This window comes from Mordavella massiliensis, assembly GCF_016902415.1.
GTDB classification, from domain to species: domain Bacteria; phylum Bacillota; class Clostridia; order Lachnospirales; family Lachnospiraceae; genus Merdimonas; species Merdimonas faecigallinarum.
Genome location: NZ_JACJLV010000011.1, coordinates 1 through 57671, shown reverse-complemented (window position 1 = coordinate 57671; position 57671 = coordinate 1). Strand labels below are relative to the sequence as shown.

Below are 57671 nucleotides of genomic sequence, written 5' to 3'. Positions count from 1 at the left end.
TGACGAAGAACGCGAGTGGCTGAAAGAATACACACGCGCCATCTAATCAAACGAATCAAACGGGGACGGGGGATTTTCAGAAATCCCCCGTCCCCGTTTGCTATGGCAGGAAGTTATCCACAACTTTTTCCACAGCGTCTGTGTATTTCATCTTTTCTACCGCCTCTGTTGTTAATATCCTGCGGCTTCCGATTTCTTTCCCTTCCAGATAATAGACTGCTTTCCCGGCCTCCTGCCCCTGTTTTACCGGGGCCTTCAATGCTTTTTTCATCTGAACCTTTCGCTCTATCTTCGACAGATCCGATCCTTCCATATCTACATAAGTAAATAGTTCTTCCTGTGCAGTTGCCGCTTTTTCTTTCACTCCATTTTTAACCGGGATCTCTGCGGTTTTTTCGTTTTTTTCTTCTTTATAAACGCTGCATTTCCCAAACCCGTAGTTTAAAAGCGCGATCGCGTCCTTTGTCCGGTCTCTGCTGGTTTCCGCCGCCATGATTACAGCGATCAGTTCCATCCCGTTTTTTTCTGCCGTTGCAGAAATGCAGAATCCCGCCTGGCTGGTGGATCCTGTTTTCAGTCCTGTTGTGTATTCATAGTGACGGACCAGTTTGTTGGTGTTTGTCAGACCGAATTCTGAACTGCCTTTTTTCGTGGTATGGGTGATATTTTCCATCCAGATCATTGCATAATCCCGGATCTGTGGATATAGACGGATCAGTTCCCGGGACATCAGGCTGATGTCTCTGGCAGTTGTCAGGTGTCCGTCTGCGTCCAGTCCATTACAATTTACAAAATGTGTATGATCCATTCCCAGTTCTTTTGCCCGCTCATTCATTTGATTTACAAACTCTTCTTCGCTTCCCGCGATGTGCTCTGCCATGGCCACGCAGGCGTCATTGGCGCTGGCCACTGCGATACATTTGATTAGCGTATCCACTGTCTGTGTTTCTCCCGGTTCCAGAAATACCTGTGAACCGCCCATGGACGCCGCATATTCGGATGTGGTCACCGTATCTTCCAGGCTGATCTGTCCGGTTTTCAAAGCGTCAAAAATCAGAAGCAATGTCATGATCTTTGTTACGCTGGCCGGCGGGCGTTCCTCGTCCGGATTCTTTTCATAAACCACCTGACCGGTAGACGCTTCCATTAAAATTGCCGAAGGCGCGCTGATTTCCAGACCGCTTTCTCCCCTTACGTCTTCTTCGTTTTCCCCCGCATTTTCTCCCCTTACGTCTTCTTCGCTTTCCCCTGCATTCCCGGTATTCTCCTGCTCCTCTGCCACTTCTGCGGCAAAAATCTCCGGCGCAGACTGCACCAGAAACAACAGACACAAACATACGGCCACTATTTTTTTCACGATCCGGTTTTCCTCACGATTCTCCGACTATTACTACCATTTTAGTGGTCTTCCTTTCAAAATATACCTCGCACATAAAATGTATTTCATTTTTATCTTTTTCTCTTGACACCTCACTACTATGTGGTACAATATAGTCAAGAACTATTAGGTATCACATAGTAGTAAAGAAGGTGAGCGCAGCATATGTATGATAAATCTCAATTAATGCGAGGCACGCTGGAAGGCTGCATCTTAAAATTTCTTTCAGAAGAAACCACTTATGGCTACGAACTGGTGGAACGGCTGGAACAGAACGGCTTTCAGGACATCAAAGAAGGAACGATCTATCCTCTCCTGGTACGCCTGGAAAAAAAGGGGATCATCCGTTCCGAATTTCGACCTTCCCCGCTTGGGCCAAGCCGGAAATACTATTCTCTTACCCCGGACGGCTTTGAATACCTGCAAGAGTTTACCGAAAACTGGAAACAGATAGAAGCTTCGGTCAACCAAATATTTCGATTGGAGGAATGATCTATGAACGCACAGACTCAAATTCACAACACAAATCCAAACCTCACCCCGGAAAATCAGGCACAGACCTGCCAGGCTGACTATCTGGAAGCCAGTAATTTTCAGGATGAGCAGTCTCTGACCAAAGAAAACAGAAAACAGCTTCACAAAATGATGAAATATGTACGCACCTTCCCATTACAGGATCTTGAAATAGAAACCATCAGGCGGGATCTTCTTGGTATGGCGCTGGAGGCGCAAACGCGCGGGTCCTCTCTTCAATCCTCCCTTGGAAAAAAGCCCCGGGATTTCTGCGATGACATTATTTTTTCCATCGGCGGGATCAAAAGCCCCGGCGGGCGGAAACTTCTGCGCATCGCCGGCTGCTATTACCAGATTGTCGGTGCAATGGGTCTGATCAGTTCGCTTCTTGTCCTGACCTTATCCCTCATAGATGGGGCCGTTCATCTGTTCTCCACCGGAACAGCCGGAATTTTAACCTCTGAATTCATCGCCTCCATCATTAACACCTTTATTGCAGTCCTTTATCTCATGGCCGGCACCCGGGCATACAAATATGCGAATAACGTAACAAAATCCTATCTGGCCATGCGCTGGGGCATCGGAATGCTGGTATTAGACATTCTGTTCTACATTAAGCGGCTCATTGAAAACTTGACAACAGCCTCGGGCGAAACATTTCTCCTGCATCTGACACTCTTCGCTTCCGGAGTAGCTCTTCTGTTTCTCATATTCCCCGTTCTCTATATTATCGGGGCGCACAGAAACCGGCCGCATTCTGCAGAATATGACATGTAATTCAATCGGGTACACCCTGATTTTCAATTAGGTACAGGGCAAAACGCAATTTGGGACGTAGACCTTTGCAAAAGGTCTACGTCCCAAATTGTTACCTTGTTATTTCCCTGCCATCTGTTTTTCCTGTTCCTCGATCATCTTTTTCACCATATACCCGCCTACAGATCCGTTCTGTCTGGAGGTCAGGTCTCCGTTGTAGCCCTCACTGAGCGGCACACCCAGCTCGTTTGCAACCTCATACTTAAATTTGTCTAATGCGCCTTTTGCCTCAGGCACTGCTGTTCTGTTAGATGAACGATTTGTCATGATTATACTCCTCCTTTTTACAGCTTTGTAACTTCACTTTCGTTTTGTTACAACCATAGTATATGGAGGTTTTAAATTATTACACTGGCAGTTGATTCATATTCTGGAATTTTTTGCAGCCATTCGCTGTTTTCCTGGATCAGAAGATCTGCGGCTTCGTTCGCTTTCTGAAGGATTTTGGCATCCTGGTACACATCGCCCAGGCGGAAATCCATTAGTCCGCTCTGGCGGATGCCGAACAGATCGCCCGGTCCGCGAAGTCTTAAGTCTTCGCTGGCGATCTTGAATCCGTCATTGGATTTATTTAAAATGTCCAGCCGCTCTTTGGTTTCTTTTGCTTTTAATCCGGTCATGAAAATGCAGTAGGACTGGTGTTTTCCGCGGCCCACCCGTCCACGGAGCTGATGAAGCTGGGCCAGTCCAAAGCGTTCTGCGTTTTCGATCATCATAACCGTGGCATTGGCCACGTCAATGCCTACCTCGATTACAGTGGTGGACACCAGGATCTGGATCTCGTTTCTTGCGAACTGCTCCATGATCTCATCTTTCTCGGCCTGCTTCATTTTTCCGTGCAGACAGCCCACAACAATGCCGCTGCCCATCTCTTCCTGAAGCATGGCCGAATAGTCCAGTACATTTTCTACTTCCAGATGTTCGCTTTCCTCGACCATGGGACAGATAATGTAGCACTGCCGCCCCTCGCTGATCTGCTTTTTCATAAAATGGTATGCCGTAGCCCGGTAGCCGGTGTCTACCACACAGTTTTTGATGGGCAGCCGGTTGGCCGGCAGTTCATCGATCACGGAAATATCCAGATCGCCATATAATATGATCGCCAGTGTCCGGGGGATGGGTGTTGCGCTCATGACCAGTACATGCGGAACGCCTCCCTTTTTCGCAAATGCTTCTCTTTGCCGGACCCCGAATCTGTGCTGCTCATCTGTCACCACCAGCGCCAGCTGATCGTAATTTACGGCTCCCTGGATCAGGGCGTGGGTTCCCACGATAATCTTTGCATACCCGCATTCGATCCGGTCATAGGCGCGCCGTTTTTCTTTCGCTGTCATCGATCCGGTCAGAAGTTCCGCCTTCACAGGAATCTGATGCTCTGCAAGCAGCTTTGTGATATTGGCGAAATGTTGTCTTGCCAGCACCTCCGTGGGCGCCATGATGGCCCCCTGCATGCCTTCAAGCGCCACAGACAACAGGGCAAGAACCGCCACGATCGTCTTTCCGGATCCCACGTCTCCCTGGACCAGCCGGGACATCACGGTATCGGAAGCCATATCCGCGGAAATCTCCTGCCACACTTTCTTCTGCGCGCCGGTCAGTTCAAAGGGAAGCCTGCGGATCAGTTCCTCCACCTGCGGATTCTCCGGGATCACATACTCGTTGACCGCTCTTTCATTTTTATCCCGAAGCTTTCTGAGCGCCAGGATAAATTCCAGAAATTCCTCGAACACCAGCCGTTCTCTTGCCTGGTAGAACACCTGCTTATCTTCCGGAAAATGAATCCCCCGCAGGGCAAAATTATACTCCGCCAGCCCGTATTTCAAACGGATCTCTTCCGGCAGCGTCTCCTTTGACAGCCGCAGTTCCCCGAGAGCCTGCTGCACCGCCTTCCCCACCGTATGATTAGAAAGTCCGGCAGTCAGCGCATACACCGGCTGCAGACTGTCCTTTTTTTCTTCGTACTTTTCACTGGGATAAAAGATCTCCGGATGCTCCATGGTCAGCACCTGTCTGCGGCTCACCACACGTCCCCGGAGGGTCACCTGTCCGCCGCCGGCAAACGTATTCCGCAAAAACGGCATCCGAAACCAGATCACCTTCAAAGTTCCGGTCAGGTCCTTTACCGTCATGGAAGTAACCTGCAGTTTCCGGCTTCCAGACACCTGCACTCTTCCGTAGATCACGCCCGTCACTGTCTGCACCTTTCCCTCTTCCAGACTGCCAATGGGCACCGGATCTTCATATACGTCATATCCTCTGGGATAATACCGGATCAGATCCCCGACTGTCGTAATCCCAAGCTTACCAAACAGCCGGCTGGTCTTTTCTCCGATCCCCTTTAATTCACTGATACTGGACTTTTCAATCATTGTTCCTTCCTTTACCTAAAAAAGGGACGGATGTCTTCTCCGTCCCCTGTTTTTCTGCAATAAACAGACTTTATTCTACCGCCAGCACATAATAATAAATCGGCTGTCCTCCAAAGTGAGCGTCCACATCCACATCCGGATACAGTTCTTCCACCTCAGCGGTAAACTTCTGCGCATCCTCTTCAGATACTTCCTCGCCGTAATACAGGCTGATCAGCTCGGAATCCTCATCCACCAGAAGAGCCAGCATCTCCTTTGCCGTCTCCTCTACTTCTGTTCCGACAGCAAGGATGCCCTTGTCGCCGATTCCCATGATATCTCCCTCGTGGATCTCCTTGTCATCCACATGGGTATCACGGACTGCATAGGTCACCTGTCCGGTCTTCACATTCTGGATGGCCTCCAGCATGGCTTCCTCATTGGCTGCCGCATCTGCGTCCGGCATGAAATTGATGATCGCGGTGATTCCCTGCGGAACTGTCTTCGTAGGGATCACAATGATCTCTTTTTCCTTCACCAGCGCCTTCGCCTGGTTCGCCGCCAGCACGATATTTTTATTATTTGGCAGAATGAAAATGGTGTCTGCATTTACCTGGTCAATGGCGTTCAACATGTCCTCTGTGCTGGGGTTCATGGTCTGTCCGCCCTCAATGATGTAATCGGCTCCCAACTCGTTAAAGATCTCGTTTAATCCCTGCCCGATGGAGACTGTGATAAATCCCATGGCTTTGCGGGGCTCGGACGCCTTTTTCTCCTGCTCTTTCTTCGCGTCGTCCGCAGCCTGCTGTGCCGCTACTTTTTCCGCGTCACGGATCAGTTTTTCCTGATGTTCTTCCCGCATATTATCGATCTTCATCCGGGAAAGCTGTCCAAAGGTCAGCGCTTTCTGGATCGCAAGACCCGGGTCATTGGTGTGTACATGCACCTTTACCACATCATCATCCGCCACGCAGACAATGGAATCTCCGATAGAAGAAAGGTATTCCTTAAATGCATGCTCATCCTCATCGGTAAATTCTTTTTCCGTCAGGATGATAAATTCCGTACAGTATCCGAACTTGATATCTGCGGTATCCTGCATATTGATTTTAGTCACTGCGCTGCCTGTAGCAGGAGCAATGGCCTGCAGGTCGATTTCTTTTCCCTGGAAAGCGGCATACGCGCCTTTGATCACTTCGATCAGACCCTGTCCGCCGGAATCTACCACTCCCGCTTCCTTTAATACCGGAAGCATCTCAGGAGTCTTCTCCAGAACTTCCTCTGCATAAGCAAGGACAGCCGGGATAAATACCTCCAGATCGTCCGTTTCCTCTGCCATCTGGGCAGCCTTCTCCGCGATCCCGCTTGCAACGGTAAGGATCGTTCCTTCCTTCGGCTTCATAACTGCCTTGTAGGCTGTATCTCTCGCGCGCTGGCAGGCTGCTGCCAGAAGAGCGGTGTCAATCTCCTGCTCCTCGCGGATCGCCTTTGTAAATCCTCTCAGAAGCTGGGATAAGATCACGCCTGAGTTACCTCTTGCGCCGCGCAGAGAACCGGAAGAGATCGCTTTTGCCAGATCCTTCATATTCCGGTCCGGAAGTCCCATTACTTCCTTTGCGGCCGACATGATCGTAAGCGACATATTCGTTCCTGTGTCTCCGTCCGGAACAGGAAATACATTCAGTTCATTGATCGTTTCTTTATTTGCTTCGATATTCTGAGCGCCTGCCAGAAACATTCTGGCAAGCATATCTGCATTTATAGTTTTCGTAGCCACTTCTTATGTTCCTCCTTAACTAATCGATGACTCTGACGCCCTCAATGTAGATATTGATCTTATCCACCGGCATTCCGGAAAATTCCTCTACACGGTATTTGACATTGCTGATCAGATTATCGGTCACTGCCGAGATGCTCACGCCATAGGCAACGATTATATGGAAGTCGATGGTGATGTGGTTCTCATCTGATATCGACACATGGATCCCTTTGGTCAGGCTCTCCTTACGAAGCAGATGAACCAGCCCGTCCTTCATATTTACCGCGGCCATTCCCACGATCCCAAAGCATTCTACCGCAACTGTTCCGGCATATTTTGCGATCACTTCCTGGTCAATTGTTATAATACCCAAATCCGTACTCATGCATCCTTTCATATTTCAAACCTCCGTCTTTTGTGCCTGAAAACACAAACCATAATTAAAGTTATTATACACTTATTCCCTCTGTTTTACAATATGGATTGCACCAAAAAAATCCAGGCTCATACAGAACCTGGACTTTTATTCCGTCAACTTAAGCACGCTCTACTTTTCCGGATCTCAGGCAAGAAGTACAAACATACATCTTCTTTGTACCACCGTTCTCCGTCTTTACACGAACTGATTTTACGTTTGATTTCCACATCTTTGGTGTTTTTCTATTAGAGTGGCTGACATTGTTTCCAAAGTGAGCACCCTTTTCACAAATAGCACATTTTGCCATGACTGCACCTCCTAACACTCGGTATTCATCTGTTCTCCAGACTCACAACAATAGTATTCTAACAGATATATCCTGCAAAAGCAAGTACTATTTTTCTGAAATCTCCGAAAATATTCCGGTCAGCAGAAAAACAGATTGTACCCTGCAAGGATACAGAGCAAGACACATAACACTTCCACAAATGTATTTGGCAAAAACAGCGCGAGAATGATCCCCACTGCTACCCAGAACAGGGCAAATCCGACAACCCGCTTCAAGTTCATGCCTCCGCCTTTTTTTCTATTATATGTCTGCGTCGTCCAGGATATCCATCACATCTTCTTCCGTCATCTTGCTGTCTTTTCCGGATGAAAATTTGTCGATCACATCCGGCACCATATCCAGGATCTTGGTGATCGTGTCCTGATTCTTAATATTAACCAGCTTTGTATGTCCGCCCTGGATCACAAGCACCGCGCAGGGCGTCATCTTTCCGCCGATTCCTCCGGCCCCCCGCTCCTTCTTCTCTGCGTTAAACGCGCCGGCTCCCACGGCAAATGACACATCCACCAGCGGAAGAATGATCGTCTCTCCGATATGGATCGCATCTCCGACTACTGTTTTGGAAGAAACCACGCCGTCGATCCCCTGAAACAGAGCATCCACTGTCCCTTTAAAATTATTGTCTGCCATTTTCCAATCCTCCTCTATCACTCAAAACTCCGGATATGATGATAAGTCGTACGCACATCCTTACACCATACAAGTTTCCAGATCAACAAAACTACATACAGCGCCCGGACCGTTCCCTTCACATAGAGATCTCCCTGAAGGATCCGTTTCTCGAAGTCCGGGTATACGGACACCGCTTCCCCGAGCCATGGATACGCAACTCCCAGAGCCGCCAGAACCTGTCCGGTATGGTAAGGATCTTCAAACCCGTAATGGACCGTACCCTTCAGTTTCTTTGGCCGGATCCGTCTCATCAGACGGGAAAACTCTGTTTTTGTCTTTTGAAATGCTCTGCGGTGTACCTCGTCTGTCAGAAATTCCTTCACTTTCTCTTTCTTTTCTGACAACGTCTTTATTTTACCACATAAACGCTGAAATGTATATTTGATCTTTTGGAAAAATGCGCGCAGCCTGCCCGCTATTTTTTCAAATAAGAACGGAGTCTCTTCATCCGCCGGCGGTATTTGGGATTCTTCTTCATTTTTTTCAGGCTCCTGCAAAAGCCTTTCCACATTTTCTTCAGTCTTCGTATCTGTTTTTTCTTCTTTCTCCAGTCGATCCTCTGTACCCGCTTCATCCGCGCTCACCTCTTCCTTTTCTTTATATTCCGCCTGCTCTTCTACTGCAGGTTCCTGCCTTACTTCTGTCTTCTCTTCTACTGCAGATTCCTGTTTTATTTCTGTCTTCTCTTCTACTGCAGGCTCCTTCCTTATCTCTGTCTTTTCGTCTGCCACAGGCTCCTGCACGTCCTCACTGTCCGTCCCCATCTTCTTCCAGGCAATTCTAAGTCTCCAGAAAAATGCTTCGTCCTTATATTCCGCCGAGAAAGCGATGAGATGAAAGAACCAGTGAACCTTTATCTTTGCACAGATCCCCTTCCAGGTACCGTCTGCCGCGGCCTCTCCCTGGTACCGGACCGGAACCAGTAAGATAATAAGGATCAGCAATACCAGTATCCCCAGTATCACTGCAATTATGATTCCGATTATTTTTAACACCAACAACAAAATATGCAGCATCTTAGTCTTCCTGTTCTTTTCTTAATATGTAGGAACGGATATCTGCTCCCTTTGTCTCATTATACACTTCCTTTGTCATTTCTTCCACTAATTCCAGCGCTTCTTCGTAACCTTTTGCGATCCCTGCGACAAAATACTCTTTTTTCGGGAAAGAGGGCTGCAAAAACAGAGCGGAATTGAGGATCTCCAGCTGGTTTTCCCCCTGTTCCGGAACCGTAATGAGATAGACCTCTATCTGTACTTTGTTGTTTTCCAGCTTCCGGATAACCTTCTCTTTCTTTTTCTTCAGGCCTTCCGAAAGATAAAGATGTTTATAATACCGCATATCCGGCTCCTTTTCCGGCCGTCTGAAACCATCCGGCCTTCTAATAATAGTAGGTGTCAAATACCTGCTTTGCCACGTCTACCGCCCGCGCCGATCCGTCAGAGCTTTCAATGATCACACTGATCACCAGTTCCGGATTGTCCACATTACTCATTCCCACAAACCAGGAGTGGTCTTTCTCCTTGTCGGAGCTGTACTCCGCAGTGCCGGTCTTGCCGGCGGCCGTATAGGCCTGACCGCTCAATGCGGTCGCTGTTCCATACTGCACCACGCTGGTCATATAATCCTTCAGGGCCGCCGCCTCTGCTGATGACAGCAGGGTCCGGTATTCTTCCGGCATATTTTTATCGATCTCCGTACCGGTATAATTCGTAACCGAATCCACCAGATACGGCTTCATCAGCACGCCGCCGTTGGCAATGGCGCTGGTGATGAGCGCCATGTGGTAGGGGCTGACCTGGGTCTTGCCCTGTCCCATCGCTGTCATCATACGGTCTGCCGCTGTTCCGGACCCATCCAGTGTGAAACTGCTCTTACTGTAGGGCAGGACGGAAGGCAGTTTTTTATTAAATAAGAGATCTTCCGCCGTATCCCGGAAACCGCCCACATCCAGCGACAATCCGATATTACAAAACGATGTGTTGCAGGAATAAGCCAGGCTGTCCCGGAAATCCACGGTCCCGTGTACATGGCCGTTATAACAGCGGATCACCGTATCCTCCTGCTGGATCGATCCCGTACAGGTATAACTGTAACTGTCGTACGAGGCATTTTCACGCATATACTCCAGGGCTGTCACCAGTTTAAAAGTGGAGCCCGGCGCATACAACCCCTGCGTCGCACGGTTTAAAAGCGCGCTGTCCGGATCGGAATTCAGCGTCTCCCAGTTGGCTGCAACGCCATTGGGATCATAATCCGGCTTGGACACCATGGCCAGGATCTTGCCGGTAGACGGTTCCATCACAACCACCGCTCCCTTATAACCGCCAAGGGCCGCAGACGCCGCCTGCTGAAGATCCGCATCCAGGGTCGTCACCACCGTATCCCCGATATTTTTCTCGTCCTGAAATTCATTCCGGATCTTTTCCAGGAAAAAGGCGTTGGAAGTCAGCAGTTCAAAATTCATCTCTGATTCCAGTCCGGACTTTCCCTGGGAACTGTATCCGACCACATGGGCAAAGTCGCTGCCGTAAGGATATTGCCGTACTTCCGTGCCGTCCGGCTGAACTTCCGAATGGGCCAGCACCTTCCCGTTCCGGTCTGTGATGTCTCCCCGCACAACCCGGTCCGCATAAGAATCCTGCCTTGCATTGTACGGACTCCTTATGACGTCACGGCTCTCCTTTACCTGGAAATACACGATATATCCCATCATCACCAGAAACAGCGCGACAAAGAAATAAGTGACTCTAGCGAACTCTTTGTTCCTTGCCCGTTTTTCTTTTAACTTCTTTTTGTCTCTTCTGGCCGCTTCCTTGCGCTCTTTCCGGGACATCTGCTGCCTTTCTTCTTTTCTTTGGAGCTTCCTGTCCGCTTCGAGCTGCTCGTAGCTTTTCCTTTTTCTTTCTTTCAATAGTCTCTTCCTCGTCCTCTCTTAAAATATAAAGTCCCTGAATGATCGCAAACATGATCAGCGTACTGACAAGAGAGCTTCCGCCGTAGCTCACCAGCGGAAGGGTCACTCCCGTAGACGGAATAAACTTCGTCACGCCGCCGATCGTAAGAAATACCTGGAAGATATAACAGGTTCCAAGCCCCAGCGCCACCATCTTATAAAACATGCTGTGAAGCTGCATGGCAATATTTAAAAACATGATATAACAGCTGACGCATACCAGAATGATGCACAGCGCGAAAATAATCCCCATCTCTTCCGCGATCGCAGAAAAGATAAAATCCTCTGCCGCCACGGGGATCGTTTCCGGTTCTCCCTGGAATAGTCCCAGCCCGAACCAGCCGCCGGTCCCGATGGCAAAGAGGGACTGGGCCACCTGGTAGCCTCCGTTGTCGTAAGCGGCAAACGGATCCTTCCACACGATCACACGGGTCCTGACGTGGCTAAAGAGATAATACGCAGCTACAGACGCCGCGCTTCCTGCGCCCAGGCCCGCCACCACATACAGAGGCTGTCTGGTCGCCACATACAGCATGGCCAGGTAAACAATGAAAATGATCAGCGCTGCGCCCAGGTCTTTGGATACCACCAGGATCAGTACATGGAACGCCGCGACCGCTGTTGTAATCACGATATTGCGGAACTCCAGGGACCGTTTGAAGCTGGACGCCACAAAAAACACGAAAATGATCTTCACAAGCTCCGAGGGCTGGATATTGATCCCGCCGATGGAGAATCCCAGCATGGCGCCATAGGACACCCGCCCGATCACCACTACGATAGCCAGCGAAAAAAGTCCGGCTGCCGCATAAAAAGTTCTCCACTCGGATAACAGCTTAAATTTCCGGATAATCACCGGCACCACCAGGCTGATAGCGATCGCGCCTGCGGCGATCACGTACTGCTTCACCGCCTTCTCATAATCCAGCCGGGTCAGCATGATCATGCCGGCGCACAACAGCATGCACATATTGTTGACCACCAGTCTGGACACTCTGGGATAAATGTTCGTATACAGAAGGATAGTAGCCCCAAACAGTACCACCTGCATCAGATAAAATGCCAGCATCCGGATATCCTCTGTCTTAAGATACATGACCATAAACGCCACCAGATGAATGGCAAACATCAGCACATTCTGCTTCCTGAGCAGCCGCTTCTTCCGGTCGGGATCAGAAAATCCGAAGATGCTGAAACACAGATACGTATATACTGTCATCAGTATGATCATCAGATATTTTGATACTTCAACGATAATATTGACCAATCTTTCACCTACTTTACGCCCCGCTTAAAATGTCCTCTGGTAAACTCCGTCTCCGGGGTCTTCACAGGTTTCCCTTCCAGAAAGGCTCTCCGGTATTGTCCGGTGATCTCTCTTACTTCTTCCGCACTTTCTGTGCAAAAATCAAGCCGCACCTCTCCGGGGTTAAGACTCCGGATCTTGTCCGCCTGATCCGCAAGAAATAACGGGGCAGAATTATATATGATATTATAACAATATTCACAACAGTTCCTGACTGCAAACTTTTTCCTGTACCGGTCAGAAAGATACAGGTATCCGCTTTTTTTCTCACATCCGCCTGTGGTCTTGCGGATACAGTTTGCCGTCACCATCACCGGCTGGAAACCGTAGACGATCATCGTCTCTCCCCGGATCCCAAGCTGTGCCAGCTCCCGTTCATGAAGCTCCACAGAGGCGGTAACAGATGCAAGCCCCTGTCTGTGCAGGAACTTTCGGCTTTCCCGGTTGCATACATAGAGATTATAATCCCCCCGGACAGGTTTTGTATAGCCTTTTTTCCGAAGCCACATAAGGCTTTCCAGGTTCCGGATCAGCACACCGTCAAAGGCTTCCAGGCTTTCTCCATATTCCTCTTCAAAAACCTTTTCCACGTCTTCCCGGAAAATATAAGGCATCGCAAGGTAATACTCCCGTTCCCCGCTGGTCTTTTCCATCACACTTCGCACAACGGGACGGTTTCCGATCCGGCTGTCCACATAGATCCTTCCGACCCCTTCCATAGCGGCCGCCTCGGTAAACTGCCCTGCGCTCTGCACGCTGACAGAAAGAACCGTCTCCGGGGTTCCAGGATCTTTTTCTTCCTTTGCACTGCAGGATGTAAGAAGAACGTCTTCTTCTGCCGGGATCACTTCTCCGGCCTCCGGGTCTCTCCGGTATGTTTGCAGGATCCTGTCCTCTAGATCCTGAAGCCCTTCTCTTCGAAGTTCATTGACTGCCTGCATTGGCAGGAAGAAATCCCCGTCCATCTGAATCTCAAGATGCTCAAACACAAACGGCGTCTGGCCGGTCTTTCGCAGCTGCTTTTCCACCCTGTCAGCTGTAAGCGGCTGTTTTTTTGCTTGTTCCGGCACAGGACCTTCACACTCGGCACGCACATCTTTGCATTCCAGTATCAGTTTAACACGTTTCCCTGGAGAAATTATGAATTTCCCATTAATTTTTTCTTGTATTTTCCATTCCGGAAGCCCGCCTTCTTCCTCTTCCCGGACTGCCGGTCTTTTTAAGGAGATCATGTCTTTTCCGTTATGCCGGAGATAATATCCCTGTGTATATCCCCTCCTCTGATATGCCCGGAACAGGTGGTTTCTGTCCTCTTCCGACACCGGATCCTCTTTTCCCTGCAAGCAGAGGCTTGCATACTTCCGGTAGATCTCCGTTACCCGGTATACATAATCTGGCTGCTTCATCCGGCCTTCGATCTTAAAAGAATCGATGCCTGCCTTCAGAAGTTCCGGCAGAAGATCTATGGTACAAAGATCCTTCAGACTTAACAGATCCCCGCTCCTTCCCCCTTCCACGCTGTAGGGCAGGCGGCAGGGCTGGGCGCATTGCCCCCGGTTGCCGCTTCGTCCGCCGATCATACTGCTCAAAAGGCACTGTCCGGAATAACAGTAACAGAGCGCCCCGTGGACAAAGCACTCCACCTCCATCCCGGTCTCCTCTTTGATATGCCGGATCTCTTCCAGAGACAGTTCCCTTGCCGGAACCACCCGCACATACCCGTGTTCCTTTAAAAATGCGGCGCCCGCCGCGCCCGTCACAGTCATCTGCGTACTGGCGTGAAGCTCCAGATCCGGGAAACAGTTCCGGATCTGCTCCCCAGCCCCAAAGTCCTGTACGATCACACCGTCCAGACCCTGCCGGTAATAAGGCAGGAGAAAGCCTGCAAGGTCACCGATCTCCTGCTCCTTTAAAAGCGTATTGACCGTCAGATAGAGTTTGCGCCCGTGCAGATGCACATAGTCCAGCGCCTCCAGCAATTCTGCTTCTTTAAAATTATCTGCGTAGGCCCGGGCCCCAAACCGGCTCCCGCCCACATACACTGCATCCGCCCCGGCACAGACCGCGGCCTTCAGACACTCAAAAGATCCGGCCGGTGCCAGGATCTCCACATCGCGTTTTCTCATATCCTACTCCCGTATTTTCGCCATGATTGAAAAAGGCTGTCCACAGACAGCCTATTTTTTACGATTATTCTTAATCTCGGTCTCAAGCTGAACGATCTTCATCTGAAGATCTTTATTCTCTTCTTTCAGCTTGTCCATTGCCTTTTCTGCATTTTCCAGTTTGATCTGGACGGAGATCAGTTCATGTTTCAGATCATACATCTCCTTATCCTTTGTCTCAATGTCGCTCTCCAGAGTGCCTCCCTGCTTCTTGGCCTTAAAGTAATCGTCTGCAATATTCAGGGCCAGCAGGATACTTCTGGTCTCTGCGCTCTGCTTGCGGTAACCCTCGCTGCTTGAGCACTCTTCGATTTTATGATTGAGGTAAGTAGACACCTTCTGCAGATACTCTTCGCTCTCAAATCCGCTGAGTGTAAACACCTTTCCTCCGATCAGTACTTCCGTATAGTTTTTTGATGATGCCATGAATAGCCTCCTCGAACTTTCGTAATCTTGATACCTATTATAAACTAAACCTTCGTAAAAACCAACTATTTTTCATCTTTTTCGCGGGAAATTCCCAGATGCCGGTATGCATGGTCTGTCACAACCCTTCCCCTTGGCGTTCTCTGGATAAAACCGTTCTTCAGAAGGTAAGGCTCCAGAACGTCTTCTATGGTGCCTGCATCCTCGCCAAGCGCAGCCGAAAGAGTGTCAAGTCCCACCGGTCCGCCGCCAAATTTCTCGATCATGGCAAGGAGAAGATCCCGGTCTGTCTGATCCAGCCCCTCTTTATCCACGTCCAGAAGATCCAGCGCATAATCCGCCACCTCTTTGGTAATGTGGCCGTCAAACCGGACCTGCGCAAAATCCCGCACCCTCTTTAACAGACGGTTGGCCAGTCTCGGTGTTCCCCTGGACCGTCTGGCCAGGCTCTCGGCTCCCCGGTCGTCAATCCCTACTTCCAGCACCTTCGCCGATCTCAGGATAATGGTCTTTAATTCCTCCACCGTATAGTATTCCATCCGGTTGACCACACCAAAACGGTCCCTAAGAGGCGCTGTCAGCATGCCCGCCCGGGTGGTGGCTCCCACCAGCGTAAACTTTGGCAGGTCCAGCCGGATCGACCGGGCGCTGGCTCCTTTGCCGATCATAATGTCGATGGCATAGTCTTCCATGGCCGGATACAAGACCTCCTCCACCTGCCGGTTCAGCCGGTGGATCTCATCCACAAAGAGGACGTCGCCCTCCTGCAGATTATTCAGGATCGCCGCCATCTCCCCCGGCTTTTCAATCGCCGGCCCGGAGGTGATCTTCATATTCACCTGCATCTCATTGGCAATGATCCCGGCAAGCGTGGTCTTTCCAAGCCCCGGAGGCCCGTAAAACAACACGTGGTCCAGCACCTCATTTCTTGCCTTTGCGGCTTCAATGTAGATCTTCAGCGTCTCTTTGGTCTTTTCCTGCCCCACGTAATCCTGCAGAAGCTGGGGCCGGAGATGATTTTCTATCTTACTGTCTTCTTCCAGATTTTCTGTTGTAATGATTCGTCTGCCCATACCTGCTCCTTATGCTAAAATACCATGTATTTCAAAGCCTGCTTCAACAGGTCTTCTGCGTCCATCCCGTCGGTCCACTCTACCTGGCGCACCGCCTTTAACGCCTCGGTGCTGCCATAGCCCAACGCCACCAACGCCTGGACTGCGTCCGTCTGCGCGTCTCCCATATGTCCCGGAGCCGCTGCCGGACCGGAATCCTCCATGACTGCATGCTCCAGAGCATCTTCCAGATGCAGTTTATCCTTTAATTCCAGGATCAGCTTCTCTGCCGTCTTCTTCCCGATCCCCGGCGCTGCAGAGATCGCTTTTACATCCCCTGCCATCACCGCAAACCGCAGATCATCCGGCGTCAGGGCAGAAAGAATGCCAAGCCCTCCTTTAGGCCCGATGCCGCTGACTCCGATCAGCAGACGGAACACCTGCAGGGCGTCCCGTGTCAGAAAGCCATATAGCTGCATCGCGTCCTCTTTCACATTCAGATACGTGTGGATCTTTACCTCGCTTCCGACGCCCGGAAGACGGCCCATATCCTGCCCGGACATATAGATCCCGTAACCGACGCCTCCCACATCCACGATCACTTTATCCTCTTCAAAAGCCGCAAGGGTACCCCTGATATATGAAATCATAGCTCCTCCTACATCTGTATATTTACCAGTCTTTTTATCATCTCATTGGAAACAAGCCCGATCAGAAATCCTGTGACCAGTCCGGCGATCAGAAGCACCGGAAGATAATACATGACACTGTAAGTCTCGACCACCAGCATTGCCACCACAAGCTGCCCGACATTATGAAACACGCCGCCGGCAACGCTGATCCCCATCACGCTGAACCCGCCCCGCTTCTTTAAACATGCCATGACAGTCAGGCTGAGAAGGCCTCCGGCCAGACTATAGATGATACTGAAATAATTTCCAAATAAAAAGCCAGACAGCACGACCCTGGTCACCGACAACAGATAGGTTTCTCTCAGATCCATCTTATAGAGAGCCACTACGATGATCAGGTTCGCAAGTCCCAGCTTTACCCCCGGGATCCCCATCTGAAAGGGAATCAGGGATTCCACATAGCTGAATATCAGCGCAAGCGCCGTAAACACGCCAAAATAAGCAACTCTGCTCTTCAACCTTCTTCTTCCTCCTAGTTGGTCACAGCGTCCAGTTCACTGCTCTCGCTGCTCTCCACTTCTACGATCACCTTATTGGGAAGACAGATGATGCTTTCCCCCTGCCGGGAAACCGCCCTCTGATTCACGCAGAGCTGATCCGGGCAGTCTGCCTCTGTCATATCCGCCCTTCCATTTTTGATCTGCAGGATGTTCGTTCCCCCGTTGATCTCAATCTCCTGATCTTCTGCAAGACTGTAAGTTCCTTTTAACTCTCCGTTCACTTTTACCGTCACTTTCCCCGCTCCGTCCGTGCCGATGACCAGATGGGCAAGCAGCGCCAGAAAGGCGATACAGACGATCACCACGATCAGTCGTTTATCTTTTTTTTCTAAGTTTATCTTCATGCGCATGTACCTCATTTTTTCTCTAGCCACTATTTTAACACAACAAATCTTTGCCTTCAACTATATGTCATGCTATAATAGCAATGATAAAAATAAAAATGAGGTGTATTATGGGATACAAGAAGATAACAGCACTGCTCGCCGCCTCTGCGCTCCTGCTGTCCGGCTGTTCCGGCCTGTCCGCCAAACGGGATCAGGTCTATACGGATACTTTGTTTGATACGGTAGTGAATATCCGGATCTATGACGCAGCAGATGAATCCGTCCTGAAAGGGTGCGAAGAGCTCTGTAAAAAATATGACGCCATGTTTTCCAGAACCAATGAAAACAGCGAGATCTCTATGATCAACAATGCGGGAGGCGCGGCCGTAGAGGTTTCCAAGGAGACCATCAAGCTGATCCAGAAAGGCATCTATTACAGCGAGATGTCAGACGGCGCCTTTGATATTACCATCGGTTCTGTATCCGCGCTCTGGGATTTTAAGTCCGATGCGCCGGCCGTTCCTGACGCTGCCGCCATCGCAGATGCGGTAAGCCATGTCAACTATGAAAATATCCTGATCCGGGACAATACTGTCCGGCTCCTGGATCCGCAGGCCAAACTGGACGTGGGCGCCATCGCCAAAGGCTACATTGCCGACCGGGTCAGAGATTATCTGGAAGAGGAAGGCATTGACCACGCCATGATCGATCTTGGAGGAAATATCGTAGCCATGGGCTCCAAGCCGGATGGCACCGATTACAACATCGGGATCCAGAAACCCTTTGACGAAAGCGGAACGCCTATTACTTCCGTAAAGCTTTCCAATAAGTCGATCGTAACCTCCGGCATCTACCAGCGGTATTTTGAACAGGATGGAAAGATCTACCATCACATTCTGGATCCTGCAACCGGATCCCCCTGTGAGAACAGTCTCTACAGTGTGTCCATTATTACCGATTCTTCGCTGACCGCAGACGCATTAAGCACCACCTGCTTCCTGCTCGGCTATGAAAAAGGCATGAACCTGGTGAACCAGCTGGACAATGTAGACGCCGTATTTATCACAAATGATAATGAGATCCACTACTCAAAAAATTTTCAACACAAACAATAATTATCTGTTATAATAAAAAAGAAGAGACATTCCGGATCATGGTAAAAATAAAAGGCACTTTCATTACCCTCACCCATGATACAGGATGTCTCTTTTTGGGTTCTTATTTTTGTTTCTAATAGGTTGTTCCTACGGAAAATACTGCGGCCCCGAAAATCGCCATAAAAGCGATGGAGATCGCAAGGATCACTACATAGATGATCAGATAAGCCCGGCAGTAGTTTCTGCGGTTCACATTTCCCGTTTTTCCAAAAGCCCAGATCAGATAAAGGATCAGGCCCACACAGGGGATCATCATAACCAGGATCGTCAGGATCCACTCTCCCATACTCAGCGGCTTCTGATCCATTCCCGGATCATATCCGGGCTGATAGTTCTGCTGATACTGCTGATAGGGCTGCTGATACTGATAGTTCTGCTGATACTGCTGATTTGCCGGATCCGGACCAGCGTCATAGTAATAATTTCCCTGATACTGGTTCTGCTCTGCCCCGGCATTGGGATCTGTATACTGCCGGTTCTCTGCATTCTCTGTATGCTCCGCATTTTCCGGGCTGTACTTGTTATCAAGATTCTCATTCATAAACGGGAACCCCCTCTCCATTCTCTTTCCGATATTTACATAATGATCTTCTTCGGACACTTTTCAGCGCAGGCGCCGCATCCGGTACATTTCTCAGGATCGATGTGAGCAATATTATCTACCACTTTAACTGCGTCAAACTGGCAGACCTTCTCGCACATCTTACATCCGATACATCCCACGGAGCAGACGCTCATTACGTCTTTGCCCTTATCTTTGGAACTGCACTGTACCAGATGTTTCTGCTCATAAGGTACCAGTTCGATCAGATGTCTCGGGCAGACGTCAATACATTTGCCGCAGGCCTTGCAGGCGTCCTTATCTACAACTGCCACGCCGTCCACTACGTGGATCGCGTCAAACTGACAGGCCTGTACACAGGAGCCCTCGCCAAGACAGCCGTACTTGCAGCCTTTGGGTCCGTTTGTCTGCATCATATTGATCATGATACAGTCATGAAGTCCTTCATACTCATAGGTCTGTTTTGCCACCTCGCAGGTTCCGGCACATTTGACAAATGCCACTTCCTTTACCTGCTCTCCGGCGTCAACGCCCATGATCTCTCCAACCTTTGCCGCTACCGGCGCTCCGCCTACCGGGCAGGCGTTCACCGGCGCTTCTCCGGCCGCGATGGCAGCCGCCAGACCGGAACATCCCGGATAGCCGCAGCCGCCGCAGTTATTTCCCGGCAGCACGCCCAGGATCTGTTCTTCTCTTTCATCAATTTCTACCGCAAACTTCTTGTCTGCCAGTCCGAGGAAAATACCGATGAATAATCCGGTACCGCCTACAATGACTGCAGCCAGAATAATACCTGTTATACTCATACTTCTCTTCCTCCTATATCAGTCCGGAGAATCCAAAGAACGCGATCGCCATCAGCGTAGATGTTACCAGCACGATCGGTATTCCCTTAAAGGATTCCGGAATGTCATTGTATTCCATTTTTTCACGGATGCCTGCCAGCAGCACGATAGCGATCAGATAGCCGACGCCTGTGGCAAATCCGTTTACCACGCTCTCCAGGATGTTGTATTCATCCTGCACGTTGTTCAGCGCCACGCCAAGCACCGCACAGTTGGTGGTGATCAGCGGCAGATAAACGCCCAGCGCATTGTAAAGAGACGGAACAAATTTTTTCAGGAACATTTCTACGATCTGTACCAGGGCCGCAATGACCAGGATAAATACGATCGTATTCAGATAATCAAATCCCAGAGGCTGTAAAATAAACTGATACAACAGTCCGGCCACCAGGGATGCCAGCGTGATAACAAAGATAACCGCTCCGCCCATTCCAACGGCGGTCTCTGTCTTTTTGGATACGCCAAGGAAGGAACAGATTCCGAGGAACTGGCTGAGCACGACATTACTTACAAGTGCAGAACCGACTGCAATTAAAATCAAATCTCCCATTTTTCCTCCTCCTATTCTTTCCCATTACCGGACGTAGATGCACATCCGCCGCAGGCCGCGCAGTCGCCGCCGCATCCGGACTGGATCTTGGAAGCATCCTTGCCCTTCTTTTCCAGATTGATCTTTACCTTGTTCTGGATCGCAGCCAGCACAGCCAGTACCAGGAATGCACCGGGCGCCAGGATAAAGATGGTCACCGGAACGTATCCGCCTTTTCCTGCAGCTTCATCTGCAAGCGGCAGAAGCTGATAGCCGAACGCCTGGCCTGCACCGATGATCTCGCGGACCAGACCGATGGCGATCAGAGCCACGGTAAATCCAAGTCCCATGCCAAGGCCGTCAAAGATGGACGGAAGCACCGGATTCTTGGAAGCATAGCTCTCTGCACGTCCAAGAATGATACAGTTTACAACGATCAGCGGGATATATAATCCCAGTGAATCATAAAGAGCCGGTGTAAAACCTTCCATCAGGAAGTCCACGATCGTTACGAAAGAAGCAACGACCACGATAAAGGCCGGCATCCGGACAGAATCCGGAATGATCTTACGCAGCATGGAGATCAGCATATTGGACATAACCAGAACCGCTGTTGTAGAAAGTCCCATGCCGACACCGTTCACTGCTGAGGTTGTGACCGCAAGCGTGGGACACATACCTAACAGGAGAACGAAGATCGGGTTCTCATCTATCAAACCATTTTTTAATCTTTCAAAACATGAATTCATCGAAGCACCTCCTAAAACGCATTCTGGAAATAACCAAGCGCCGCATTTACCGCGCCGGTCACTGCCCTGGTTGTGATGGTGGCTCCGCTTAACGCGTCAATCGGCTCGCCCTGGCCGCCGTCTTTTGATACATAGAACTGCTCTGCCTGTACGCCTACATACTGCTCATAGAAGGAGGGCTCCGTCGCCTTCATGCCAAGGCCGGCAGTTTCGCTGATGGACAGGAAGGATACGCCGCTGACGGTTCCGTCTGCCGTGATCCCCACAGTCACCTGGATATCTCCGCCGTAGCCTTCGCCGTCTGTAGCAGTGATCACATATCCGGTGTCTCCGCCGTCCACAGTGCAGACTTCATCGATCGTTGCGGAGATTCCCAGATCCTTTATCACGGAAGCCGCAATATCCTGGTCCACATCTATCTGCTCAAACGCATCTTCGGAAGCATCCGGGAATACTGCCTGCCATGCCTCTCTTTTCGCATTTTCCTCAGACTGGGCGATGGGATCTTTGGTGACCTCATAAGCCAATCCCAGTAAGAGACCGGAAACCAGCGTGATCACCGTAAGTATGATAGTATTTTTGATGATCTTATTCATTATTTTTCTCCTCCTTTACCAAATGGTTTTGGAAGAGTAACCTTCTCGATCAGCGGAACCAGAAGGTTACTGATGATGATCGCGTAGGAAACGCCTTCTGCGGATCCGCCGAAGATACGGAACAGTCCGGTCAGAACGCCAAGTATGATACCATATACGATCTGCCCTCTCGGCGTGATCGGGGAGGTAACATAATCTGTTGCCATAAACCACGCGCCCAGCATCAGACCGCCGCCGCACAGGTGAGCGGTGATGTACTGGGGATCGAAAAATCCGATCTCCGGATGTGCCACATGGCCGAAGATCCCGACAAAGATCACGAAGGTTACAATGTAGGTGCCGGGGATCCGAAGGTCGATCACTCCCATCAGGATCAGGAAGATCGCTCCGATGATGATGGCGATCACGGAGGTCTCACCGATGGTTCCGGGGATCGTACCGATCATCATATCCAGCGTATTGATCTGGTCCATGGCTCCTTCCTTCACATAGGCAAGGGGAGTCGGACCTGTCACTCCGTCATAGACGAAGCTGGTCATCGGACCGGTAAAAGATAAAAGCAGGAAGCATCTTGCTCCAAGAGCCGGGTTCATAAAGTTCTGTCCCAGTCCTCCGAAAAGCTGCTTTACGATCAGGATACCGAACACACTTCCCAGAGCGCCCATCCACCAGGGAGCTGAAGGCGGCATGTTCAGTCCCAGCAGAAGACCTGTTACAACAGCACTGAAATCTCCTACTGTTACTTTTTTATGCATCAGTTTTTCATAGATGTACTCAGTCAGGACCGCGGCGGCTACTGTGCTGATCAGCATAATAAGCGCTGACAGTCCGAAGTTCCATACCCCAAAAACGGCTGACGGCAACAGTGCGATGGTTACCATGAGCATAATATTGCCTGAGGTTATTTTGGAACGGATATGTGGTGAAGACGATACTTTTAATTTGATCTCACTCACGTTTGGTTCACCTCTTCCTCTTCATTCTTTTTCTTATTTTTTCTTGCGGTTTGCAAGTGCAATCTTTCTCATAGAACCGATCGCCTGCTTCAGCTGGCGCTTCGCCGGGCAGACATAACTGCAGGAGCCGCACTCCATACATTCAAGCCCTTCGTGCGCCACGAACTTCTCTTCATCATGATGCTCTGCGTAATCTGCCAGTCTGGACGGGATCAGCCGGCTCGGACAGGCTTCTACGCAGCGTCCGCAGTTGATACATGCCGTCGGTTCAAACTTTGCCACCTCATCCTTTGTAAATCCAAGGATGGAAGAAGACGTTTTTGTCACCGGCACATCCAGTGATACCATGGCAAATCCCATCATCGGTCCGCCGGAGATCAGCTTTTCCGGTTCCGTCTTGAAACCGCCTGCCGCCTCTACCAGTTCCGCATGACTGATGCCAAAAGGCACCTTGAAGTTGCCCGGTTCATTGACCGCGTCGCCGCTTACCGTCACGATACGCTCCATGGAAGGCTTTCCTTCCGCTACCGCCTGGTAGATGCTGACCATCGTAGCCACGTTGTCTACCACACATCCTGCGTCTGCCGGAAGCATGGCGGAATTGATCGCCCGTCCGGTAGTGGCGTAAATGAGCTGACGCTCACCGCCCTGAGGATACTTGGTCTTTAAGGCCAGGACTTCCATTCTCGGCTCGTCCTTGGTCAGTTCTTTCAGCTTTGCGATACAATCCGGCTTATTGTCCTCCACGCCGAAGATTCCCTTCGCGTTATCAAAAAGCTTCAGGACGATCTTCATACCGCCCACCAGCTTCTCCGGCATCTCCAGCATGGTGCGGTAGTCTGCCGTGATATAAGGCTCACATTCTGCACAGTTTGCGATCACATAGTCGATCTTGTCCGGCTCCTTTGGAGAGAGCTTGACTCTGGTCGGGAATCCGGCGCCGCCCATGCCGACGATACCGGCATTTCCAATGGTCTCCAGAATCTCTTCTTTTGTCATCTCCTCCAGAGGCTTTACCTCCGGATATTCTACTTCTTCATATTCTCCATCGTTCTCCACGATGATACTGTTGACTGTTCCGCCCGTAGGGTTCAGGTGCGGGGCAATGGATTTCACTGTCCCGGAAACAGACGCATAAACAGGAGCAGACACAAAACCGCCTGCTTCTGCGATCATCTGCCCTTTCAAAACATGATCTCCCTTTTCCACAACCGGCTTTGCGGGCGCGCCGATGTGCTGGGATACCGGGTAGACAAGATCCCCCTTCGGCTTCAGCTCAACGATCTCTTTATGCTTCGCCAGCTCTTTGCCGTCGTCAGGATGAATTCCACCTTTAAATGTTAACAATGCCATCCCTTTAATCCTTCCTTCCTTTTTACTCTATTTTCTATCATACAAGAAAATCCACAGATTTTCCAGTAATTCGTGGTTTTTCTTTGTATATTTCCACAAACATCTTGTCTGTTTTTTAACACACAAAAAAGATAGAGGCACTGATGCCTCTATCTATTCTCTCTATTGCACTTATAGAAATTGTAAATATGTTTTGTTACAAAATCAGACTGATTATTCTTCTTCCTCTGCTTCATGCTGCTCTGCTGCTTCTTCCGTATTTTTCTCAAGTGCTTTCATGCTCAAGCTGATCTTTTTCTCATCCACATTCAGATCTACGATCTTAGCGGTGATCTCCTGTCCCACGCTCAGTACGTCAGACGGCTTGTCTACATGAGCCTTGGAGATCTGGGATACATGGAGAAGTGCGTCCACGCCGGGCGCCAGCTCTACAAAAGCGCCAAAATCTGTCATTCTTGCCACTTTGCCTTCGATCACTGTTCCGGGCGCATACTTCTCTTCTGCATTTGCCCACGGATTGGTCTCCGGGAACTTCAGGCTTAATGCGATCTTGGTATCGTGGATATCCTTGATCAGGACTTCCAGCTGCTCGCCAACCTTGAATACCTTCTTCGGATTTTCGATCCGTCCCCAGGACATCTCGGAAATGTGAAGCAGGCCGTCTACTCCGCCAAGGTCGATGAACGCGCCGAAATCTGTTACGTTCTTAACGGTTCCTTCGATCCTGTCGCCAACCTGCAGTTTTGCGAACAGTTCTCTCTGCTTCTCTGCTCTTTCTGCAACCAGAAGCTGTCTTCTGTCGCCGATCACGCGGTTTCTTCTTGGGTTGAACTCGCTGATCACAAACTCGATCTCCTGATCTTGGTATTTGCTAAGATCTTTCTCATAAGTATCAGATACCAGACTTGCAGGAATAAAGACTCTGGCCTCGTCTACGACTACGCTTAAACCGCCGCCCAGGATCTGGGTAACCGGAGCTTTCAGCACTTCATGATTCTCATAAGCCTCTTTGAGTCTCTCGTTGCCTTTCTCAGCCAGCAGACGCTTGTAGGTCAGAAGCACCTGGCCTTCTCCGTCATTCACCTTCAGCACCTTTGCTGTTAAAGTATCTCCTACAGACACCATCGTGGTCAGATCTGCATTCGAATCATTGGTATACTCACTTCTTGTGATGATACCGTCTGCCTTGTATCCTATATTTAAAATGATCTCATCCGGCTTCACGTCGATGACGGTACCGTCTACGACCTCGCCGTTTCTGATAGTCTTAAAAGACTCCTCTAACATCTGTTCAAAAGTTAAATCTGACATTGCTTTGAACCTCCTCAATTATTTTCTTGGGCGTGGATGCCCCTGCTGTAATACCTACTGTTTCCACGGACCTTAATTGATTCATATCCAAATCGTCAAGTGTCTGTATATAAGTACGTATTCTCACAGGCCTTACTGCCTTCCTTTTCTCGCATTACAGATTTTGTTTAAAACAACTATATCATACCCCTTTTTGTAGATTATTTCAACAAAATCTTTGTTTTTTTTCAATTCGGGGTTTTTCTCTTCTCTCTGCACAGGGATGCGATCACTGCCACCACTTCTTCGATCGAGAGATCTGAACTGTCGATCAGAACCGCATCTGCCGCCTGTTTTAAAGGAGCGGTCTTACGGGTGGAATCCCGCTCGTCCCTCTCTCTTATGTCGGCTGCGATCTCTTCCAGATCACATGCGACGCCTTTTTCCTTTAATTCCAGATATCTCCGCCTGGCCCGGGTTTCCACGCTGGCTGTAAGGAATATTTTCAAGTCTGCCTGCGGAAGCACACAGGTGCCGATATCCCTGCCGTCCATGATCACATCCTGGGCCGCCGCAAGTTCTCTTTGCAGTTCCAGGAGCTTTTCCCGGACCACCGGTACTGCCGCGCACACAGAAGCCATATTGCCAACGGCCTCTTCCCGGAGTCTTCCGGTAATATTTTCTCCGTTCACATAAACCTGCTGCACCTTGTTCTCATAGCGGATATCCATCTTTATCTTTTCACAGGCATTTTCCAGTTCTCCTTCGTTCTCCGGGGAAACCCCGTGATCCAGAAAATAGACGGCAAGCCCCCGGTACATGGCTCCGGTATCCACATAGATAAACTGCTCCTTTTCTGCCACCAGCTTTGCTATTGTACTTTTTCCGGCTCCTGCCGGCCCGTCGATCGCTACATTAAATCCCATGTTCTGTCCTCTTTTCCTCTTCTATATGTAATGTCTGCGGCTGTTCTATACCGGGATCCCCCGTCCGGCCGCACAGCCGGTGGACCAGGCGATCTGCAGGTTAAACCCGCCCGTTACCGCATCCAGGTCCAGCACTTCTCCCGCAAAATACAGACCTTTCACCAGCTTTGATTCCATGGTGCCCGGATCCACTTCTTTTACACTGACCCCGCCTTTGGTGATGATCGCTTCCCGGTAATCCCGAAGGCCGGTCAGCGTCAGGGGAAGATGACGGATCAGGCGGACAAAGGCCTGCCGTTCTTCCCTGGTCACCTCATTGACCTTTTTCTCCGGATCGATCCCACTTAAAAAAACCATGACCGGGATCAGCTTCGCAGGAAATAATTTTCCCAGAGCATTTTTAAACTGCCGGTTCTTATTTTCTTCAAAATCCCGCAGGATCCGGTGATCCAGCTGCTCATCCGTAAGCGCCGGTTTCAGATCGATTTCCAGAGTCAGTTCCTTTTTCTTAAGCCGCTTTCCCACAAAACTGCTGGCTGTCAGCATTAATGGCCCGCTGACCCCGTAATGGGTAAATAACATTTCCCCGAACTCTTCATACAGAACTTTTTTCCCGTCCAGGATCCTGGCCCGGACATTCCGAAGAGACAGCCCCTGCAGCTCTGCCGCCCAGGGTTCTTTGCATTCCATGGGCACCAGCGCCGGCAGGCACTCTGTCACCTGATGGCCCAGTTCTTTTGCAAACCGCAGCCCGTCTCCCGTAGATCCTGTAGACGGATAGGAAAGTCCGCCTGTGGCGACGATCCCGGCGTCTCCTTCCACAAAAGAACCGTTTTCCAGTTCATATCCTAAAAACACCTGCTCCTCTGAAATGCGGACCTTTTTTACCGGGCAGTTTGTCCGGATCTTCACACCATTTTTCTCCAGTTCTCTTTCCAGTGCCCGGATCACATCCGAAGAATGATCAGAAGCCGGGAATACGCGCTCGCCCCGTTCGATCTTTGTCCGGACCCCCGCATGTTCGAAAAAGTCGATCACATCCTGATTGGTGCAGCCGTAAAAGCTGCTGTATAAAAATTTGGAATTGGTCACTACCGCGTCGAAAAGCCCCTCCATATCGCAGGCGTTGGTCAGGTTGCACCGGCCTTTTCCGGTTATAAAAAGCTTCCTTCCCAGCCGGTCGTTTTTTTCAAACAGCTCCACTTTATGTCCCAGCGCTGCGGCCGTGACTGCCGCATACATTCCGGCGGCCCCGCCGCCTGCGATCAAGACTTTACTCATGGTCCTCCTCTTCCTTCACGCCATTCATTTCCACACTGTCTCCTACCAGGTTCATCTCGTCTTTGCTGTACACCTGATACTCGTCCCAGATCTTCTCCAGCGTCTCCAGTCTGGTGATGACTTCATCCTGCTTTTTCATGCACAGGGCTACCACCAGGGCGTTGACCACACTTAACGGCGCCACCAGGGAGTCCACAATGGACGCCATATCGCTTCTTGCGATCAGGTTGCAGGAAGAATACAGATTCATCGGCGAATGAATGCTGTCTGTCAGCGTAATCACCTTGGCCTTGCGGCTGCTGGCAAACTCCAGGGCCTTCAGGGTCCGCATGGAATATCTCGGAAAACTGATCCCGATGATCACGTCATCCTCGCCGATACGGATCAGCTGTTCAAAGATCTCACTGGAACTGTTGGTGCTGACCGCAGTCACATCATCACAGATCAGATTCAGGTAAAAACTCAGAAAATGCGCCAGCGGCGCACAGCTTCGGATTCCGATCACATAAATCTTCCTTGCCTTAAGAAGCGTCTCTACCGCCAGTTCAAACGCATCGTGGTCGATCGCCGACATGGTCAGTTTGATCTTTTCAATATCAGACTGAAGGACCGTCTCCAGGATCTCCCCCTGGCTGATCCGCCCGTAGGTAACCTCCATCCGCTGGATGGAATTCAGCTTTGTCCGCACCATCTCGCCAAGCGCCTTTTGAAAATCCGGGTATCCATGATAGCCAAGAGCCGTTGCAAAGCGGACCACCGTGGACTCGCTGACGCCCACTTCTTCCCCCATCCTGGCCGCCGTCAGAAACGCCGCCTTATCATATTCCTCCCGGATAAAGTCAGCCAGCTTCTTCTGGCCCTTGCTGAACCCAAGATACCTCTCGTCAATTTTTTGAAGTAACTCGTTTTTGCTTCCCATGACACAAACCTATCCTTTTCTCCTCTAAAATCCTCTCCATTATAAATCCTGGCGGCCGAATATTCAAGCAGCAAATGGGGACGGGGGATTTCCAGAAATCCCCCGTCCCCAGCAATAAAATCGTTTCTTACACCGGATAGTTTCCGTTTTCTGTATCGGCGATGGTTTCGTCGACTTTTGTCTGCTGTGCCTGCCGATACTTGAAGTAGTCTGTGGCCACCTGCGGGAACAGTGCGTAGGACAATACGTCTTCGTCCTGCTGTGCGTACTGTTCGCATTCTTTTCGAAGGGTGTCCATCTCATCCGGGATCAGGTCTGCAGGCCTGCAGGTGATGACCTCAGCATCGTCTCCCAGCACTTTTTTCTTCACTTCTTCGTTAAACGGTTTTACGGTTTCTCCGTATTTTCCGCTTAAGATGTCTTTGGTCTCCTTGGTCGCCACCTTGTAGCGCTCGCCCATCAGCACGTTCATCACGGCCTGTGTTCCCACGATCTGGGAGGACGGTGTGACAAGCGGCGGCTCGCCCAGGTCTTTGCGGACTCTTGGAACTTCCTCCAGCACTTCGTAGTACCGGTCTTCTGCGTTCTGCTCCTTTAACTGGGAGGTCAGGTTGGACAGCATGCCGCCCGGCACCTGATACAACAGTGTTTTGATGTTTACGCCCAGGTTCTTGGGATTCAGAAGGCCGGTCTCAAGCGCTTCATCCCGGATCGGCCGGAAATAATCCGCGATCTCGGACAGCAGCTTCTGATCCAGGCCAGTGTCATAAGGCGTTCCCTTAAAGGTCTCCACCATAACCTCGGTAGCCGGCTGAGAGGTTCCCAGCGCAAAGGGAGACATGGCGGTGTCGATCACATCCACCCCTGCTTCAACGGCTTTTAAATACGTCATGGAAGCCACGCCGGAGGTGTAGTGGGTATGAAGCTGGATCGGAAGATCTACCGCTTCTTTCAGTGCGCCTACCAGTTCTGTGGCCGTGTAGGGAAGGAGAAGGCCTGCCATATCTTTGATACAGATAGAAGAAGCTCCCATCTCCTCGATCTTCTTTGCCTTATCCACCCAGTAGTCCAGGGTATAAGCATCGCCCAGTGTATAGGAAAGCGCCACCTGGGCCTCTGCCTTTTCCTGATTGGCCGCCTTGACCGCCGTCTTCAGATTTCTAAGATCATTGAGGCAGTCAAAGATACGGATGATATCAATTCCGTTTGCCACGGATTTTTTTACGAAATATTCTACCACGTCGTCTGCATAGGGACGGTATCCCAGAATATTCTGGCCGCGGAACAGCATCTGCAGCTTTGTATTCTTAAAACCATCCCGGAACTTGCGCAGACGGTCCCAGGGATCTTCCTTCAGGAAACGCAAGGAAGCGTCAAAAGTCGCACCGCCCCAGCATTCTACGGAGTGATAACCTACCTGATCCATTTTCTCCACGATGGGAAGCATCTGCTCCGTCGTCATACGGGTGGCGATCAGAGACTGATGCGCGTCCCGAAGGACGGTCTCTGTAATTTTAATTGGTTTCTTTTCTATCTCTGCCATTGTCTATTCCTCCATCTTTATTCTTACATCACTCCGAAAATAGCCATAAAGGTTCCGGCCGCAACTGCCGTACCGATTACTCCCGCAACATTGGGGCCCATGGCATGCATCAGAAGGAAGTTGGTAGGATCCGCTTCCGCCCCTACCTTCTGTGACACTCTGGCTGCCATAGGAACGGCGGATACACCCGCAGATCCGATCAGCGGATTCACCTTTCCATGGGTCAGAACACACATCACCTTGCCGAGCAGCACGCCTGCCGCCGTACCGAACATAAAGGCGATGAGACCCAGAAATACGATCTTAAGCGTATCCCAGTTCAGGAAGGCCTCCGCGCTGGTCGTGGCCCCCACCGAAGTTCCAAGCAGGATGACTACGATATACATCAGCGCATTGGAAGCCGTCTCTGTCAGCTGCCTTACCACGCCGGACTCCCGGAACAGGTTGCCCAGCATCAGCATACCCACCAGAGGCGCGGTCGTAGGAAGGATCACGCAGACAACGATGGTAACGATGATGGGGAAGAGGATCCGCTCCAGCTTTGATACCGGCCGCAGCTGCTCCATCTTGATCTTCCGCTCTTTTTCCGTAGTCAGAAGCTTCATGATCGGCGGCTGGATAATGGGCACCAGTGACATATAGGAATATGCCGCCACAGCGATCGGTCCCATGATGGCTGTCTGGGACAGTTTTCCCGCAAGGAAGATGGACGTCGGTCCGTCGGCTCCTCCGATGATGGAGATCGCCGCAGCCGCCTTGTCGGAAAATCCCATGGCCATAGCGCCAAGATAGGCGACAAAGATACCAAACTGTGCAGCCGCGCCCAGAAGGAAACTCTTGGGGTTTGCGATCAGTGGTCCAAAGTCTGTCATCGCTCCCACGCCCAGGAAGATCAGGGACGGGAAAATGGACCACTCATCCAGTACATAAAAATAATACAACAGCCCGCCCGTGCCGTTCGCGGCATCTTCCGGGCGCAGCATAATATCCGGATAAATGTTTACCAGCAGCATTCCGAATGCGATGGGAACCAGAAGGAGCGGTTCAAATCCATGCCGGATCGCCAGAAACAGGAAAAAACACGCAACACCGATCATGATCAGATTGCCCCAGGTGAGACTGAAAAACGCAGTCTGATGCACGAGGTTTGCCAATGTCGTTGTAATATATTCCATTTTTTAACCTCCAGTCGTACTCGGTTCGGATCTTCCAAACCTAATTTAAGGTAGCAAGCACTGCGCCGGCCTCGATCGCGTCTCCGACTGCCACATTGATGCTTGCAACGGTTCCGTCTTCCGGTGCAACGACTGGGATCTCCATCTTCATCGCTTCAATGATCACGACTGCGTCGCCTCTCTTTACGCTGGTGCCAACGCCCGCCTCGATCTTAAATACCTTTCCGGCTGCTCCTGCTTTCACCTCGATGGCTCCCGCCGCACTTGCCGGAGCCGCCTTGGGCGCCGGCGCTGCCTTCGGAGCCGCCTTAGGTGCCGCAGCTTTTACCGGCGCTGCCGGAGCCGCTCCCTTTTCCTCAACTGTCACATCGTATACATTTCCATTCACTGTAATCGTATAATTTTTCATGGTTTCTATCCTCCTGTTTCCTATGCTTTCCATTTATTTGACGGTCTGCGCCTGATACTGCGCACCACAAATCCATCGGTTCCCGCGCCTTCCGCCGCGGCGATCGCAGCCGCGATCACGGCCACCAGTTCTTCATCCGCCAGAAGATCTTCTGTTCCGGCGCTCTCTGACGCGGCCGGCTCCACAGCTTCTATGGCGGAAGCATCCCCGGCTTCCTCTTTTTTCGGCTTCTTTGTAAAGAAATTACCAAGAGCCGGTATATATTTCATAAGAGAAATGATGATGGAGATAAAGATCAGCACCACAAATACCGTTCCCATTCCAAGGATGGTATTAAGTCCCGCTTTCTCCAGGATCTCTCCCATACTGTACTGCGCAGATACATTCAGCGAATCCAGACGGGAATCCGCGTCATATACCACTTCGATCTCTGCATCCCGTTCCGCGAATTCGCCCATGGCCGTTACATGGATCTCGTCTCCTTCTGTCGTAATGGCAAAATCTCCGTGACCCATGTATTCGCCGCACTCGTCAATGGCAGCCGGCCATGCGTCCAGAGCCCCGATAAATCCTTCCGGCGTAAACGGAAGCCCCGACTGCATCAGCTGGTACTCCAGCGCGTAATCCGATAAAGACTTCCACTGCTCTGTCACCGTCTCATCCGCCCCGGCACAGTACTGGATCAGTACCTCCGTAGACTCTTCCAGCATGTCTTTGTCATACTCCATGGTATCAGCAGACGTGCAGGCCGTGACCAGAAATGCAGTCATTACCGTACATAGCAAAACACTCAATCTCTTTTTCACTTGCCTCACCTCTCTAAACTGTTCCATGCATTTTTGCCGGACGTTCTTCCCGCTTGGTAAACAGCATCTCAAACGCTCCGATCACATATTTTCTGGTGTCTGCCGGCTCGATGATGGTATCCACATAGCCTCTGGACGCGGCAGATACCGGACTGTTCTGCAGTCTGTCGTATTCGGAAGCCTTTTCCCTTATCACTGCCATATCCTCGCCTGCATACATGATCTTTGCAGCCAGGGTGGCGTCCATCATACCGATCTGGGATCCCTTCCATGCATAAACCATATCCGCTCCCACAGACTTGCTGTTCATCGCCACATAGGCGGAACCAAACGCTTTCCGGGTGATCACATTTACTTTGGGCACCGTGGCGTTTGCAAATGCATAGGTCAGCTTTGCGGCTGCCTTTGCCAGATGCTTCTCGTCATAATCACTGGCCGCAAAGCCTTCCACATTCGTAATCGTCAGCACCGGAATATGAAATGCATCACAGAAAGTCACAAACTCCGCCGCCTTCTGCGCGCCGTCTGCTGACAAAGATCCGTCAAACGCTTCCACAACCTCTGCATTCTCGTCATAGACCTTGCTGCGGTTTGCCACTGCTCCCACGGTCATACCGTTCAGCTTGATAAACCCGGTCACCATATCCCTTGCAAACTGTCTCTTTGTCTCAAAAAAGACGCCGTCGTCAGAAATCTGGGAAAGCACGATCGCAGCGTCTTCCGCCGCATTCTCGATCCCGCCGCACACACGGTTCAGATCATCGCTACAGTCTTCGTAGGAAACATCTTCCTCATTATTGCAGGGAAGCATCAGGATCAGCTCCCGGATCTGGGATAAGATCTCTTCCTCTGTGCCTGTCCCGTCCACCAGTCCGGTATGCTCGCTCTGGAATGCCGCGGAAGAAGTATCACATCTTGAAATCTCATTTCCCGGAAGCGCATTGGGGGAATTCACAAACAGTTTTCCCTTTTCTTCCATAAAGGTAAAATCTGTCAGGCCCGGCACCACGGAAAGTCCGCCGCCGCAGGATCCAAAGATCGCCGTGATCTGCGGGATCACACCGGAAGCCAGCGCCTGCTTCTGGTAAAGCATGCCAAACGCCTCCAGAGCATCTGAAGCCTCCTGAAGCCTTAAGCCCGCACAGTCGATCAGCCCGACAACAGGCGCTCCCATCTTCATGGCCATATCATAGATCCTGGCAATCTTCTTTGCATGCATCTCTCCCACCGCTCCGTTTAAAACAGAAGCGTCCTGGCTGTAAACATAAACCAGATTGCCGTCGATCACACCGTAACCGGTGATCACGCCGTCTGCCGGAGTCTCTTTGTCCGGCATGTTAAAATCAGTTGCCCTGGCTGTCACCGCGCCGCCGATCTCAACAAAGCTTCCCGCATCCAGAAGACCTCTGACCCGTCTGAATGCAGCCTTTTCCGTTGACATGTTGCCCATATGTCTTTCCCTCCATTATATAAATATTTTAAATCTGATCACTACTTTTCCGTTAATCCAGAAAATGCAACCAAAATTTCTGCCAATTTATATTATATAGGTATCTTTTCCAATCCGCAAGAAAAACAGAACGGATTCTAAAAAAAATATTAACAAAATCTTAAATTCGCATTGTACTTTAGTCTAAATTGTGCTATAGTTCTCATGTTGAATTTGATACGCAGGGGGAAAACTTTATTTGCGTTCAGATTCTCGTTTTCATTTTTCACTATATTAATTGGAGGGATAAAAAATGGAAAACGTAAAACACAAAAGACCATTTGGCTTTTACGTTTGTGCGCTTGGATTCACATTTGAGCGTCTTGCGTTCTACACAGTGAAATATCTGTTGGCCATCTGGATCGCAACCGAAGCAGCTTCCGGCGGTCTTGGACTTTCCGATACCCAGGGTGCTGCAATGAGCGCTTCTTTCGTAGCGTGGACGTACATCACACCGATCTTTGGCGGTTACATTGCCGACCACTGGATCAGCCCGAGAATCTGTGTTCCTGTCGGAATGATTCTCATGGGACTTGGATACCTGTGTACATGGAAGGCTGATTCTCTTGCTCTTGTATGGGCAATGATCATCCTGGTATCTGTAGGTACTGGTTTATTCAAGGGTAACCTTTCCGGTATCAACGGACTTCTGTTCCATGACGCTGAGGAACTGAACTCTGCATTCAGTATTCAGTACTCCTTCGTAAACATCGGTTCCTTCTGTGGTACTACTTTCATCGCTATGCTGGCTACCACAGGCCTGTTCGGAATCAAGACCAGCTTCAACACTGTATTCTTGATCTGTGCAATCTTCCTGTTCATCGATGCCATCTGGTTCATCGCTAACGGAAGAGCTCTTGGCGATGCCGGTAAGAAACCGTTCAAGGCTGACCAGCGTGATTTCGAAACAGCTGGTACTGCTGCAAAAGAGAAGGGCGAAAGCGCTCCTCTTACCTCCGGTGACTGGAAACGAATCATTGCTATCATTCTTGTAACTCTGTTCTCCGCACTGTTCTGGATGCTGTGGTACATGGCTTACATGCCGGCATACTACCGCTTCGGATGGGGCGATGGTGCAGACTACATGAACCTTGCAAACTGGCAGATCGGATCCTTCACGATCCCGACTTCCTGGTTCGACTCCGTAAACGCACTGGTATGTATCATTCTTGGTCCTACACTGGCTGTTCTTTGGGACAAGCTGGCTAAGAGACCGCAGGGCGACCTGAGCATGTTCAAGAAGACAGCTCTTGGTATCATCCTGGTAGGTATCTCCTACATCGTAATGGTTGTTGCTGATATGATCGCATCAGCCAACGGACAGTGCTCCGTATTCTGGCTTGCACTTGTATGTCTGTTGATGTCCGTAGGTGAGATGGTATTCTCCCCGCTTGGAAACTCTTTCGTATCCAAGCTGGCTCCGGCTAAGGTTCTTGGTCTTCTGCTTGGCTTCTGGCCAATCGCGGTATTTATCGCACAGCAGATTTATCCGGCTCTGTACGACTGGTTAAAGACCATCAGCTTCACTGTTGGTTACGGCGGACTTGCTGCTATCATGATCGTCCTGGGTATCATCCTGTGGGCATGCAGCGGCAAATTGGATGAAATGGAAAAAGCAGAATAATTTTATTCATAGCTTACGAAAAAGCGATTGCAGCAATGCAGTCGCTTTTTCACTCATAAACTATATTTACATAAGGAGGTCTTTCTATATGAGTACAGCAAAAAGAGTAGAGAAGCTCCGTGCTCTCATGGCTGAGAAAGGCATGGACGCCTATGTGGTCCCCACCGCTGATTTTCATCAGAGCGAGTATGTCGGCGAACACTTTAAGGCAAGAAAATTCATCAGCGGGTTCAGCGGATCTTACGGAACCGCAGTCATCACAAAGGATGACGGTGGTCTGTGGACCGACGGACGTTACTTCTTCCAGGCGACAAACGAACTGGAAGGCAGCGGCATCCGTCTGATGAAGATGTTTGTAGGCGACACCCCGTCCGTCACAGAATTTCTGGCAGATGTTGTTCCGGAAGGCGGAACCGTCGGTTTTGACGGACGTGTCATGTCCATGGGCGAGGGCGAGGAATTTGAAGAGGCTCTGACACCAAAGAACATCAAGATCAACTATTCCGAAGACCTGATCGACGAGATCTGGGAGGACCGTCCGCCTCTTTCCGAGAAGCCGGCCTTCTTCCTGGAAGAAAAGTATTCCGGAGAAAGCACTGCTTCCAAACTTGCAAGAGTCCGTGAAAAGATGAAAGAAGCAGGCGCGGACATCCATATCATCGCATCCCTGGACGACACCTGCTGGCTCTTAAATGTAAGAGGCGACGATATTGAATTCTTCCCGCTTCTCCTCTCCTATTCCATCGTGACCATGGACAGCGTGGAACTGTATGTGGACGAGCGGAAATTAAATGATCAGATCCTGGCGGAATTTGCAAAGAACAATGTTCACATCCATCCTTACAATGATATTTATGAGGATGTCAAGAAGCTGGATCCGTCTCTGACCGCTATGATCGACCCCATGAAGATGAACTATGCGCTGTTTAAGAACATCCCCTGCAAGACCGTAGAGGCAGCCAACCCCGAGATCCTTATGAAAGCCATGAAGAATCCGGTAGAGCTGGAAAACATCAAAGAAGCCCATATCAAAGACGGCATAGCGATCACCAAATTCATGTACTGGGTAAAAACAAGATTTGATAAAGAAAAGATCACAGAACTTTCCGCCGCAGACAAGCTGACCAGCCTGCGCGCTGCTCAGGACGGATACATCCGCGACAGCTTCGAGCCTCTGTGCGCATTTGCCGATCACGCGGCCATGATGCACTACTCTCCGTCTCCGGAAAGCGACGTAGAGTTAAAAGAAGGAGCTTTCTTCTTAAATGATACAGGTGGCGGATACTACCAGGGTTCCACTGACATCACCAGAACCTTTGTCCTTGGCTCTGTTGACCAGCAGATGAAGAAATACTTCACCGCAGTGGTCCGCGCCATGATGCGTCTGTCCCGGGCAAGATTCCTCTATGGATGCTACGGATACAATCTTGACATCCTGGCCAGAGGACCGATCTGGGATCTGGATCTGGATTTCCAGTGCGGTACCGGTCACGGCGTCGGATATCTTGGAAACGTACATGAACCGCCTACAGGCTTCCGCTGGTACATCGTTCCCAGCAAGAACGAACACCATCAGCTGGAGGAAGGCATGGTCATCACAGACGAACCAGGCATCTACGAGGACGGCCAGTTCGGTATCCGTATTGAAAACGAATTTATCGTAAGAAAAGGCGTGCAGAACAAGTACGGACAGTTCATGTATTTTGAAACGATCACCTTCGCTCCTATCGACCTGGACGGCATCGATCCGGAAGAAATGAGTAAAGACGAGCGTGAGTGGCTGAACAATTACCACAAAGACGTTTATGAAAAGATCGGCCCGCATCTGACCGATGAAGAAAGAGAATGGCTCAAAGAATACACAAGAGCGATCTAGGATAAGACAGGCCCCGGCTTTATGAAAGCCGGGGTCTTCTTTTTCATCCGAAATCTTCCGGATTTTCCACGAAATTCCATCTGGTTTCATTGTATTTTCACACAAAAAGTGTTATAATAGCGGGAGATGAAAAAGGGGGAAATTCTAACGTGAAACCAGAAAATAAAATCCATGCCAGACCATTTTCTATCCTGTGCGTTCTCATCTCCGCAGGTCTTGCACTTTTTGCTCCCTGGGCAGTGATCCGTGGAAACACGCTGACTCTGCCGGAGCTTTTTTTTGCCATTTTTTCCGCAGGAGGCATTGAAGCTTTTGTAGATTCCGGAGATACCGCAGCCTTCGCCACTCTGGCCATGACCTACGTAGCCGCCCTGTCGCTGATCCTGTACGTGATCTATGGGATCCTGCTGATCCTGAAGAAAAAAGTCCGGCTTCTGGGATACATTTCGTATTTCTTATATTTTGTTTATATCTGCGCCTATATGACCTTCCAGGGCCACGAAAGTGGTTTTGCCCTGCCGTTTTGCGGACTGGTGATGCTGATAGAATTTATGATATTCACCTATCTGGAGCAGAGCAGCGAGATCAACCGCAATTACCGGATGCTAAAACAGCGGGAACGGGAAGAACGCGCCGAGCGGAAGCGCCGTCTTTATTTCCCCGGAAAATATCCGCCGGACTTTGTCCGCGTGATCCGCACGAATTTTAAATATAACTGGAAGAATTACATCCTGTTTATCTTATGCGGCATTCTCTGCTCTGCTTTCCTGACTGTGGCCTCTGGAATGAACCGCATGCTGACAGATATCCACTCTGCGGAAGATGTGGTCCTTGGCACCGGGCTTCAGCAGATCCTGTACCGCTCCATCGGACTGATCCTGTTTACCGGCATATTTATGACAGCCTTTGTCTTCTCTTATTACATTAAAAGCCGGATGAGCGATTACCGGATGTTCAGCGTCCTGGGGATCCGTTCTGCCACATTATCTTTTATGATCATGGCGGAATATGTCACCAGCCTTCTGATCTCTCTTGCCTGCGGAATGATCCTTGGCACCGCCGGTCTTTTCGGCCTGCGCTTCATCCTGGCAAAAGAACCGGACGGCTATGCCGTGATCAGCTCCCTGGGCCCTGACGTCTATATCATTGCCATCATCGCCTACTGCATCATCCTTCTTTTTGCGACCGCCATCAATTACGAATCTTACCTGCAGATCCGGAATGCCTTTGGCGCTATCAGATCCGTACAAAAAGAAAAAATCCCGCAGAAATGGAGATGGCTGATCCTGCTGACCCTCCTTGGCGTCGATCTCATACACAGCAGTATTACCGGCTATGAAGAAGTCAGCATTCTGAACGCAGTCCTCTTCCTTCTGGGCATATACTGCCTTTTGAACAGCCTGGCTTCCCTGCTTCTGAAATGGACGTCCGCGTCGGACCGCCGCTATTTTAAGCAGGTGCTGCCCCAGATTCCCTGGCAGTACCGGTTCCGGAAAAATGTGCGCTATCTCTTCCTTTTGACAGCCGCCCATTTTTTTGCCTTAAATCTTTATTTATTTAATCTGGGAAGCAATCTGATCGCTGCGCCTGCAGAAGATCTTCTGCCCTATGATTTTGTAGTGATGGCATATCAGGATGACCAGGATACCATTGACCGGCTGTCCGCCGAGTATGAGGCGGATGTCCTTGAGTATCCCATGGTCAGGATGACGGTTCCCTCCGGAACTTCCTGGGACTTTATGGCTTCCATCGTGACCTATGCTCCTCCCGGACAGTACGTGGGAATCTCAGAAAGCACCTACCGGGACCTTTATAAGGCTCACGGACTTGCCGAACCGGATGATCTTGATCTGGGAGACCACGAGATCCACGCCGTGATCCAGCAGGACAGCTCCTTTGCCCGCAGAAAACTGGACATGACCTCCGGCGCTTCCATGCAGGATCCCAGTGTAAACCGCGCGTCCTATGATTCCGTAAATATGAAGCTTGGACGGCCCCAGGATCCTTCGGACTGGGAATCCTGGTCTGTAAAGAGCTATGAGATCAGCATCCTTACCGGCATGCTGCAGCGGGGCGCTCAGGAGAACCTGATGGTGTTATCTGACGAAATGTTCCGGCAATGTGCCGAGGCATCCCCGGGCGGACCTTCCAGTCTCTGCCTGGTAACCTGCGCTCCGGAAAACTACAGCAGGATCGATCAGGCCCTTTTGCCGCTTCGCACCACCCATGCCGATGATGAACAAGTGGACATGGATATCCGGGTTTATTACGGAAAGAATCAGCTGGTCAACGACATCATTTCCGAGCGTTATTCCAAAATCGCGCTGTACGGATTTGTATTCCTGATGTTTACCACCTGCGCCCTGTTCCTGGCTTACGTAAAATTCTCCTATGATACGGAAGATATCCTGAACCGTTACCGGCTGTTTTCCTTTACCGGCATGCCGGAGAAAGAACAGATGCGCACCATTGGAAAAGAAATGTGGGGATTCACTCTCCCGCCGCTCATCATCAGCGTCGCAGGAGCCGTCCTTTTCCACATCCTGACCTTTGATATCCGTATGTACAGTACCGGTCAGATCCGGGATTATCTGGCAAGCGCCGGCGTGATCGGCCTTTTATATCTCATTCTCCAGCTTCTGTGGACCGGCTGGCTGGTACATCAGATGCGAAAGAAAATCCGAAAGAACAACCGGTAATATTTCAAATAAAGAGAGGTATCTTCCATGTGTATTTTAAAAACCGAACATTTGATCCGAAACTATACTATGACCGGTGCATCTGCACAGACCAGCACCATCCACGTTCTGAAAGACATTGATTTTGAAGTGAAAAAAGGAGAATTTGTCGCCATCATGGGAAAATCCGGGTGCGGGAAAAGCACATTTTTAAAGCTTCTGGGCATGATCGAGCGTCCCACCGCAGGCGCCATCTATTTTGACGGCATGGACACAGAAGAACTCTGGAAAGACGAACTTGCCGACATCCGCAGACGCAGGATCGGTTTCGTCTTCCAGGACTTCTACCTTCTGGACAGCCTGAACGTCCGGAATAATATCCTCCTGCCCATGATCCTTGACAAAGCCGATTCCCAGGTAATGAAAGACAAAGTCGCAGAACTTGCCGGACGCTTCGGCATCGACCATCTCCTTCTGAAAGCGCCCTACGAACTGTCCGGCGGCGAAAAACAGCGGGCCGCCATCTGCCGCGCCCTCATCAACGACCCGGAACTGATCCTGGCAGACGAGCCAACCGGAAACCTGGACTCCCGCTCCGGCCAGATCGTCATGGACGCCCTGAAAGAAATCAACGAAGACATGCACAAGACCATCATCATGGTCACCCACGACCCATACTTTGCCAGCCTGAGTAAACGGGTGGTCCTCCTCAAAGACGGAAAAATACTGGACACATTGCTCCGTCAGGAATTAGGCGAAGGATTTTATCAGAAAGTATTTGAGTATACAACGAAACTATAATGTGACAGGGGACGTAGACCTTTGCAAAAGGTCTACGTCCCCTGTCACAATTTGTTCACATTTATTTTTTCTTTTTCTTATTCTTCGGCCGGTAGGAATTCTGTCTGTCCCGGTATTCGGAGAGGTGATTATCTTTCTTCTTCCCTCCGCCATCTTCAAATTCAGGCTTCAGGATCGTGTCCCCGCCCAGGATCAGCACCGCGATATCTATGGCGAATACGAACAGTGTCAGATATTCCTGCGGGATAAAGGTAAGGAAGGGCTTGAGAAGTTCCATGGTACACACGACCACTGCCGCCAGTCCGGCATAGGTGATCAGCGCATACATCCGGGTTCCCCCGCCGGTTTTTTTGTTTTCCATCAGCCGGTAGGCGCCGCCCATCAGGAACATGGCCCCTACGATAACTCCTGCGATCAACATCATACTCTGTGGTTCCTCCTGCTACATAAACATGTTGTGGGTTCCCACGTAGCGGATGCCGTCCTCAAAGACTCTCTCGCCGCCCAGAGTTACCAGTTTCACATCGTTTAAGCAGGTAATGTCTTTGCTTAAGTCGCCGCCGACTACCAGAAGGTCTGCATCCAGTCCTTCTTTGACCAGTCCTCTCTCGTTTTCCACGCCAAGGACTTTGGCCGGGTTGGAGGTGGCTGTCTGGATCGCCTGCGCCGGTGTGATGCCGTACTCTACCATGTACTGCAGCTCTCTTGGAAGCGGCAGGAACGGAGACTGATACATAACCATGTCGGTTCCGGCGATCACGGTAACTCCGGTATCATAAAATTCTTTGAAATGATCCCTGTATGCCTTATAAGCCGGCTCGAAATACTGGTAATCCTTCATCTCTTTTTGCATCACCGGATCGTTGACCGGCTTGCCTGCATTTTTCTCCAGGTTCTCTTTGCAGATATCATATAATAAAGTATATGCCATAATGGTTGGCGTCCAGGCAATGCCCTTTTCCGCCATCTGTTTTGCATGGTCCAGAGTCATAAAGGTGGCATGCTCAATGGTGTCAAATCCGGCGTCAATACACATCTGGATCCCCGGATTGGTTCCTGCATGTACGCCGCACTTGATGCCTCTTCTGTGGCATTCGTCAACTGCCGCGTTCAGCTCTTCCTGAGTCAGTTCCGGAATATGGGAACGGTGAGTGGTCAGCACTTTCACCCATTCCGCGCCGTCACGCACCTGCTTGCGGATCTCTTTTCTTACTTCCCATGGTCCGTCCACTTCTTCCACTTCGTCCCATGCATGGCCGCCGGTCATGCAGATACCGGTATCGGTGTGGGTGATCCTTGGGATCTTTACAAATCCTTTTTCCGCTGCAAGCTTTAAGTTCTTGCACACACCGTGGGCGGAAGACATATCACGCACAGACGTGATGCCCCGTTCAAATGCGGACTGCGCATGCTGCAGCGCATACAGCATGATCAGCTGCGGACCATAGTTAAAGGTATCCGGCTGGGAATAATAATATCCCAGATGGGCGTGCATGTCGCACAGTCCCGGAAGAAGGGTGGCTTCCCCGTAATCCTTGACTTCCTCCTCAGGATACGCCTTTGTCAGTTCCTCTTTGGACGCGATCTTCTCAATCTTGCCGTCCTTTGTCAGAACTGCCTTGTCTTCGAGAACGGTCTTGCCGTCCCCGGTCATCAGATACTTTGCACAAATAATCATTGTACTACAACCTCTTTTCTTTTGACATTTTATTATTTCTGATTCCGATATTGCATCGGAGTCATTTGATAAGCTTTTTTGAACAGGCGGTTGAAATGCTCCACATTCTGGTATCCTACCGTCAGAGCGATATTTTCTACCGTCATATTGCTGCTCTTTAACAGGGCCTTGGCCTTTTTCATGCGGATCTTCTTAACCAACTCCCCAAAAGTCATGCCGGACTTTTCTTTGATGTATTTGGAAATGTAAGGCTTGGAGAGATAGAATCTCTCGGCCAGGTCATCCAGAGTAACGTCAATGTAATTGGCCTGGATATAATTCATGATCTCCAGCATTCTTTCGTCCTTGCAGGCCTTGGCGCTGCCGATCTCGTCGATCTTGTTGACCGCCACGGTCAGCGCTTCTATGGAAGCCTTGATGATATCCGGGTCAATGCCTGTGCCCCAGAAGGTCTTGCCCTTGCAGATCACGCCCACGTAAGCCACCGCCTTGGAGGAAGATCCCTTGGTCAGAGAATGCTCCTCATAGAAGGTCAGTTCATAACTGATATTAAAATACTGCTTGATGGCGTTGCTGACTGCGTCCAGACGTCCGTTTCCGGTGGCTGTGATCACCCGTCTTTCACCGCCGTGATTGATGGTTGCTTCTGCGGTAATGCCGTCCACCTGTTTGAAATGACATTCATCAATGTGAAACACCGGCTTGGTGTTAATATAATTATCGGAGAAGATCTGATATACCCACTCCGGATTCAGCTCTTTATGCGCCTTATCCGATACGTCTTTGACCAGATATCCCACTTCTTCTCTCATCTGCTTGGGCAGATTGATGCCGTGGCTCTGCTTCAGGATATAGTTTACGCCGCCCTTTCCGGACTGGCTGTTGATGCGGATCACGTCGGAATCATATTTTCTTCCCACATCCTGGGGATCAATGGGCAGGTACGGAACCGTCCACTTGTCGCACTTCTTCTCTTCTCTCCAGGCCATTCCCTTTGCGATGGCATCCTGATGGGAACCGGAAAATGCAGTGAACACCAGGTCTCCCGCATAAGGCTGACGGGGATCCACATGCATCCTGGTCAGTCTCTCATAGGTCTCCCGGATCTCTTTCATATTGGAAAAATCCAGTCCCGGATCCACGCCGTGGGAGAACATGTTCATGCCCATAGTTACCACGTCCACGTTACCGGTACGCTCTCCGTTGCCAAACAGCGTTCCCTCGATACGCTCCGCGCCGGCCAGGATGCCAAGCTCCGCCGTCGCCACGCCGCAGCCCCGGTCGTTGTGGGGATGCAGACAGAGGATCACGCTGTCCCTGTATTTCAGATGCTTATTCACATATTCCAGCTGACAGGCAAATACATGCGGCATGGCATTCTCCACGGTGGTGGGAATGTTGATGATGGCTTTCTTCTCCGGCGTGGGTTTCCACACGTCCAGAACCGCGTTGCACACGTCTACCGCATAGTCTACTTCTGTTCCCGGGAAACTCTCCGGGCTGTACTGGAAGGTAAAGTTGCCGTCCGTTTCATTTGCCAGCTTCAGAAGAAGCTCCGCGCCGTCGATCGCGATCTTCTTGATCTCTTCTTTATCCTTCCGGAATACCTGCTCTCTCTGCGCCACGGATGTAGAATTATAAAGATGGATCACCGCGTGAGGCGCTCCCTTGACCGCCTCAAAGGTCCGCTTGATGATGTGCTCTCTGGCCTGCGTCAGCACCTGTACCGTCACATCATCAGGGATCATGTTCTTCTCGATCAGCGTCCGCATAAACTGATACTCTGTCTCAGAAGCCGCCGGGAATCCCACTTCGATCTCCTTAAATCCGATATCTACCAGCATCTGGAAAAACTCCAGCTTTTCTTCCAGGCTCATGGGCTCGATCAGCGCCTGATTGCCGTCTCTTAAGTCAACGCTGCACCAGATCGGAGCATGATCGATGTATTCCTTTTTCACCCAGTCATAGGTAACTTCCGGAGGCATAAAGTAGCCTCTCTCATACTTCTGGCAATTTTTCATGTACACAACCTCTCTTTCTATCCCAAACAATAATCATCAATTTTATTGTCATATTTTAACACTTCTTTATCCTAACACAGATAAAAGAAAAAGGAAAGTGGTGTTTTTAATCACTTTCCTTGATCTATATTAATTCTGTTCCAACGACCGTTTTTTCGTGATCGTTACCTTTTCTTCATAGCATGCAAAGATACCATCCGTGATCTTCGGATCCGGCTTTTTCGTCACCAGGCTCACCACCGGCACCACCAGAAGACCTGCCAGCATGGCCGCCGCTCCTGCGTTGATCGGAGACTCAATAAACGGCACAAAGAGGTTGACGGTGGTGATCCCCACGCCGGTCGCAAAGCTGGCCCACACAGCCGCTTTTGTCGTCCGCTTCCAGTACAGCCCGTAGAGGAAAGGCGCCAGGAAGGATCCAGCCAGCGCTCCCCAGGATATCCCCATCAGCTGGGCGATAAATGCAGGAGGATTCAGCGCCAGAAGTACGGAAACTGCGATAAAGAACACGATCAGGACCTGCATGACCCGGATCAGCTTTCTGTCCTCCATCCGCCTGCACAGGTTCTCTTTTAAAAAGTCCAGCGTCAGTGTGGAACTGGAAGTCAGCACCAGAGACGCCAGCGTGGACATGGATGCGGACAGCACCAGCACCACTACGATCCCGATCAGAAGATCCGGCAGAGCCGATAACATATGAGGAATGATACTGTCATAGATCACATTTCCGGAGCCATCGTAAATGGCCGGATCGTCAAAGAGTCTTGCAAAACCGCCCAGAAAATAGCATCCGCCGGACACCACCACTGCAAATATGGTAGAGATCACTGTTCCGGTATTGATGGATTTTTCATCCTTGATCGCATAAAATTTGCCGATCATCTGCGGCAGTCCCCAGGTTCCAAGAGACGTCAGGATCACGACTCCCAGCAGGTTCACCGGATCCGGCCCGAAAAAGGAGGTAAAGGCTCCGGGCTGTCCCAGTGTCACCGGCACATCGCTGGGGATCTGCGCCATCTTCTGCACTGCCTCCAGAAATCCCCCCTGTCCGGAAAGGACCGCGCCGATCACGATCACAATGCCGGCCAGCATAATAATGCCCTGGATAAAATCATTGATGGCCGTTGCCATGTAGCCTCCCAGGATCACATAGATCCCGGTAAAAACGGCCATCCCCACCACGCACCAGGCATAGGGAACATGAAAAGCCATCTCAAAAAGCCGGGATAATCCATTGTAGATGGAAGCGGTATACGGCACCAGGAAGATAAATACAATGGCAGAAGCCGCGGTCTTTAATGCTTTGCTCCCATAGCGCTCTCCAAAAAAGTCGGGCATGGTCCGGGAATTCAGATGCTGCGTCATCACCTTGGTGCGCCGTCCTAACACAACCCATGCAAGAAGACTTCCGATCACCGCGTTCCCGATCCCGATCCAGGTACTGGAAAGGCCGTATTTCCATCCAAACTGTCCGGCATACCCTACAAACACAACTGCAGAAAAATAAGAGGTCCCATAAGCAAAAGCAGTCAGCCAGGGCCCCACCGAACGGCCGCCCAGCACGAATCCGTCTACGCTCATGGCATGCCTTCTGGAATAGATCCCCACGGCTGCCATCACTGCAAAAAAGATTACCAGCAATACAATTTTAACTGTCATAACGATTCCTCTTCTTTCTTTGTTGTTGTGTGTTTTTTTCGCACTTTAAACCGTTGCGCTTTAAAGTGTGAAAGTTTCTGGTCAAAAATATAACACAGAACCGTTTCTGTGTCAACTTTCTTTTCTATATTTATTTTCCATATTGTTCAGAAATGTTTCTAAAAAAGAGAGCGCGTGACCTGGCACGCCCTCTCTTTTTTTTACTCTTCTTTCATTTTCTCCACTCTCTGCTGTACCGTCAGATTAAAATTCTGCACCTTTCTGGCATAGGGTTTTCCCATATATTCTGAGTGGAGCAGGAAATCTGCCGTAGCCAGGTTATTTGCCACCGGGATATCATAGACCACAGCGATCCGCAGCAGGGCCTTCACATCCGGGTCATGGGGCTGTGCTTCCAGCGGATCCCAGAGAAACACCATAAAATCAATCTGCCCCTCCACGATCTTGGCGCCGATCTGCTGGTCGCCGCCTAAGGGACCGCTGTTATAGCCCTTCACCGGCAGTCCCGTCTTCTCCGAGATCAGGCGGGCCGTCGTACCGGTGCCGCATAAAAAGTGGCCTTTCAGGATCTCTTTGTTCCTGTCGCACCATTCCACCATCTCTTTTTTCTTTCCGTCGTGGGCTACCAGCGCGATATGTTTTGCTTTTTCCATCTCAAAGGTTACATATTCCATTTCACTCATGGCCGTCCGTCCTTTCTGCTACTGCTTCTCTACAATCTCTCCCTGTTTCTTGTAAATGCTTTCCGCAGGCACAAATCCGCGCACACTGGAAAGCGGATAAATATTGGATTTCTTTCCCACAACACTTCCCGGATTCAGGACAGTGCCGCAGCCTACCTCCACCTCGTCGCCTAACATGGCGCCGAATTTCTTCATGCCTGTCTCAATCGGTCCTTCCGGGGTCTTAAGCACTACCAGCTTTTTGTCGGATTTCACATTAGAGGTAATGGAGCCTGCGCCCATATGCGCCTTATAACCGAGAATGGAATCACCCACATAATTGTAATGTGGAACCTGTACTTTATTAAAAAGGATCACATTTTTCAACTCTGTGGAATTACCGACTACCGCCCCTTCGCCTACGATCGCGTTTCCACGGATAAAAGCACAGTGGCGTACCTCCGCGTTCTTCCCGATGATCGCCGGCCCGTGGATATAGGCGGATGGAAATACATTGGCTGATCTTGCGATCCACACATCTTCTCCAACCTTCTCGTATTCTTCTTCCGGAAGGGTGCTGCCAAGTTCCAGGATAAAATCATGGATCTTCGGGAGTACCTCCCACGGATACTCCACCCCTGCAAAAATGTCTTTTGCAATTGTCTCTTCCAGGGTGTATAACGCGTCTACTGTTAATTCCTTCATAGTCTACTGCTCACTCCTTTTCTTTTTTCCCCCTCTGCCGCGCGAAGCGCTCCGCCCCGCTGCAGATGGTTTCTTATAATAGGCCGCCGCTTTGTCATAGCAGGTCCGAAGCTGCCCTTCGTTGTGAAGGTTCTTCACGCCCTCTGTGCGGCTGATGATAAACTGGTCCAGCTTCTGCATGTATTCTTCCTGGGTGATCTCCCCGTCCGCCACATAGGTCAGACCTTTTTCCCAGCTTGCTGTCAGCTCCGGATTCAAAAGCGAACGGATGGAATGATCCACCACGTCATAGATCATCTCTCCCTGAAGGGTAGGTGTTACGATCTGCGTCTTTTTGTTCAAGGCCAGATACTGATTATGAAACAGCTTTTTCAAGATCTCTCCTCTGGTAGCGCTGGTGCCGATCCCGCTTCCTTTGATCTGGGAACGAAGTTCCTCGTCCTCGATCAGCTGCCCGGCATTTTCCATGGCAAGGATCAGGGATCCTGAATTATAACGCTTTGGCGGAGAGGTTTTTCCCTCTTTGATCTCCAGGGCCTGGACCGGAAGGGTGCTTCCCTTCCTTATTGATTGTATCGCGGTCCAAAATGCATCGTCAACACTTTTTTCTTCTTCCGGTTTTCCTGCGGCTTTGAGATACCCTTCCTCCAGAAGGACTCTAAAGCTTGCGAAAAAGGATTCTCCCCGGACCTGTACGGTCAGAGATACCTTCTGGTACACGGCGGGCGGATAAAAGACGCTCAAAAATCTCCGCACGATCACATCATAGACCTGCGCGGACAGACGGGGAACCGCTTTTAATGCGCTGATGCCCTGCCCGGTGGGAATGATGGCGTAATGGTCCGTGATCTGTTTATCGTCTACGTACCGGGTCTTTGCAAGCCCTTTATAAGAGCCAAGAGCCAGGATATCCTGAAGAAACGGACCCGCAGGCTCATACTTCATCAGGCCGTTCAGGTTTTTGTGGATCTCTTTGGCCACTGCAGAGGATAAAACCCTGGCATCTGTTCTGGGATAGGTGACCAGCTTCTTCTCATAAAGCTCCTGTACGATCCTTAACGTCTCATCCGGGCTGATCTTAAATCTCCTGGAGCATTCATTCTGCAGCTCCGCCAGGTTAAAAAGAAGCGGCGCATATTTCTTTTCTTTCTTTTTTTCTGTCGCAGTGACTGTTCCTGTAACCGGAGGTTCCTCCGTCAGATACCGGATCAGTTCCCTGGCCTTTTCCTCTTCCTTGAATCCATTTTCCTTATAAAGATCAAAGGATTCAAACCAGCGGGAGCCTTTGACTGCGCGCCACTCTCCCTCAAAGGTATGGCCGGCCTCTCCAAACTGCCCGGTCACCCGGTAGAAGGGCGTCTGGACAAATTCCCGGATCTGGCGTTCCCTTCTCACCACCATGCCAAGCACACAGGTCATAACCCTGCCCACAGAAACCACCGAATACCTGGTGTTCAGGTAATTCGCGATACTGTTGCCGTACTTGAGGGTCAGAAGTCTGGAAAAATTAATGCCCATGAGATAGTCTTCCTTGGCCCTGAGATAGGCGGACGCAGACAAATTGTCGTATTCTTTCAGGTCTTTTGCTTCCCGGATGCCCCGCAGGATCTCTTCCTCTGTCTGGGAGTCGATCCAGACTCTCTTTCTGGTCTTGCCCCGGACGCCGGCCTCCTGCTCTACCAGACGGTAGATATACTCTCCCTCCCGCCCGGAGTCAGTACAGACATAGATGGTGTCCACATCCGGCCGGTTCAGGATCCCGGCAACGATCCGGAACTGCTTCGCCGTTGCAGGGATCACCTCATACCGGAAGGTATCCGGTATAAAAGGCAGAGTCGTAAGACTCCACCTTTTCAAACCGGGATCATAGGCTTCCGGATAACTCATGGTCACCAGGTGTCCGACGCACCAGGTCACAATGGCGTCGTCTCCTTCCAGGTATCCGTCCTGTCTTTTGGTTTTTAGCTTCAATGCCTTTGCAAATTCCTGCGCCACACTGGGCTTTTCGGCAATGTAGACTGATTTCCCCATAGATTATCTGTATACTCCTTTATCCGCGAAAAAGGCCTGCCAGTTTCTGCAGGAAGTTCTCCCTCTTCTCCGGAGCTTCCTTCTTTGCGTGCAGCGCTTCCTCCATAAATACTGCCTGGGAATCTATGAAGGGCTGGGACGCCTTTTTCTTTCTGTAGGTGCCGTCGCTTTGCAGCACCCTGGCTTTTACATTATCACTGAGCATGACTTTCATGTAGTGATTGATCTGGTTTCGGATGTCTTTGTCCAGGATCGGACAGGCCACCTCCACCCGCTTCTCTGTATTCCGCGTCATCATATCAGCGGAACCGATGTAGATCTTCTGTTCTGCCCCTGTCCCGAAGCAGAAGATCCTGGGATGCTCCAGATATCTTCCTACAATGCTCATTACCCGGATATTCTCGGTATAGCCCGGAATGCCCGGAAGGATGCAGCAGATGCCCCGGACGATCAGATCGATCTTGACGCCTGCACAGGAAGCCTTTGAGATCTTCTCGATGAAATCCACATCCGTCAGAGAATTCATCTTCATCACGATCCGCCCGTTCTCGCCTTTGGCAATCTCCTCATCAATCAGACGAAGGATATTGGGCTTCAGTGACGTAGGCGACACGATCAGGTTCTGATAAACTCCGTTCAGATTGCCGATCGACATGTTTTTAAAGAATTCCGCCGCGTCCCGGCCAATCTGTGGATCCGCCGTCATCAGCGAAAGATCTGTGTACATGGCCGCTGTCTTTTCATTATAATTCCCGGTTCCGATCTGCGTGATATACTGGATATCGTTCCGGTTCCGGCTGGTGATCAGACAGATCTTGGAATGGACCTTGTAGCCCTCCATTCCATAGATCACCCGGATACCGGCTTCCTCCATCCGCTCCGACCACTCGATGTTATTCTGTTCATCAAACCGGGCCCGCAGTTCAATAAGAACCGTAACCTCCTTGCCATTTTCCGCCGCGGCGCAGAGGTATTCCACCAGTCTTGCCTTCCTGGCCAGACGGTAAATGGTGATCTTGATAGTCAGTACATTGGGATCGTAAGCCGCCTCCTTGATCAGCCGCAGGAACGGATTCATACTCTCATATGGATAAAACAGAAGGATATCCTTCTTACGGATCTGCTTCATCATGCTGCCGTCCTGCACATGGCAGGAATCCTGGGGCACAAAGGGCGGGTAAACCAAAGACCGCTTCATGGAATCCGGCAGGTCTCCCGCGATCGAAAAGATATAGGAGAGCTTCATGGGCATCCTGGTACGGAAGATCTGTTTCGGAGAAATCTTAAATTTCTCACAGAAATACTTTTCCATCTCCGGTTTCAGCTTTTCTGCAGTCTCCAGCCTTACCACCGCCATCCGGCGCCGTTTGTGGAGCGTCTCCTTCATCAGGTAGCGGAAATCCTCCGTCACCTCCAGGGACTCGTCGTCCGGCGCAATGTCCGCATTTCTGGTCACGCAGATATAGTTCGCCTCGGACACCTCATACTGGTCAAAGACCAGGTTCAGATACTCCATGATCACCTTTTCCATCCGGATATAACGGATGTCATGTCCCGGAAGGTACAAAATATCCGAGATAAACTGGGGAACCGGGACAAGGCCCAGGGTGTGGACCTCCTTGGAACCCTTGTTTTTCTGGGTAAGATTTGCAGTTACATAAATCTCTTTATTCAACAGATGGGGGAACGGATGGTTCGCGTCCACGATCTGCGGAGACAGCACCGGCAGGATCTGTTCTTTGAAATATTTTTTTACATATTTCTTCTCCTGCTGCTCTAATTCCTTATAATCCAGCCCGCAGATGCCGTATGGGCTTAACTGCTTCTTGATCTCCGCGTAGGTCTTGTCTCTTTCTTTATAAAGAGGCGCCGCTGCTTCAAAGATCTGCTCCAGCTGCTCCCGGGGCGTCATCCCGGATCTGCTGTCTCTGGTATCCGCATCTGTGTGCGCCATGTCAAAAAGACTGCCCACCCGGATCATGAAAAATTCATCCAGATTGCTGGTAAAGATGGCCACAAACTTCATGCGTTCCAGCAGCGGTACTGTTTCATCCCTGGCTTCCTCCAGGACCCGCTGATTAAACTTCAGCCAGGAAAGCTCCCTGTTCTGTGTATAATTCATTTGTTCTGTTCCCATGTGAACTCCTTTATGGCTATTTTGCCTGAATATAACCTTTGGCTGTCAGGGCCTCCGCGCACAGGACTGCTCCGCCGGCCGCGCCGCGGATCGTATTGTGGGAAAGGCCGATAAATTTATAATCGTAAATGCTGTCTTCCCGGAGACGTCCGATGGAAACTCCCATGCCGTGTTCGTAATCCACGTCCAGATTTACCTGCGGACGGTCATCCTCTTCCATGTAGCGGATGAACTGCTCCGGCGCGCTTGGAAGCTTTGCCTCCTGCGGGAATCCCCGGTAGCTGGTAAGTTTCTCGATCAGTTCTTCTTTTGACGGCTTTTTCGCAAAACGGATAAACACTGCCGCCGTATGGCCGTTCAGCACCGGAACGCGCACGCACTGGCAGGTGATCTTCGGTCCCTGTGCCTTTACGATCTGGCCGTTCTCAATATGGCCCAGCACCCGCAGCGGCTCCTGTTCGCTCTTTTCCTCTTCTCCGCCGATATAGGGGATGATATTTTCCACCATCTCCGGCCAGTCCTTAAAAGTCTTGCCTGCTCCGGAGATCGCCTGATATGTAGTTGCAACCACTTCTGTGGGTTCGAATTCCTTCCATGCTGCCAGACAGGGCGCATAGCTCTGGATTGAGCAGTTCGGCTTTACAGCGATAAATCCTCTGGTCGTTCCCAGTCTCTTCTTCTGGTCGGCAATCACGTCAAAATGATCGATATTGATCTCCGGGATCACCATCGGCACGTCCGGCGTCCAGCGGTGCGCGCTGTTGTTGGACATCACCGGAGTCTCTGTCTTTGCATAAGCCTCTTCAATGGCCCGGATCTCATCCTTGCTCATATCAACCGCACTGAATACAAAGTCTACTGTCTTTGCCACTTCTTCCACTTCATTTACATTATGAACGATCAGGTTCTTTACTGCCTCCGGCATCGGAGTGGTCATTTTCCACCGTCCGCCTACAGCCTCCTCATACGTCTTTCCTGCGGAACGGGGGCTCGCAGCCACTGTTACCACCTCAAACCAGGGATGGTTCTCCAGAAGAGAAATAAATCTCTGTCCTACCATACCTGTTGCTCCTAAAATTCCGACTCTTAATTTCTGATCCATTTGCACTCACTCCTTCTTCTTAATTCTCTTCCAGATAGGTCCGGTAGATCTCCAGAACCTGTTCCATCGCTTCTTTTCCCGGAGCTCCTGTGGTCACTCTCCGGTTCACACAGGTCTTCAGGCTGATCGCCTCATAAATGTCTTCTTCAAATACATCGGAGATCTTCCGGTACTCTTCCAGCGGAAGATCATCCAGGGCGATGTTCTTCTCAATACACAGAAGAACCAGCCGTCCTACGATCCCGTGGGCGTCCCTGAAAGCGACGCCGTGGTTTACCAGATAGTCCGCCACATCCGTGGCATTGGTAAATCCATGTCTGGCGCTCTCTTCCATCCGGTCCTTGTGATACTGCATGGTTTCCAGCATGCCGGTAAACAGCGTCAGGCAGTGTCTGGCCGTGTCAATGGCGTCAAACGCCCACTCCTTGTCTTCCTGCATATCTTTATTATATGCCAGCGGAATGCCTTTCATAGATACCAGAAGCGCATTCAGCGCCCCGTAGACCCGTCCCGTCTTACCTCTGACCAGTTCCGCGATATCCGGATTCTTTTTCTGCGGCATGATACTGCTGCCGGTGCTGTATGCATCATCAATCTCCACAAACTGATATTCATTGGAATTCCAGATGATCACCTCTTCTGAGAACCGGCTCAGATGCATCATGATCAGGGACAGATCCGACAACAGTTCCACAATGTAGTCCCTGTCAGAAACACCGTCCATACTGTTCAAAGTCGGCCCGTCAAAGCCAAGCAAAGACGCCGTGTACTGCCGATCCAGGGGATAAGTGGTCCCGGCCAGAGCCCCGGATCCCAGCGGGCAGGTATTCATCCGCTTCTCAAGATCCCTGAGTCTCTCATGATCCCGCTTGAACATTTCAAAATACGCGCCCAGATGGTGGGCCAGTGTGACAGGCTGCGCCTTCTGCAGATGGGTAAATCCCGGCATGTAAGTCTCCAGGTTCTCCTCCATTGTGGACAGAAGCACCTGCAGAAGATCCCGCAGAAGGTCGTCCAGCTTGCGGACCTCGCTTCTTACATACATCTTCATATCCAGAGCCACCTGGTCGTTGCGGCTTCTTCCGGTATGCAGCTTCTTTCCCGGCTCTCCGATCCGTTCGATCAGCGTCGCCTCTACAAAACTGTGGATATCTTCGTATTTCTCGGAAATGGAAAGTTTCCCGTTTTCCACATCGCTTAAGATCCCTTCCAGACCTTCTATGATATCCTCTTTCTCCGCCTCGGTCAGAATGTTCTGCCTGGCCAGCATCATCACATGGGCAATGCTCCCGCGGATATCCTCTGCGTACAGTCTCCGGTCAAACCGGATCGACGCGTTAAAATCATATACTAACTGATCCGTTTCTTTGGTAAAACGGCCGCCCCATAATTGTGCCATCTCTCTACTTCCTTTCTCGTTCCCGCATGGAAAATTCACAGCCACAATAGTCCTGCCGGTACAGCCCGTATTCCTTTGACAGCTCGATCGAGCGTTTGTAGCCGTTCTTTTTCTTAAAATCCGATACCAGATAGCTGACGCCGTACTCCTTCGCAAGCCTTAAGCCGATCTCATTTAACCAGGCCGCATTCTTTAAGGGACTGATGGTCAGCGTGGTGGTGAAATAATCAAAGCCGCCGGCTTTTGCCACTTCCGCAGCCTCCCGAAGCCGCAGCTCATAACATTTCATACAGCGCGCTCCGCCCTCTTTTGCATCTTCCAGTCCCGCAGCCATCTGATAGAACCGGTCCTTATCATAAGGCCCCGCGATAAACGACACCGGATGTTTGACCCGCATCCGGCTGATCAGCGTCTGCTGTTCCAGTATCCTCTTGGTATATTCACTTTCAGGAAAAATATTGGGATTGTAATAAAAAACCGTGATACAAAAATACTGGCTGAGATATTCCAGCACGTAACTGCTGCAGGGCGCGCAGCAGCTGTGAAGCAGAAGACCGGGCGTCTTTTCCTCTTCCGACAGACGCGCCAGAAGCTTATCCAGCTCTTTTTGATAATTCATCCAACTCATTCTCCTTAAGGTTTCTAGCGTTACTCTTGAATTATACCCGTTTCCGCAGATTCTGACAAGTGCAATCCGCCGGGAAAATGCCGGTTCCGGCACGAAACATGCCATATCTGCATAAAATAAGATATAGTCTTTTTACGGAGGTTTCTATGGACCAGGTATTAGAGTTGAAACATGTCTGCTATTCTTACCATACACTGGACGGGGAAACACCTGCCCTGTCTGACATTTCTTTTGCTGTAGAAAAAGGAGAATTTATCGCCGTGGTGGGACCGTCCGGCTGCGGCAAGACCACACTGCTGTCCTTGATCGCCGGCCTGCTTACGCCGGAAAAAGGCCGGATCCGCATCAATGGAAAAGAGGTGACGGAAAGCACCACCAATGTCGGCTACATGCTGCAGCACGACGAGCTGTTTGAATGGCGCACCATTTATCACAACGTCGTACTGGGACTGGAGATCCAGCACATGATGACGGCAAAAACCAGACAGCGCGCCATCGACCTTCTGGACTTCTACGGCCTCGGGCAGTTCAAGAACGCCAGACCTTCCGAACTCTCCGGCGGCATGCGCCAGCGGGCGGCTCTGATACGCACCCTGGTCCTGGAACCGGATCTTCTGCTTCTGGATGAGCCGTTTTCCGCCCTGGATTACCAGACCAGGCTTCATGTAGGAGATGATATCGGCCAGATCCTGCGGCGGGAAGAAAAATCTGCGGTCCTCGTTACCCACGATCTTTCCGAAGCAATTTCCCTGGCGGACCGGGTGATCATCCTCTCCGGCCGTCCCGCCTCCATCCTGCAGACCATCCCCCTGGTCTTTGACCTCAAAGACGACACCCCTTTACACCGCAGAAACGCCCCGGAGTTTAAGACGTATTTTCAACTGATCTGGAAGGAGCTGAATTCCCATGCATGAACTCTCCGCAAGTCAGCAGAACTATCTGCGGCTCCACCGGAAGCACCGGCGCATTGTCTGCATTTCCAGAGTCCTGATCCTCCTTGGCTTTCTTCTCCTCTGGGAGTTTACCGCAACAGCGGGGATCATTGATTCATTTATCTTCAGCAGTCCTTCCAGGATCGCCCTGTGCTTTCTGGAAATGACCCGGGACGGCACGATCTTTCTCCATACCGGCGTAACCTTATTTGAGACGCTGATGAGCTTTTTTCTTGTAACCGTAACCGGGATCCTGTCCGCCACGGCTCTGTGGTTCAGCAGAAAGCTTTCCGAGATCCTGGATCCTTACCTGGTGGTCTTAAACAGCCTGCCCAAATCCGCTCTGGCGCCTTTACTGATCGTATGGCTCGGTGCAACAAAGACTACCATCATCGTGGCCGGCATGTCGGTAGCCATCTTCGGGAGCATCCTGAATCTTTATACCAGCTTTACCACCGTGGACCCGGGAAAGATCAAGCTGATCTACACCCTGGGCGGCAGCCGCTTCCATGCGCTTGCAAAGGTTGTGCTTCCCAGCAGCGTACCTGCCATTCTCAGCAACATGAAGGTCAACATCGGCCTCTGCCTGGTGGGCGTGATCATCGGCGAATTTCTGGCTGCCAGAAACGGACTGGGATATCTGATCATCTATTCCAGCCAGGTCTTTAAAATGGATTGGCTCCTGATGTCCATTGTGCTCCTGTGCATCATGGCCATGGCGCTGTACGCCCTGATCAGCCTGCTGGAACGCTGGTGCCGGAAGCGGTATTAAAACCGCTCCGGCAAATATCAGCCGGCAAATTCTCTATAATTCAAAAAAGTTCTTGCAATAATCCAGAAATCCGCTATAATATTATTTGCGGTTGATAAACAGACCGCTTTATCTTTCGCTGGAATAGCTCAGTCGGTAGAGCACTTCACTCGTAATGAAGGGGTCGTCGGTTCAAGTCCGATTTCCAGCTTAAAAAAGGGACATCGGTCAATACCGATTTTTTTCAAGGGCAGTTGTGACTCGCTTGAGTCACAACTGCCCCTGTTTTGGACTATCTATTTCCCGACAGCCCCTTTCTAATCTTTGTTCATCTATAATCTACTTCAAAATTTTCTGCACCTCATCTGGCGATATTCCAGTCTCCGCTGCAATCTCCGCCTCCGTACAGCCTTCTGCTGACAAACGGAAAACCTTCTTTGCCAAGGCTACTCCAGATTCTCTGCCTTCTGCCAGTCCGGCTTCTCTACCTTCTTTTAACGCATCCTGATACCATTCTTCCAATGCCTGACACATATTCACACGCTCCTCCTTCTGCATCGCTTCCACCTCTTTTATCCCATTTTCCATATTCAAAAAGCTGCACAGCGCCTGATAAGTCTCCGCATCTACACTGCTGAAATACTTTTCGTTCTTTTGTATATATCCCTGCAGCTCCTTCCTTCTGCCCCTATATTTTAACATGCCCAGTACCTGTTGTAAATCTTC

The 57671-nt window shown here is 50.4% G+C and carries 56 protein-coding genes, 1 tRNA gene and 1 pseudogene (1 of these 58 running past the window's edge); 11 read left to right on the top strand and 47 right to left on the bottom strand.

Going from position 1 to position 57671, the window contains the following annotated elements:
- On the top strand, positions 1 to 46 hold the end of the coding sequence (locus H6A13_RS05050; RefSeq protein ID WP_204908526.1) for an aminopeptidase P family protein. 1748 nt of this gene lie to the left of the window's left edge; the window shows 46 of its 1794 coding nt (coding positions 1749-1794); its start codon lies off the left edge, out of view; its stop codon occupies positions 44 to 46.
- 54 nt (positions 47 to 100) lie between these two features.
- Here H6A13_RS05050 and H6A13_RS05045 read toward each other — a convergent pair whose 3' ends face one another.
- Complete coding sequence (locus H6A13_RS05045; protein WP_204908525.1) at positions 101 to 1357, bottom strand: serine hydrolase; 1257 nt, start codon at positions 1355 to 1357, stop codon at positions 101 to 103.
- Positions 1358 to 1543: 186 nt separating this feature from the next.
- Here H6A13_RS05045 and H6A13_RS05040 point away from each other — a divergent pair, with 186 nt between their 5' ends.
- Both H6A13_RS05040 and H6A13_RS05035 read left to right on the top strand, forming a co-directional pair.
- The gene (locus H6A13_RS05040; protein ID WP_204908524.1) at positions 1544 to 1870 is read left to right on the top strand and encodes a PadR family transcriptional regulator; all 327 of its coding nucleotides are present in this window, start codon (positions 1544 to 1546) and stop codon (positions 1868 to 1870) included.
- 3 nt (positions 1871 to 1873) lie between these two features.
- Positions 1874 to 2668 carry a DUF1129 domain-containing protein gene (locus tag H6A13_RS05035; protein ID WP_204908523.1) on the top strand — a complete coding sequence of 265 codons (795 nt, stop codon included), beginning with the start codon at positions 1874 to 1876 and terminating at the stop codon, positions 2666 to 2668.
- 99 nt (positions 2669 to 2767) lie between these two features.
- Here H6A13_RS05035 and H6A13_RS05030 read toward each other — a convergent pair whose 3' ends face one another.
- The 17 genes from H6A13_RS05030 to H6A13_RS04950 form a co-directional block, all read right to left on the bottom strand.
- Positions 2768 to 2974, bottom strand: coding sequence for an alpha/beta-type small acid-soluble spore protein (locus tag H6A13_RS05030; RefSeq protein ID WP_204908522.1), 207 nt, complete (start codon positions 2972 to 2974; stop codon positions 2768 to 2770).
- Positions 2975 to 3045: 71 nt separating this feature from the next.
- Complete coding sequence (recG, locus tag H6A13_RS05025; protein WP_204908521.1) at positions 3046 to 5076, bottom strand: ATP-dependent DNA helicase RecG; 2031 nt, start codon at positions 5074 to 5076, stop codon at positions 3046 to 3048.
- A 70-nt stretch (positions 5077 to 5146) separates the two neighbouring features.
- Positions 5147 to 6832 (bottom strand): DAK2 domain-containing protein, encoded by a 1686-nt coding sequence (locus H6A13_RS05020; RefSeq protein WP_204908520.1) that lies wholly within the window; start codon positions 6830 to 6832, stop codon positions 5147 to 5149.
- Positions 6833 to 6851: 19 nt separating this feature from the next.
- A complete protein-coding gene (locus H6A13_RS05015; RefSeq protein ID WP_204908519.1) occupies positions 6852 to 7211 on the bottom strand; it encodes an Asp23/Gls24 family envelope stress response protein in 360 nt (119 codons plus the stop codon).
- 139 nt (positions 7212 to 7350) lie between these two features.
- Positions 7351 to 7539 (bottom strand): 50S ribosomal protein L28, encoded by a 189-nt coding sequence (gene rpmB, locus H6A13_RS05010; protein WP_016225600.1) that lies wholly within the window; start codon positions 7537 to 7539, stop codon positions 7351 to 7353.
- A gap of 119 nt (positions 7540 to 7658) precedes the next feature.
- Positions 7659 to 7802: a hypothetical protein gene (locus tag H6A13_RS05005; protein WP_204908537.1), complete on the bottom strand. Its 144-nt coding sequence runs from the start codon at positions 7800 to 7802 to the stop codon at positions 7659 to 7661.
- Between the two features lie 19 nt (positions 7803 to 7821).
- Positions 7822 to 8211: a GerW family sporulation protein gene (locus H6A13_RS05000; protein ID WP_204908518.1), complete on the bottom strand. Its 390-nt coding sequence runs from the start codon at positions 8209 to 8211 to the stop codon at positions 7822 to 7824.
- A gap of 17 nt (positions 8212 to 8228) precedes the next feature.
- Positions 8229 to 9269 carry a DUF2953 domain-containing protein gene (locus tag H6A13_RS04995; protein ID WP_204908517.1) on the bottom strand — a complete coding sequence of 347 codons (1041 nt, stop codon included), beginning with the start codon at positions 9267 to 9269 and terminating at the stop codon, positions 8229 to 8231.
- Between the two features lies 1 nt (position 9270).
- Positions 9271 to 9594, bottom strand: a complete 324-nt coding sequence (locus H6A13_RS04990; RefSeq protein ID WP_204908516.1) for a hypothetical protein — start codon at positions 9592 to 9594, stop codon at positions 9271 to 9273.
- A gap of 40 nt (positions 9595 to 9634) precedes the next feature.
- On the bottom strand, positions 9635 to 11089 hold the full coding sequence (locus tag H6A13_RS04985) for a peptidoglycan D,D-transpeptidase FtsI family protein (RefSeq protein WP_338043014.1): 1455 nt from the start codon (positions 11087 to 11089) through the stop codon (positions 9635 to 9637).
- On the bottom strand, positions 11004 to 12476 hold the full coding sequence (locus H6A13_RS04980) for an FtsW/RodA/SpoVE family cell cycle protein (RefSeq protein WP_204908515.1): 1473 nt from the start codon (positions 12474 to 12476) through the stop codon (positions 11004 to 11006). The genes H6A13_RS04985 and H6A13_RS04980 overlap by 86 nt, the downstream gene beginning before the upstream one ends.
- A gap of 8 nt (positions 12477 to 12484) precedes the next feature.
- Positions 12485 to 14641 carry a U32 family peptidase gene (locus H6A13_RS04975; RefSeq protein ID WP_204908514.1) on the bottom strand — a complete coding sequence of 719 codons (2157 nt, stop codon included), beginning with the start codon at positions 14639 to 14641 and terminating at the stop codon, positions 12485 to 12487.
- 51 nt (positions 14642 to 14692) lie between these two features.
- Positions 14693 to 15106 (bottom strand): cell division protein ZapA, encoded by a 414-nt coding sequence (locus H6A13_RS04970; RefSeq protein ID WP_204908513.1) that lies wholly within the window; start codon positions 15104 to 15106, stop codon positions 14693 to 14695.
- Positions 15107 to 15171: 65 nt separating this feature from the next.
- A complete protein-coding gene (ruvB, locus tag H6A13_RS04965) occupies positions 15172 to 16179 on the bottom strand; it encodes a Holliday junction branch migration DNA helicase RuvB (protein ID WP_204908512.1) in 1008 nt (335 codons plus the stop codon).
- A 14-nt stretch (positions 16180 to 16193) separates the two neighbouring features.
- Positions 16194 to 16808, bottom strand: coding sequence for a Holliday junction branch migration protein RuvA (ruvA, locus tag H6A13_RS04960; RefSeq protein WP_204908511.1), 615 nt, complete (start codon positions 16806 to 16808; stop codon positions 16194 to 16196).
- An 8-nt stretch (positions 16809 to 16816) separates the two neighbouring features.
- Positions 16817 to 17308 carry a Gx transporter family protein gene (locus H6A13_RS04955; protein ID WP_204908510.1) on the bottom strand — a complete coding sequence of 164 codons (492 nt, stop codon included), beginning with the start codon at positions 17306 to 17308 and terminating at the stop codon, positions 16817 to 16819.
- A 14-nt stretch (positions 17309 to 17322) separates the two neighbouring features.
- Positions 17323 to 17694: a NusG domain II-containing protein gene (locus H6A13_RS04950; RefSeq protein ID WP_204908509.1), complete on the bottom strand. Its 372-nt coding sequence runs from the start codon at positions 17692 to 17694 to the stop codon at positions 17323 to 17325.
- Positions 17695 to 17804: 110 nt separating this feature from the next.
- On the opposite strand from H6A13_RS04950, the gene H6A13_RS04945 reads away from it, so the two are divergent.
- Entirely contained in the window at positions 17805 to 18791 is a 987-nt protein-coding gene (locus tag H6A13_RS04945) for an FAD:protein FMN transferase (RefSeq protein WP_204908508.1), read from the top strand.
- Positions 18792 to 18906: 115 nt separating this feature from the next.
- Here H6A13_RS04945 and H6A13_RS04940 read toward each other — a convergent pair whose 3' ends face one another.
- The 17 genes from H6A13_RS04940 to H6A13_RS04860 form a co-directional block, all read right to left on the bottom strand.
- Complete coding sequence (locus H6A13_RS04940; protein WP_204908507.1) at positions 18907 to 19374, bottom strand: hypothetical protein; 468 nt, start codon at positions 19372 to 19374, stop codon at positions 18907 to 18909.
- Between the two features lie 35 nt (positions 19375 to 19409).
- A complete protein-coding gene (locus H6A13_RS04935) occupies positions 19410 to 20201 on the bottom strand; it encodes an RnfABCDGE type electron transport complex subunit B (RefSeq protein WP_204908506.1) in 792 nt (263 codons plus the stop codon).
- 13 nt (positions 20202 to 20214) lie between these two features.
- On the bottom strand, positions 20215 to 20790 hold the full coding sequence (locus tag H6A13_RS04930) for an electron transport complex protein RnfA (protein WP_204908505.1): 576 nt from the start codon (positions 20788 to 20790) through the stop codon (positions 20215 to 20217).
- A gap of 11 nt (positions 20791 to 20801) precedes the next feature.
- Positions 20802 to 21518, bottom strand: coding sequence for an electron transport complex subunit RsxE (rsxE, locus tag H6A13_RS04925; protein ID WP_204908504.1), 717 nt, complete (start codon positions 21516 to 21518; stop codon positions 20802 to 20804).
- Positions 21519 to 21529: 11 nt separating this feature from the next.
- On the bottom strand, positions 21530 to 22114 hold the full coding sequence (locus H6A13_RS04920) for an RnfABCDGE type electron transport complex subunit G (RefSeq protein WP_204908503.1): 585 nt from the start codon (positions 22112 to 22114) through the stop codon (positions 21530 to 21532).
- On the bottom strand, positions 22114 to 23001 hold the full coding sequence (locus H6A13_RS04915) for an RnfABCDGE type electron transport complex subunit D (protein ID WP_243416502.1): 888 nt from the start codon (positions 22999 to 23001) through the stop codon (positions 22114 to 22116). The genes H6A13_RS04920 and H6A13_RS04915 overlap by 1 nt, the downstream gene beginning before the upstream one ends.
- Positions 23002 to 23103: 102 nt before the next feature.
- Positions 23104 to 24423 (bottom strand): electron transport complex subunit RsxC, encoded by a 1320-nt coding sequence (rsxC, locus tag H6A13_RS04910; RefSeq protein WP_204908501.1) that lies wholly within the window; start codon positions 24421 to 24423, stop codon positions 23104 to 23106.
- Between the two features lie 213 nt (positions 24424 to 24636).
- Entirely contained in the window at positions 24637 to 25734 is a 1098-nt protein-coding gene (rpsA, locus tag H6A13_RS04905; protein ID WP_204908500.1) for a 30S ribosomal protein S1, read from the bottom strand.
- Positions 25715 to 25819 (bottom strand): hypothetical protein, encoded by a 105-nt coding sequence (locus H6A13_RS13485; RefSeq protein ID WP_338043012.1) that lies wholly within the window; start codon positions 25817 to 25819, stop codon positions 25715 to 25717. Before H6A13_RS13485 ends, rpsA begins: the two co-directional genes overlap by 20 nt.
- A 142-nt stretch (positions 25820 to 25961) precedes the next feature.
- Positions 25962 to 26639 (bottom strand): (d)CMP kinase, encoded by a 678-nt coding sequence (cmk, locus tag H6A13_RS04895; RefSeq protein WP_204908499.1) that lies wholly within the window; start codon positions 26637 to 26639, stop codon positions 25962 to 25964.
- 45 nt (positions 26640 to 26684) lie between these two features.
- Positions 26685 to 27920, bottom strand: coding sequence for a BaiN/RdsA family NAD(P)/FAD-dependent oxidoreductase (locus H6A13_RS04890; protein ID WP_204908498.1), 1236 nt, complete (start codon positions 27918 to 27920; stop codon positions 26685 to 26687).
- Positions 27913 to 28839, bottom strand: coding sequence for a MurR/RpiR family transcriptional regulator (locus tag H6A13_RS04885; RefSeq protein ID WP_204908497.1), 927 nt, complete (start codon positions 28837 to 28839; stop codon positions 27913 to 27915). Before H6A13_RS04885 ends, H6A13_RS04890 begins: the two co-directional genes overlap by 8 nt.
- Before the next feature lie 127 nt (positions 28840 to 28966).
- Entirely contained in the window at positions 28967 to 30382 is a 1416-nt protein-coding gene (locus tag H6A13_RS04880) for an oxaloacetate decarboxylase subunit alpha (protein ID WP_204908496.1), read from the bottom strand.
- A 23-nt stretch (positions 30383 to 30405) separates the two neighbouring features.
- On the bottom strand, positions 30406 to 31557 hold the full coding sequence (locus H6A13_RS04875; RefSeq protein WP_204908495.1) for a sodium ion-translocating decarboxylase subunit beta: 1152 nt from the start codon (positions 31555 to 31557) through the stop codon (positions 30406 to 30408).
- 40 nt (positions 31558 to 31597) lie between these two features.
- Positions 31598 to 31966 (bottom strand): biotin/lipoyl-containing protein, encoded by a 369-nt coding sequence (locus tag H6A13_RS04870; RefSeq protein ID WP_204908494.1) that lies wholly within the window; start codon positions 31964 to 31966, stop codon positions 31598 to 31600.
- Positions 31967 to 31986: 20 nt separating this feature from the next.
- Positions 31987 to 32772, bottom strand: a complete 786-nt coding sequence (locus tag H6A13_RS04865) for an OadG family transporter subunit (RefSeq protein WP_338043011.1) — start codon at positions 32770 to 32772, stop codon at positions 31987 to 31989.
- Positions 32773 to 32785: 13 nt separating this feature from the next.
- Positions 32786 to 34222 carry an acyl-CoA carboxylase subunit beta gene (locus H6A13_RS04860; protein ID WP_204908493.1) on the bottom strand — a complete coding sequence of 479 codons (1437 nt, stop codon included), beginning with the start codon at positions 34220 to 34222 and terminating at the stop codon, positions 32786 to 32788.
- 292 nt (positions 34223 to 34514) lie between these two features.
- Between H6A13_RS04860 and H6A13_RS04855 the strand changes: the two genes are divergently transcribed.
- From H6A13_RS04855 to H6A13_RS04840, 4 genes are all read left to right on the top strand, one after another.
- Positions 34515 to 35885: a peptide MFS transporter gene (locus H6A13_RS04855; RefSeq protein ID WP_204908492.1), complete on the top strand. Its 1371-nt coding sequence runs from the start codon at positions 34515 to 34517 to the stop codon at positions 35883 to 35885.
- Between the two features lie 88 nt (positions 35886 to 35973).
- On the top strand, positions 35974 to 37761 hold the full coding sequence (locus H6A13_RS04850; protein ID WP_204908491.1) for an aminopeptidase P family N-terminal domain-containing protein: 1788 nt from the start codon (positions 35974 to 35976) through the stop codon (positions 37759 to 37761).
- A 149-nt stretch (positions 37762 to 37910) separates the two neighbouring features.
- Positions 37911 to 40460: an FtsX-like permease family protein gene (locus H6A13_RS04845; RefSeq protein ID WP_204908490.1), complete on the top strand. Its 2550-nt coding sequence runs from the start codon at positions 37911 to 37913 to the stop codon at positions 40458 to 40460.
- 27 nt (positions 40461 to 40487) lie between these two features.
- Complete coding sequence (locus tag H6A13_RS04840; RefSeq protein WP_204908489.1) at positions 40488 to 41240, top strand: ABC transporter ATP-binding protein; 753 nt, start codon at positions 40488 to 40490, stop codon at positions 41238 to 41240.
- A gap of 61 nt (positions 41241 to 41301) precedes the next feature.
- On the opposite strand, the gene H6A13_RS04835 is transcribed toward H6A13_RS04840, so the two are convergent.
- The 11 genes from H6A13_RS04835 to H6A13_RS04785 form a co-directional block, all read right to left on the bottom strand.
- Positions 41302 to 41664: a hypothetical protein gene (locus H6A13_RS04835; RefSeq protein ID WP_204908488.1), complete on the bottom strand. Its 363-nt coding sequence runs from the start codon at positions 41662 to 41664 to the stop codon at positions 41302 to 41304.
- Between the two features lie 18 nt (positions 41665 to 41682).
- A complete protein-coding gene (locus H6A13_RS04830; RefSeq protein ID WP_204908487.1) occupies positions 41683 to 42918 on the bottom strand; it encodes an amidohydrolase family protein in 1236 nt (411 codons plus the stop codon).
- Between the two features lie 32 nt (positions 42919 to 42950).
- The gene (locus H6A13_RS04825; RefSeq protein ID WP_204908486.1) at positions 42951 to 44939 is read right to left on the bottom strand and encodes a 2-isopropylmalate synthase; all 1989 of its coding nucleotides are present in this window, start codon (positions 44937 to 44939) and stop codon (positions 42951 to 42953) included.
- 129 nt (positions 44940 to 45068) lie between these two features.
- Entirely contained in the window at positions 45069 to 46598 is a 1530-nt protein-coding gene (locus H6A13_RS04820; RefSeq protein WP_204908485.1) for a sodium:solute symporter family transporter, read from the bottom strand.
- 200 nt (positions 46599 to 46798) lie between these two features.
- Positions 46799 to 47281 (bottom strand): methylglyoxal synthase, encoded by a 483-nt coding sequence (locus tag H6A13_RS04815; protein WP_204908484.1) that lies wholly within the window; start codon positions 47279 to 47281, stop codon positions 46799 to 46801.
- An 18-nt stretch (positions 47282 to 47299) separates the two neighbouring features.
- The gene (locus H6A13_RS04810) at positions 47300 to 47965 is read right to left on the bottom strand and encodes an acyltransferase (RefSeq protein WP_204908483.1); all 666 of its coding nucleotides are present in this window, start codon (positions 47963 to 47965) and stop codon (positions 47300 to 47302) included.
- 3 nt (positions 47966 to 47968) lie between these two features.
- Positions 47969 to 49996: a DNA topoisomerase gene (locus H6A13_RS04805; protein WP_204908482.1), complete on the bottom strand. Its 2028-nt coding sequence runs from the start codon at positions 49994 to 49996 to the stop codon at positions 47969 to 47971.
- Positions 49997 to 50015: 19 nt separating this feature from the next.
- Complete coding sequence (ppk1, locus tag H6A13_RS04800; RefSeq protein ID WP_204908481.1) at positions 50016 to 52133, bottom strand: polyphosphate kinase 1; 2118 nt, start codon at positions 52131 to 52133, stop codon at positions 50016 to 50018.
- Positions 52134 to 52149: 16 nt separating this feature from the next.
- The gene (gene asd, locus H6A13_RS04795) at positions 52150 to 53235 is read right to left on the bottom strand and encodes an aspartate-semialdehyde dehydrogenase (RefSeq protein WP_204908480.1); all 1086 of its coding nucleotides are present in this window, start codon (positions 53233 to 53235) and stop codon (positions 52150 to 52152) included.
- Between the two features lie 19 nt (positions 53236 to 53254).
- The gene (gene argH, locus H6A13_RS04790) at positions 53255 to 54634 is read right to left on the bottom strand and encodes an argininosuccinate lyase (protein ID WP_204908479.1); all 1380 of its coding nucleotides are present in this window, start codon (positions 54632 to 54634) and stop codon (positions 53255 to 53257) included.
- A 4-nt stretch (positions 54635 to 54638) separates the two neighbouring features.
- Positions 54639 to 55262 (bottom strand): epoxyqueuosine reductase QueH, encoded by a 624-nt coding sequence (locus H6A13_RS04785; protein WP_338043010.1) that lies wholly within the window; start codon positions 55260 to 55262, stop codon positions 54639 to 54641.
- Between the two features lie 146 nt (positions 55263 to 55408).
- Here H6A13_RS04785 and H6A13_RS04780 point away from each other — a divergent pair, with 146 nt between their 5' ends.
- The 3 genes from H6A13_RS04780 (at position 55409) to H6A13_RS04770 (ending at position 57156) form a co-directional block, all read left to right on the top strand.
- Positions 55409 to 56176, top strand: a complete 768-nt coding sequence (locus tag H6A13_RS04780) for an ABC transporter ATP-binding protein (protein ID WP_204908477.1) — start codon at positions 55409 to 55411, stop codon at positions 56174 to 56176.
- Positions 56169 to 56966: an ABC transporter permease gene (locus tag H6A13_RS04775; RefSeq protein ID WP_204908476.1), complete on the top strand. Its 798-nt coding sequence runs from the start codon at positions 56169 to 56171 to the stop codon at positions 56964 to 56966. Before H6A13_RS04780 ends, H6A13_RS04775 begins: the two co-directional genes overlap by 8 nt.
- A gap of 117 nt (positions 56967 to 57083) precedes the next feature.
- Positions 57084 to 57156 (top strand) — tRNA-Thr (locus tag H6A13_RS04770).
- A gap of 128 nt (positions 57157 to 57284) precedes the next feature.
- On the opposite strand, the pseudogene H6A13_RS04765 reads toward H6A13_RS04770, so the two are convergent.
- Positions 57285 to 57671, bottom strand: a pseudogene (locus H6A13_RS04765) (hypothetical protein); the annotation flags it as partial.

What these genes read in the sequence shown, in the direction of transcription:
- H6A13_RS05040 (WP_204908524.1), top strand. Translation starts at nt 1,544, where the DNA reads ATGTATGATAAATCTCAATTAATGCGAGGCACGCTGGAAGGCTGCATC.
- H6A13_RS05035 (WP_204908523.1), top strand. Translation starts at nt 1,874, where the DNA reads ATGAACGCACAGACTCAAATTCACAACACAAATCCAAACCTCACCCCG.
- H6A13_RS05030 (WP_204908522.1), bottom strand. Translation starts at nt 2,974, where the DNA reads ATGACAAATCGTTCATCTAACAGAACAGCAGTGCCTGAGGCAAAAGGC.
- recG (WP_204908521.1), bottom strand. Translation starts at nt 5,076, where the DNA reads ATGATTGAAAAGTCCAGTATCAGTGAATTAAAGGGGATCGGAGAAAAG.
- H6A13_RS05015 (WP_204908519.1), bottom strand. Translation starts at nt 7,211, where the DNA reads ATGAAAGGATGCATGAGTACGGATTTGGGTATTATAACAATTGACCAG.
- rpmB (WP_016225600.1), bottom strand. Translation starts at nt 7,539, where the DNA reads ATGGCAAAATGTGCTATTTGTGAAAAGGGTGCTCACTTTGGAAACAAT.
- H6A13_RS05005 (WP_204908537.1), bottom strand. Translation starts at nt 7,802, where the DNA reads ATGAACTTGAAGCGGGTTGTCGGATTTGCCCTGTTCTGGGTAGCAGTG.
- H6A13_RS05000 (WP_204908518.1), bottom strand. Translation starts at nt 8,211, where the DNA reads ATGGCAGACAATAATTTTAAAGGGACAGTGGATGCTCTGTTTCAGGGG.
- H6A13_RS04995 (WP_204908517.1), bottom strand. Translation starts at nt 9,269, where the DNA reads ATGCTGCATATTTTGTTGTTGGTGTTAAAAATAATCGGAATCATAATT.
- H6A13_RS04990 (WP_204908516.1), bottom strand. Translation starts at nt 9,594, where the DNA reads ATGCGGTATTATAAACATCTTTATCTTTCGGAAGGCCTGAAGAAAAAG.
- H6A13_RS04985 (WP_338043014.1), bottom strand. Translation starts at nt 11,089, where the DNA reads ATGTCCCGGAAAGAGCGCAAGGAAGCGGCCAGAAGAGACAAAAAGAAG.
- H6A13_RS04975 (WP_204908514.1), bottom strand. Translation starts at nt 14,641, where the DNA reads ATGAGAAAACGCGATGTGGAGATCCTGGCACCGGCCGGATCTTTTGAG.
- H6A13_RS04970 (WP_204908513.1), bottom strand. Translation starts at nt 15,106, where the DNA reads ATGGCATCATCAAAAAACTATACGGAAGTACTGATCGGAGGAAAGGTG.
- ruvB (WP_204908512.1), bottom strand. Translation starts at nt 16,179, where the DNA reads ATGGGCAGACGAATCATTACAACAGAAAATCTGGAAGAAGACAGTAAG.
- ruvA (WP_204908511.1), bottom strand. Translation starts at nt 16,808, where the DNA reads ATGATTTCATATATCAGGGGTACCCTTGCGGCTTTTGAAGAGGATAAA.
- H6A13_RS04950 (WP_204908509.1), bottom strand. Translation starts at nt 17,694, where the DNA reads ATGAAGATAAACTTAGAAAAAAAAGATAAACGACTGATCGTGGTGATC.
- H6A13_RS04945 (WP_204908508.1), top strand. Translation starts at nt 17,805, where the DNA reads ATGGGATACAAGAAGATAACAGCACTGCTCGCCGCCTCTGCGCTCCTG.
- H6A13_RS04940 (WP_204908507.1), bottom strand. Translation starts at nt 19,374, where the DNA reads ATGAATGAGAATCTTGATAACAAGTACAGCCCGGAAAATGCGGAGCAT.
- H6A13_RS04935 (WP_204908506.1), bottom strand. Translation starts at nt 20,201, where the DNA reads ATGAGTATAACAGGTATTATTCTGGCTGCAGTCATTGTAGGCGGTACC.
- H6A13_RS04930 (WP_204908505.1), bottom strand. Translation starts at nt 20,790, where the DNA reads ATGGGAGATTTGATTTTAATTGCAGTCGGTTCTGCACTTGTAAGTAAT.
- rsxE (WP_204908504.1), bottom strand. Translation starts at nt 21,518, where the DNA reads ATGAATTCATGTTTTGAAAGATTAAAAAATGGTTTGATAGATGAGAAC.
- H6A13_RS04920 (WP_204908503.1), bottom strand. Translation starts at nt 22,114, where the DNA reads ATGAATAAGATCATCAAAAATACTATCATACTTACGGTGATCACGCTG.
- H6A13_RS04915 (WP_243416502.1), bottom strand. Translation starts at nt 23,001, where the DNA reads ATGCTCATGGTAACCATCGCACTGTTGCCGTCAGCCGTTTTTGGGGTA.
- rsxC (WP_204908501.1), bottom strand. Translation starts at nt 24,423, where the DNA reads ATGGCATTGTTAACATTTAAAGGTGGAATTCATCCTGACGACGGCAAA.
- rpsA (WP_204908500.1), bottom strand. Translation starts at nt 25,734, where the DNA reads ATGTCAGATTTAACTTTTGAACAGATGTTAGAGGAGTCTTTTAAGACT.
- H6A13_RS13485 (WP_338043012.1), bottom strand. Translation starts at nt 25,819, where the DNA reads ATGAATCAATTAAGGTCCGTGGAAACAGTAGGTATTACAGCAGGGGCA.
- cmk (WP_204908499.1), bottom strand. Translation starts at nt 26,639, where the DNA reads ATGGGATTTAATGTAGCGATCGACGGGCCGGCAGGAGCCGGAAAAAGT.
- H6A13_RS04890 (WP_204908498.1), bottom strand. Translation starts at nt 27,920, where the DNA reads ATGAGTAAAGTCTTGATCGCAGGCGGCGGGGCCGCCGGAATGTATGCG.
- H6A13_RS04885 (WP_204908497.1), bottom strand. Translation starts at nt 28,839, where the DNA reads ATGGGAAGCAAAAACGAGTTACTTCAAAAAATTGACGAGAGGTATCTT.
- H6A13_RS04880 (WP_204908496.1), bottom strand. Translation starts at nt 30,382, where the DNA reads ATGGCAGAGATAGAAAAGAAACCAATTAAAATTACAGAGACCGTCCTT.
- H6A13_RS04875 (WP_204908495.1), bottom strand. Translation starts at nt 31,557, where the DNA reads ATGGAATATATTACAACGACATTGGCAAACCTCGTGCATCAGACTGCG.
- H6A13_RS04870 (WP_204908494.1), bottom strand. Translation starts at nt 31,966, where the DNA reads ATGAAAAATTATACGATTACAGTGAATGGAAATGTATACGATGTGACA.
- H6A13_RS04860 (WP_204908493.1), bottom strand. Translation starts at nt 34,222, where the DNA reads ATGGGCAACATGTCAACGGAAAAGGCTGCATTCAGACGGGTCAGAGGT.
- H6A13_RS04855 (WP_204908492.1), top strand. Translation starts at nt 34,515, where the DNA reads ATGGAAAACGTAAAACACAAAAGACCATTTGGCTTTTACGTTTGTGCG.
- H6A13_RS04850 (WP_204908491.1), top strand. Translation starts at nt 35,974, where the DNA reads ATGAGTACAGCAAAAAGAGTAGAGAAGCTCCGTGCTCTCATGGCTGAG.
- H6A13_RS04840 (WP_204908489.1), top strand. Translation starts at nt 40,488, where the DNA reads ATGTGTATTTTAAAAACCGAACATTTGATCCGAAACTATACTATGACC.
- H6A13_RS04835 (WP_204908488.1), bottom strand. Translation starts at nt 41,664, where the DNA reads ATGATGTTGATCGCAGGAGTTATCGTAGGGGCCATGTTCCTGATGGGC.
- H6A13_RS04830 (WP_204908487.1), bottom strand. Translation starts at nt 42,918, where the DNA reads ATGATTATTTGTGCAAAGTATCTGATGACCGGGGACGGCAAGACCGTT.
- H6A13_RS04825 (WP_204908486.1), bottom strand. Translation starts at nt 44,939, where the DNA reads ATGAAAAATTGCCAGAAGTATGAGAGAGGCTACTTTATGCCTCCGGAA.
- H6A13_RS04820 (WP_204908485.1), bottom strand. Translation starts at nt 46,598, where the DNA reads ATGACAGTTAAAATTGTATTGCTGGTAATCTTTTTTGCAGTGATGGCA.
- H6A13_RS04815 (WP_204908484.1), bottom strand. Translation starts at nt 47,281, where the DNA reads ATGAGTGAAATGGAATATGTAACCTTTGAGATGGAAAAAGCAAAACAT.
- H6A13_RS04810 (WP_204908483.1), bottom strand. Translation starts at nt 47,965, where the DNA reads ATGAAGGAATTAACAGTAGACGCGTTATACACCCTGGAAGAGACAATT.
- H6A13_RS04805 (WP_204908482.1), bottom strand. Translation starts at nt 49,996, where the DNA reads ATGGGGAAATCAGTCTACATTGCCGAAAAGCCCAGTGTGGCGCAGGAA.
- ppk1 (WP_204908481.1), bottom strand. Translation starts at nt 52,133, where the DNA reads ATGGGAACAGAACAAATGAATTATACACAGAACAGGGAGCTTTCCTGG.
- asd (WP_204908480.1), bottom strand. Translation starts at nt 53,235, where the DNA reads ATGGATCAGAAATTAAGAGTCGGAATTTTAGGAGCAACAGGTATGGTA.
- argH (WP_204908479.1), bottom strand. Translation starts at nt 54,634, where the DNA reads ATGGCACAATTATGGGGCGGCCGTTTTACCAAAGAAACGGATCAGTTA.
- H6A13_RS04785 (WP_338043010.1), bottom strand. Translation starts at nt 55,262, where the DNA reads ATGAGTTGGATGAATTATCAAAAAGAGCTGGATAAGCTTCTGGCGCGT.
- H6A13_RS04780 (WP_204908477.1), top strand. Translation starts at nt 55,409, where the DNA reads ATGGACCAGGTATTAGAGTTGAAACATGTCTGCTATTCTTACCATACA.
- H6A13_RS04775 (WP_204908476.1), top strand. Translation starts at nt 56,169, where the DNA reads ATGCATGAACTCTCCGCAAGTCAGCAGAACTATCTGCGGCTCCACCGG.